Source organism: Collimonas antrihumi, assembly GCF_018304965.1.
Taxonomy (GTDB): domain Bacteria; phylum Pseudomonadota; class Gammaproteobacteria; order Burkholderiales; family Burkholderiaceae_D; genus Collimonas; species Collimonas antrihumi.
The window spans coordinates 516,314-573,984 of the sequence record NZ_JAGQED010000001.1 but is presented as its reverse complement, the minus strand read 5'-3'; the positions used below and the strand labels follow the sequence as shown (position 1 = coordinate 573,984).

Genomic DNA, 57,671 nt, shown 5'->3' with positions numbered 1-57,671 from the left:
TGCCAGTTGGCCATTGCTGCCGATGCTGCCATTTTTGTTGGAGACGAGCCCCGCGCTGCTGAGTTTCAGGCCGCCGCTACCTGCATGAGCAATCGCGCCGCCATCGTTATTCAGCGATTGCGACGTCAGGTTCATATCGACGCCATTCGTTTGTAGCAAGCCGCCATTGCTGTTGTCGAGCGCACCGGTTAGCGCGATAGTCGTGGCATTGCTGCCGTACTGCACGACCTGGCCGTGCTGATTAATCAAATTACTGCTGGTGATAGCCAACTGGTCGGCAGTAATTTTGCCGCTGGCGTTATCCAGTTGCGGTATCGTCAGCGCGACCGTGGCGGCATCAATGGCGCCGTTGGCGTTTTTTAAAGACGCGGCGTTGACGTTCAGGTTCTTGCCTGCGGCCAGACGGCCATTGCTGTTGTCGAAACTGTTGGCAATCGTGCTGGTCAAATTGTTGCTTGCAGTGATCTTGCCGCCATTGATCGCATTGGCAGCGCTAAGCGTGACATCGCCATTGCCACCGATGACGCCGGCTGCGGCGTTGGTAAGCAGGCCACTGGCGTTGAGCGTCATGCCGTCAGCATTGAGGGACGTGATGTTACCGGCGCTATTGTCGATATTGGCGCCGTTCACAGCCAATGCGCCACTGGACTGAATCAATCCCTGAGCATTGCTTATATCGCCGTTAACGTGAAGATTGGCTTGGGTTTTGGATGTGATGCTGCCGGCCTGATTGTTCAAGCTACCGGCATTCAATGCAAGCTGGCCGTTAGTACCGATACTCCCGCTTTTATTAGAGAGTGTTCCATTGCCATTACTCGCATTGATTGTCAGCGTGCCGCTGCCCGCATGGGCAATCGTGCCACCGTCATTGATCAGGGTTTGCGGTGTCAGGGACAAATCTGCACTATTGGTCTGCAGTAGTCCACCGTTGCTGTTGTCGAGCGTGCCGGCTACAGCGATGGTCGTGGCATTGCTGCCATACTGTACGACCTGACCGTGCTGGTTGGTCAGATTGTTGCTGTTGATGGCCAACTGGTCAGCCGTTATTTTGCCGCCGGTGTTATCCAGTTGCGGGATCGTCAGCGCAACCGTGGCGGCGTCGATGACACCGTTGGCATTTTTTAAGGACGCTGCATTGGCCGTCAGGTTTTTACCTGCGGCCAGGCGGCCATTGCTGTTATCGAAGCTGTTGGCAATCGTGCTGGTCAGGTTATTAGCGGCTGTAATCTTGCCGCCGTTGATGGCACTCGCAGCGGTAAGCGTGAGATCGCCGTTGCCGCCGATGATGCCTGCGGTAGCATTGATGAGTTGGCCACTGGCATCGAGCGTCATGCCGTCGGCATTCAGCGATGTGATACTGCCGGCGCTATTGTCGATATTTGCACCGCTAAGTTTCAGTGCACCGCCGGCTTGAATTAAGCCCTGAGCATTGTCTATATCACCGGCAACGCGGAGGACGGCCTGGGTTTTTGACGTGATGCTGCCGGCCTGATTGTTCAGGCTGCCTGCATTCAATGCCAACTGGCCGTTGGTGCCGATGCTTCCGCTTTTATTCGATAAATTACCTGCGCCATTGCCGGTATTGATTTTCAAGCTGCCGGTGCCGGCATGGGCGATCGTGCCGCCATCGTTGATCAGGGTTTGCGGCGTCAGGCCCAGATCGGTGCTATTGGTTTGCAGCAGACCGCCGTTGCTGTTGTCGAGCGTACCGGCTACAGCAATGGTTGCAGTGCTGCCGTACTGGATGACCTGACCGTGCCGGTTGGTCAGATTGCTGCTGGTGATGGCTAGCTGGTCAGCGGTGATTTTGCCGCTGGTGTTGTCCAGTTGCGGTATTGCCAGCGACACCGTGGCCGAGTCGATGACACCGCTGACGTTCTTCAAGTTCGCGGCGTTGGCATTCAGGCTATTGCCGGCGGCGAGGCGGCCGTTGCTGTTGTCCAGGGTGTTGGCGATCTTGCCGGTCAGGTTATTGCTGGCGGTGATCTTGCCGCTGTTGACGGCATTCGCTGCGGTAAGCGTGACATCACCGTTGCCGCCAATAATGCCACCGCTTGCATTGGTGAGCTGGCCGCTGGCGTTAAAGGTCATGCCATCGGCATTCAACGAGGTGATGCTGCCGGCGCTATTGTCGATATTGACGCCAGTCATTGTCAATGAAGCGGCAGACTGGATCAGTCCCTGAGCATTGCTTATGTCGCCGGCTACACGAACAGTAGTTTGACCGGCTGAAGTGATCTTGCCGGCTTCATTGTTCAAGCTGCCGGCACTCAATGCCAGTTGACCGTTGCTGCCGATATTGCCGCTTTTGTTGGAGATTGCTCCTGCGCTGTCGAGCGTCAGAGTTCCGCTGCCGGCATGGGCGATCGTACCGCCATCGTTGATCAGGGTTTGCGGTGCCAGGCTCAGGTCGTTGCTGTTGGACTGCAACAACCCGCCGTTGCTGTTGTCGAGCGTTCTGGCGACTGCGATGGTGGCGGCATTGCCGCTGTACTGGATCACCTGGCCATGCTGATTGGTCAGGTTGTTACTGTGGATGTTCAACTGGTCGGCAGTGATTTTGCCGCTGGTATTGTCCAGTTGCGGTACCGTCAGCGTCACCGTGGCGGCGTCGATGATACCGTTGGCGTTCTTTAACGACGCTGCGTTGGCCGTCAGGTTCTTGCCGGCGGCCAGACGGCCATTGCTATTGTCGAAGCCAGTCGCAATCGTGCTGGTCAGATTATTGCTGGCGGTGATCTTGCCGCTGTTAACCACATTGGCAGCGGTGAGCGCCAAATCGCCGTTACCGCCAATGACGCCACCGCTTACATTAGTGAGCTGGCCACTGGCGTTGAGCGTCATGCCTTCGGCATTCAACGAGATGATGCTGCCGGCGCCATTGTCGATATTGACGCCACCTACCGTCAGCGCGCCGCCGGATTGGATGTTGCCCTGAACGTTGGCGATATCACCACTCACGGCCAGGACTGTTTGCTGGGCCGAAGTCAGTTTGCCGCTATGGTTATCCAGACCGGATGCGGTGATGCCGATTCTGCCGTTGCTGGCGATAGAACCCTGTACGTTGGTCAATACCCCGCTTTGAATCGTGGCGGCGCCGGATCCGGCATGATTGATCTGGCCGCCGGTATTGTTCAGGGCGCCCGACTGGATGTGCAGATTTTGCGCGTTGGTGGTGATCGCACCGGTACTGTTATCGAGTGCGCCGCTGGTCGCGATGCTGGTATCGCCGGCGCCGGACTGGATAATGTTGCCGCCGGTGTTTGACAGGCTGGCCGAATTGCTGCTCAGTTGCGAGACGTTGATGCGGCCTTGATTATTGTTGATGGCCCCGCTGGCATTGAGGGTGGCGACACCAGCCGATTGCAGGTTGGCGCCGGTATGGTCGATGTTGCCGGCGCGGGCTGTCAGACTGGTGCTGCCGTTAGCGCTGGTTTGCGCATGCGCCAGATTGAGGCTGGCGCCGTCCATGGCGATATTGCCGCCGGCAGTATTCTGGCCGGTGGCGCTGATGCCGGCGCCAGCAACCAGGTTCAGGTTACCTGCCAGGGTAGCCTGGCCGTTGGCGTCAATCCCTGCCGCGAGTATGCCGGAAGAGTTAATGCTGCCGCCAGAGAGGTTCAGGTCGCTTTGTGCGGCGATTGTGCCCCTGTTGCTGATCTGTCCGGCACTGGAAATTTGCGTGCTGTTTCGACTGTACAGCGTGCCGCTGTTATCGACGCCGTCGATTGTATTGATCGTGACACGCCCGCTGGCATTGGTTTTGCCGTTGAGGGTAACCTTACCCTGACTGTCGATATTCAAATCACCGGCCTGCGCAGCGATATTACCGAGACTTGCCACACCGACGCCCGCTTCAGTGCCGATCAGGCGGATTTTATTGGCATACATGCCGCCCAGTTGAGATACGTCGATACCGACCGTTGGCTTGGCGCCTTCGCCCTGTATCACCTGCACCCCGAGGTCGGCGTAGTTGACCTGATTGCTGCCGGTGACGACATTCAGGTTATTGGCCCACAGCTGGCCGTTTACCTGCACGCTGCGGGCAATCAGATCGAGTTGATCGGTGTTGGCGGCGTTCAGGCCGTTGATCTGGATATCGCCGCGCGTGACGCGGAAAGCGTTCAGGCTGCCGTCGCCGCCGAACACCGGCGTACCGGTGGTCAACGCACCACGGCTGGTATTGATGAAGCCGCAGTTGCTGCAAGTGATGCCGTTCGGATTAGCGATAATCACCTCGGCGCGCTGGCCGGCGACTTCGGTATAGCCGTTCAACTGGCTGCGTCCAGAGCCGGTGACTTCGTTCAGGATGATACGAGCGCCGCCATTTGCCAGATTCGGATTGCCGTCCACATACCCGCCTTGCTGGGTTTGCGTGACAGTGCGAGCGTTGTTCAGAATTGCCCCATTGGGAGCGACATTGAACTGATTGTATTGGTTGTGCGACACGCCGGCGGCGCTGGGCGTGGTGATTTGCACCAGTGGCCGGCCGTTGGCGGTTTGATCGACCGTGGGGCGCCGTGAGCCGGCATTCGGATCGGCAACGATTTGGGCATTGACCACCGTGACGGCGCCGAACAACGCAGCAATCGCCACCCCCAGATGCACCAGGCGCATCAGGGGTGAACTGGTTACCCCGGATTCGCCATTTGCCCCCGTTCCCTTTCCCTGGCTGGATACGTTCTCAGCGACCGCCATCAACATGCCACGGTTTTTATTGAAAATGACGCGATAGGCTTGCTTGTTCATAGTGAATCCAGGGTAGGAAAAAGGTGGTGTCGAGTGCCATCGTCAACGGCAGCAGACGTTAACGAGGAACCGGGCATGGCTGAAATGTCGCGTTATTGTTTGCGCAGCGCCACGGCGATGAATTGCTGCGCCATATTGGAATTCAGGTAGCCGCCAAATTGGAAAATGGCGCCAAATTCTTCTGCATTGGGACCGAAAAAGCGCAGCATGTTGCTACCGCCACCGAGTCCTAATCCACTGGTCATCGCGGGACTGTTAAATGTGTGATTCAACGCGTAATAACTGACTCCGGTGTACGTCAATGTGCTGGCGAATTTACCTGGATCAACAACGGACGGCGTACCACTGCTCTCGATAAGGACGGGATTGCCAGAAACGGCGATAGTGATTTTTTGGGCGGCGTAATCTACCGTGGCGACGACATCTGATGTGTACAGCGCGCGGCCGCTACTACTCGTCACTCCGGGTGTATTGCTGCTTTCCATCGTGTACTGGAACGCCGTCCCGGTATAAGTCGCTGTGCCGGTAGCCGGCCACGTCACGGCAGTAAGATCGGTCGGATAACCTGCCAGGTCAAAGCCGACTACGGTTGGATCGTCGGCATTGCGCCAGGCGACGTTTTGCACCATCTTGGTGGCATTCGGCGCCAGTATCCTGATGCTCTTGTTCGCAGCGCCATTGCTGATCGAAAACAGGTGGCTTGCTACTACACTGCCACCAGGCAAGCCAGATGCGAATGTGAAGTTGATACCAGGTCCGGTATCTTGGGTGCCCGAGGGTTGATGCACGAATGTCATATTGGCAGACGCATCAATAGTCGCCCCCAGATCTACTCCTTCCGTCACCCCTTTGGTGCTGAAGTCGATACCCATGCGGGTGAAGGCCAACGTATTGGCCACGGGTGTGACCACCGGCGTTGTCACTGGCGCAGCGACAGTTGGCGCGTTGGAGCCGGCATTGGCGGTCCCGCTGCTGTTATCTCCGCCGCCGCCGCATGCACTCAACGCTCCCAGGAACATCAAGGCAGTGATATTTTTCAATTGAAATACGGCGTTTTTTTGATTTGTCGGTTGCATGTTCTTATTCTCTTTTTTGTGATGAATTAATACTGATAACTCAGGTTGAAACCGATGGCCGGTGTGGCAGTACGGAAGCCTTGAGGCTTGTACAGCGACCAGCCGGAAAAGATGTCATAGCTCAGGCCGAACAAGCCGCCCCGCACGCCGACGGTGGCGCCAGCCAGTTTGTTGCCCAGTAAATACTGCACGCTGGGACCGTAGACCTTGCCGAAATCAATGCCGGCATAGGCCGACTGACCGCTTTGGGCCAGTGGGATGTCGAGTTCATTGCGCGCGAAGAAGCCGCGCTCGGCCGCCAGCGTCAGTTCGCCGTCGAAGCCGCGCACGGTGTAGCGATTGCCGATACTGAATTGATCTGTCAGATACAGCGGCGAGCGCGTGTTCTGGCCACGCAAAGTGCCGATGTAGGTCAGCGGCTGGCTTGCAATCTTGAACGGCACGCTCAGGGTGGCGTCAATCGATTGCAAGGTATAGCGGAAGGTCGGTGTTCGGGGTTCGCGATTGTCCAGGTCTGCTTGTCCGTTGAACCAGGAGACGCCCCAACGGTTGGCCAGCGCCACGTCGAGCTGGGCGTCGCCGAAATAGTGCTTATGGACCCAGGCCAGTTCAGCGAAGGTAGTATTGCGTTGTTGCACGGCGATTTCGGTATCGTCGATAAAAGCATGGCTCCAGCGCTTGCCGACCTTGAATTGCCAGCTATTCTTTTGCACTTGATCGCGCTGGAACAATTGCGCAATCTTCACTTCCAGGTTGCGCGACTTGCCGCTGGAAATGAAATCCTGATTATTGCCGGCGATTTGCTGGTGGTAATCGTAAGTGCTTCCCGAGACCGAAAAATTCCAGTAACCGGCCGGAATCGCGTAATAGATATTGTTACCGCTGGTGCCGCGCTGGCCGGCCTTGCGGTCGGCGTCGGTACTGATACCGATGTTGAACATGTCGGACAGACCGAGTGGATTGTCGACGGCCAGATTGAGACCGGCCTGCAGCTTGCCAGTGCCCTTGGCGCCGCTGTCATCAAGCGTGCCGGTCAGTTTCCACGGCTTGCTGCGCTTCACTTCGATCACCACATCGCTCTCGCCCGGAACTTCACCAGGTACGATTTGCATGTCTACATCCTGGCTCGGTACGCGCTTCATCTGCTCCAGTCCCTGTTCGAGGTCGCGCAGGTTGAGTAGCGCGCCGGCATTTGTCGGGAAAGCATTGCGCCAGGTGCCGTAGAGGCTGGTATCGGTAAAGCGGATCGCGCGGATTACGCCGGGAACCAGCACCAGCTTCAGTGTTCCGCTGGCCAGGTCTTGCTCGGGAATACCGACACGCGTGGTGCTGTAGCCTTTGCTCAGGATCAGATTGGTCAGGCGTTTGACTATCAGGTTCAAACCTTCCTTGCCAATACAGGCGCCGGTGTACTGTCGTAAATAATCCTGAGCAAAACGAAAGGGATCGTGGGGTAGATCGCTGGCGCCGGCCGTGCGAATCGTCTCTGGCAATTGACTCGGCACTTCAAGTGCGAATTGCTGAATCGCGAAGCAAGGCGACTCACTTGGCAGCGTCGACGTATCGAGTGTTTCTACCGGCACAGCGGTTTGCAGATTGACCTTTGGTGCTTGCAACTGTTGCTGACGCTCCAGCGCTTCAGCCTGGCTGCGGCGGCGTTGTTCCTCGCTGGCTGAAGTTTGGATCGTTTGAGCCAGGCCGTCGTGCATGACGGTCGCCACTAGCAGACTGACGCCCACTCCCCTTGCTAATGCCGATAAGCTGCCACCACCCTGGTTTGATAAGGTGTACTTCCCCATGTGTTGCCTTCTTTATTATTTCCCCGAGGCACGATTTTACAAAATAGCATCATATTTTCCTAAGGAAACCTTTTAAAAAAATATGGATTTTTCAATGTATGACAAAACTGTTGCTAACTGACATCGTAAAATTTCAATACGGCAACACTCCAATCGACAAAGGCATCAGAGGCGTCAATGCATTGCGAAAATTAGTCGAAGCTGAAATTGATAATTACGTGTATGCGGTACTGCTGGGGACTGTCGGTACACTTCTTACCCGCGGTTGGGTAAAGGCGCCGATCGACTGCGTGTTCTCGCGCAGGCGAGCACCGGCGCCAAACTTTATTTCCTCATTTTCGGCGGCAGTGAAGTGGGGGGGAATCGTGACGTTGGCCGCAGTCGACCACTCGCGTGTGGTGTTCTGCCGAGTGCCGTTGTTAAAGCCGGTAAGCGTATAGGCCGAAGTGTCGATGGGGCTGCCCCCGCTCACGACGTTGTAAGTGGGAAAATTCGAGCTCGCCGTATTGTTGTATGTCACGGTTGACGGACCGGGATTGGAAAAATCCGAGTTGTAATCGTATGGCTTATCGTAAGAGCCAACAGTATGCGCCAGCCAGTAATCAATCTTCATGCCACCAAGATCGTTTTTACCTCCAATCGTGAATACTTTGGTGTCGATGGTTTCTTTTTCGTCGCGCAAAGTCTTGTCGAACCTGACGCCTTGCTCGGTAAAACTGCCATCCCACAAACATTCCACTCTGACAAACATTCTGCTACCCCAACAAAACACTGTATGAATAAACAGTATATTAGAATTTTTGCGGAAAAGATTGTGGATTGCGGAAATAATGAAAAAAGGCCCTCATCGCTGAGAGCCTTGTATTCAGTGGTGCCCGAGGCCGGACTTGAACCGGCACACCCTTACGAGCGAGAGATTTTAAGTCTCTTGTGTCTACCGATTTCACCACTCGGGCAATTCTGCCGTTTCGAAGAAACGCGCAAAACATGTATCCGCAGCAATTACCTGCGTTACGGGACAGGGCCGCATTCTAACAGGTTCTTATTGCCAAGGCCATCCTCTGATGCGCGCTTACCCGTTCTTACCCTATACACGGTGGCACTACTCTGCGGTAGTCGGATCAATTACCGAGACAACTTCGGAGACACGATTTGCGGGGAAGCCTCCTTGCTGGGCATGCTCTCGAACCTGCTCTTCATTCGGCGCGATGTAAACGCAATAGATCTTGTCGCCGGTAACGTAGCTTTGAAGCCATTGAATCTGTGGTCCCATCTTGCTCAGGACGCCGCACGACTTCTGCGAAATGGCACGAAGTTCTTGCTCTGATAACTTCCCGGCCCCGGGAATATCACGTTCAATAACGTACTTTGGCATGGCATTCTCCTTACATTGATTTCCGAGCAAGCATCGGGCTCGTCAGCTCCCGCTAGCCGGCTCCTCTCGTCACGTACGTCGTGACATCTGACAGTTATACACCGCATCGGCCAGTCAGGATTGTTGAAATTTCCAGAGCATGCCGATGCGAAATACCTATCACTTTTGATAGGTTGTCTAAACAGAATTACCTGCCTATCCTAAACCTAATTGCGTTGGCGCGAGCCCATGGCATTCTGATGCACGGACGAGGGTCTGTTTAATGAAAAAAATAAGCTACGAACAGGCATCAGCCGTCATGAAACTGCTGGCCGTACGGAATGGTACTGCGAATGCAAACTGGGTGATATCGGACTACCCGCATATGCGCGGCGTGCTGGTAGAGGCGGTCGAAGCACTCGACTACTATGGCTGGAAATGGTGGAGCAAGCAGCCCAGGGATTTTACCCAAGTGCAGTTGAAACTCGTTGATATCCTGCATTTCACCCTGTCTCACATCCTGAACGAATGCGACGGCAACCTGGACGCTGCTGCAATTACGCTTGTAAAACGTTCCGACCCGGAGTTATCCAGTTGCCGTTTCGATGGCCGCGAGTATGTAATAAGTAAATGCGACATTCCTCAACTATTGGAATTGATCGCCGCCTTTGCCGCCAGTCGACGCAACAATGTACCCTTGCTAGAGGTGACTTTTCACGCGTCTGGATTGAATTGGGATAAGGCCGTGAATCTATACACGTCCAAGCATGTACTATGCATCTTTCGACAGAATAATGGATACAAAGAAGGCCGCTACACGAAGATTTGGAGAGGCAAAGAAGATAATATCCATCTGCTTGAACTCGTCTGCTCCCTTGATTCCGCTGCTTCCGATTTCCAGCTTCAGCTCTACCAGCGCCTGGAAGAACGTTATGCATCCCTTTCTCCAACACTAGCTGGCTGATCAAGCCGTTGTCGTTGCAAACGGCGCCGATACGCCGCTGACCGCCCCCATGGACAACAAACGCTGCGCCATGCAAAAAAAAAAGCGAACAGCAATACGCCGATCACAATCTTGGTCCACCACGAACTCAACGTGCCGTCGAATGCAATCAGGGCCTGGATCAGGCCGAGGATGAGCACGCCGGTCAGCGTACCGGGGACGTAGCCGTAGCCGCCGGTGAGCAAGGTACCGCCGATCATCACCGCGGCGATCGCGTCCAGTTCCGTACCCTGTGCATGCAAGGCGTAACCGGATAGCATGTAGAACGAAAACAAGACTCCGGCCAAGGCTGCGCAAAATCCGCTGAAGGCGTAGACCATCACTTTGGTACGCCCTACCGCCAATCCCATCAGCAGCGCTGACTGCTCGTTGCCGCCGACGGCATACACCGCCCGCCCGAAGCGGGTGTAGTGAGCGATGTAGATTGCCAGCGCGAGCACAAGCACGACGATCACCACGCTAGGCGAAACGAACGCGCAAAAAACTCGATGCGGGCTTGCGACAATGTCACATATAACGGCTGGTCGATCGTAATCGAATCGGCGAACGGGCAAGCTGCCCGCCGCCTGTAGCAACTTTTATGTTTTTGGATAGATAAAATCTATGAAGGGCGCGACCCATGCCAGGAGCTAATCCGGCCATTTTCCAATGAATTTTTTGACGTTTCAGATACGTGTTTGAGTATCTGTGCGGCAATGCCGGGGCTTGTCAGCTGATACAGATTGATCAGGCGCATTTTGGACAAAAAAAAGCCCGCTAACTTTCGTTGCGGGCTGAATCCAAACCTTGAGAGGTGTTGGAGGAGACAGAGACACTATATCGCACTGCAGCATCTCAGTCTGCTTGATTGTTGTGATACCAGATATTCACCAGGCAGATATTGCAAAGTGGCGCGGGATCGTCCTTGCCTATTTCCGCGCCGCGTCCAGAACCAGGCCGGCCAGCCGATCATAATTGCCATCGAAATGATGACCGCCGCTCAGCTTCAACAATTTGACATGGTTTGCATCCAGGCCCGGGCACGCAGAATCGGTTTCTTCGCTGCCGTATATGCACATCGCCAGACCCGCAGGCAATTTTGCGACTTCGGGCGGAATCGGCAGGCCGTCATTGATGGAGCTGATCCAATTGGTAAGATGAAACTGGAAATCGGCTTTTTTACCCAAGCCCATCATGACTATCAACGGCACGGACGCCAGCGCCCTGCCTGACAAGCGGCTAGCCACAAACGGCAAGACATCGGCGCCTTGTGAATAGCCGATCAACACGACCTTGTTTTTCTTCCAGCGCGCCATATAAAACTGCATCAGACGCTCCACATCTTTTGCCGTCGATGCCGGGGTGCGAGCGCTCCAGAAATAGCGCAGCGAATCGATGCCGACTACCGGCACGCCGCGCTTGGAGAGTGCAGTTGCGACGTCACGGTCAATCCCGGCCCAGCCGCCATCGCCGCTAATCAAGATGACCATGGTGTCGGCATCACGGACAGGTTCCGCTTGCGATTGGCCCAGTGCCGCTACCTCGACCACCGGCAAATCGGACACTGCCGCAGGCGGTGCTTGTACCGTTACCGCTTGTTTCGCATTCAGGCTGGCATACGCCGCTTTCAACTGTGCCAACCCGCCTTGATCTGTCCCAGGCGCCACGGTAAGCTCAGCACCAGCGACACTGGCGGCGAAGGTGCGTGTAACGCTAGCTTCGCAACGCCCAACTGCGGGTACTTTTTCATCGAGCAAGATGCGCCACGCTGCGGGCAATCTGGAAACTGGCAACAGATCCACGCCCACGCCGTTTGCGCGTGGTTTGAAATGCACGTTCTCCCCCTTGCAAAGCGGCTTGCGCAAACTCAAAGCGGGGCAAAATCCCAGCGATATGGCACCGCTGAAAGTGTTCGCGGGCGCCTGTGCCAACATGGCGTAGGCAAAGCTCGCGCCGGAACCGTCGCCCACCAATAGCGGCGGATAATATCCCGGCACCTTTTCATACGCCTGCACAAAGCGGCTCAGGTTTTCCAGATCGCCGTCAGGAAATGCGCAGTCGCCGCCATCGGCATTCAGGCTGGCAAATAGTTGCGGCGTACTGATGCCTGCCACCAAAGCACCTTGCTGCGCCAGCGCGCGCGCCCTATCGGCGGCGCTCTTGTCCCAGCCGGCATCGCCTGAAAGTAGCAAGACGACGCCATTGATGGCTGCCGTCGGCCGATAGACTTCAATATTCTTGAAGCGGCCGTGGCTTAAGCTGTGGTGCGCATCGCCGGCGCTTACCGTGCTTACTGCATTTGCCGCATTGCCGATGAAGGCCATTGTGCACAGCGCCAGGCACATGAATTTCTGCTTCATTTACTGATAGCTCCCTTGAGGCCGCCGCTAATCAGCGCGGCGGTATCGGTGAAGGCGAACAACGGTCCCAGGCCGCCCTTGGTGACCAGATAGCGCGCCTCCCACACCGGATCGAACTTGTCTTTGAAATTGCGCAGGCCGCGGAAGTTATAGAAACGCCCGCCATGCATGAACAACATGCGTCCAAAGCGTTGCCAACGCGGCGCCAGCTGATGATCTTTCATGCCAGACATCGGCGCCATGCCTAGACCGAAATGCTGAAAACCCCGCTCCTTGAAATACAGCATCAATTGAGAGAACAGGAAATCCATGGTGCCTGGCGGCGCATCCGGTAATTGCCGCATCAAATCGATGGCGGCTTCGATCCGCAATACTTCGGGGCACATCAAGCTGGCAAAGGCGATGATTTTCCCTTCGCGGCGAATCACTGCAACCGGCTGGCGCAGGATATAAGCTTCATCGAAACCACCCAGCGAAAAGCTTTTTTCGCGCGTGTCTTGATCGGCCAGCCACGCATCGGAAACCACTTTGAGTTGGTCCAGCAACGGCGGCAACTGCTCAACCGCCAGCATCTCGAAATTCAGGCCTTCGCGCTCGGCCCGATTGACGCCATGCCTGAGATTGGCGCGGCGCGGGCCTTGCAGGCTGAATTGATCGAGCGGCACGTAGGCCTCTTCACCCAACTTGTAAACCCGCAAACCGGCATCCAGATACAACGGCAAGGATTGCGGCCGCACTTTATAGAAAGCCGCGCGTCCGCCATGGCCATCGGCCAGTTCGATAAAGCGCCAGATCAGCTCCGACCACTCTTTCTGGTCGCCGACCGGATCGGATAAGGCGACCCAGGACCGATTGTGCTTGGCAAACATGATGAAGCTGTTGCCGGAAGCAGAAAACAGCAGGCTTTTATCGCCCATCAAGGCCAGGCAAGCATCTGCCGCCGGCTGCTTGCGCACGATCTCGGCGGCGCGCTGCAACTCTGCTTCGCCCGGACGTTCGGCGGCGCCGGTAGAGCGCCGGAACAACTGCCACAAGCCGAGGCCCAGAGCCATGATGGCCACCACCATCAGCGTCCGCATCGAGCGCGGCGCATAATCGTCAAATGCAAATTGCCACCACATGCGGTCGGCAAAATCGATATCGCGATACGCAAACAACAGTATCCAGCCGCAAGCCGCGAGCACGCAGGCAACCGCAATCAGCCAGCCGGGCTCGAAGGTTTGTGAAAACAATGACGAACGCCGGTCGAATTGTTTACGCGAAATCACCAGCAACGAGGCCAACAGGAACAGCACGATGAATTCGGAAATGGCGATACCCTTAGGCAGCGCCAGGATCCCGGCGATCACGGTCAGCACGAGCGATGCCCACCAGGCCGCATCGAGCCGATGCAACAAGCCGCGCGCCAGGAACAGCATCGCCAAACCGGCCACGCTACCGATCAGGTGCGATGCTTCCACTACAAACAGTGGCACATGCAGTCTCAGCAGTTCTTCGGCATGGCGAGTGGCTGGTGTCACGCCGGATATCAGCAACATGGTGCCGGTCACCAGCGTCAACGCCGTGAGCAGCCACGGCGATAATTTCACCGCCGCGCGCGCCACCGGCGCACCGACGCCGGAACGCATTTCAAATGCAGCGAGCAAAATCGTTGCCAGCAACAGCGGCAGCAGAAAATAAACGCCTCGATACAGCAGCAAGGCAGCCGCGATGTCGCTGGTTGGCGCGTGATTGGCGCAAGCCAGCAAGATCACCGCCTCGAATACGCCGACACCGCCCGGCACATGGCTGATCACGCCCAGCGCCATTGCTATCGCATAGAACGCGACAAAGGTCGGCAAATCGATTACGCCGCTCGGCAGCAAGAACCACAGGGTTGCCGCCGCCGCACTCAAATCCACGGCGGAGATCAACAATTGACGCAGGGCCAGGCCGGCTTCCGGCAAACGCAAATTCCAGCGCCCGAACAGCAGCAGATCACGGCGCACGCGGCACAGGATGATAAAAGCGGCGACACCCAGCAGCACCACACTGGCGATCGCCCGCAATAGCCAGCTCGGAATATGCGCCAGCGCCTGGACCTGTGGCGCGCCCCACAGCAAGCCGATGGCGCCAAACGTAGTCATGCCGAGGCCGAACGCGCCGGCATTGAAGGCGATGGCCTGCGCCACCTGGGAGGCTTCGACGCCGCTCGCCGTGTACAGGCGCATGCGTATCGTACCGCCGGTCAGCACCCCGAGTCCGACGGTATTGCCGAGTGCGTAGGCAATGAACGAGGTCAAACCGATGGTGGTTCCTTTGACCTTGGCGCCGACGTAACGCAAGCTGGACACATCGTAGCCGGCCAGCGACAGATAACTGACTGCCGTCGCCAGCACCGCCAGTAAAAGGTTGCTCGGCGGCGTATGTTTGACCGCATGCACGATGCTGCGATAGTGCACGGTGGCGAGCAAGGTATGCAAGGATTTGAATACCATCGCGCCCAGGATCAGCACCAACAGCACCGTCAGCCAGAAGCGCCAGCTTACGCCCGTCTTCTGGACGACAGAAGTGATGCCAGAAGTAACGTCGGGAGTAACGGCAGGCGTCGGATTCTCAGTTTGGGATGGGGATGAATGATGTGCCATGAAACCTTTATCTATCCGGCTGAACCTCGATCAGGCCACCCGTTGACTGCTATAACACTGGTAAGAGCCAGTTTACGGAGCAAGGTTCGCTACAGCAAGTAATAAACTGACAAAGAAAAGTCCCGCAAAAACAAAAAAAACCGCATCAGCACAAGGCTAGAAGCGGTTTTTTGTACGTTCTCAACATTGCAGAACATGTTCTTGGAGGAGGCGGTGGGAGTCGAACCCACGATACAGGTTTAAGCCCATATGCTTCCTTAGCAGGGAAGTGCCTTCGACCACTCGGCCACGCCTCCAAACTTAAACGGCTTTTTTACAACGCCGCGTTAAGGACACGAATAATAACTTTTCATGCGGTTTTGGTCAATAACGCCATGCAAGATTATCAGTTTTTTTCGAAAAATTTTTCGATTAAGCGCGATTACGCGCTTTCCAGCCCAAAAGCCTTATGCAAAGCGCGTACCGCCAGCTCCATGTACTTCTCATCGATCAGCACCGAAATCTTGATTTCAGAGGTCGAAATCATCTGGATATTGATGCCCTCTTCCGCCAGGGTACGGAACATTTGCGAAGCGATGCCGACATGGCTGCGCATGCCTACGCCCACTACCGACACTTTGGACACCTTGGCGTCGCCTGTGATGCTAGCGGCGCCGATATGCGCTTTGACCTTCTCGTTCAGGACATCCATCGCCTTGGTGTACTCGCCGCGCGGTACGGTAAAGGTGAAGTCGGTTTTGCCATCGACCGACTGATTCTGGATAATCATGTCGACTTCGATATTGGCATCGGCGACTGCGCCGAGAATCTGGTAGGCGATGCCGGGACGGTCAGGCACGCCGAGTACGGTGATCTTGGTCTCGTCGCGATTAAACGCGATGCCGGTAATGGTGGCTTGTTCCATCTTGGTGTCTTCCTCAAACGAAATCAGGGTGCCGGAAATTGCTTCTTCTTCCAACGGCATTAATGGGTCAGTCAGCGAAGACAGCACGCGGGTTGGCATCTTGTAGTTGCCGGCAAATTCGACCGAGCGAATCTGCAGCACTTTAGAGCCCAGCGATGCCATCTCCAGCATTTCTTCAAAGGTTACGGTCTTCAGGCGGCGCGCATCCGATACCACGCGCGGGTCGGTGGTGTAGACACCGTCGACGTCGGTATAGATCATGCACTCCGCAGCCTTCAGTGCAGCGGCCACGGCGACTGCCGACGTATCGGAACCGCCACGGCCCAGCGTCGTGATATTGCCCAGGTCGTCGACACCTTGGAAACCGGTGATGATCACCACTTTGCCGGCATCCAGGTCTTGCCGCACTTTGCCATCGTCAATCGAACGAATCCGGGCTTTGGTGTGGGCCGAGTCGGTTTCAATGGCGACTTGCCAGCCCGCGTAGGATACCGCGTCCTTGCCTATCGCATGCAAGGCCATGGCCAGCAAGGCGACCGATGCCTGCTCGCCGGTGGCGGCCAGCATATCGAGTTCGCGTGGATCGGGCTGGGCGGTAATTTCTTTTGCCAGAGCCAGAAGACGGTTGGTTTCACCGGACATCGCGGAGGGCACCACGACGATTTGGTGGCCGGCGTCATGCCATTTGGCGACGCGCAGGGCGACATTCTTGATGCGCTCGGGTGAGCCCATCGAAGTGCCGCCGTATTTGTGGACAATTAAAGCCATAGGGAATGTAGGTGGGTGCTAGAAGCGGGTGTGGTGCAAAAAATAAAATCAACCCTTTACTGTACCCGCAACGGCCGATTATGACAAGAGGCTTACCAGAGAGAAAGTACGGGCAGCGATACAGCTCAGCTTAAAATATCTTGCTTAAATGCAATCTCATTGGCTTGCCAGCGCAGGCTGATATGCGGCCCCGGCCCGCTCGCCAATTGCACGCAATCCATGCCGATGCCAGCCGCAAACAGGATCTGCTTGCCACTGCTCACCAAAGGCAGGCGTTCACGCTCCCAGGGCGGCACGTCGAACGCCTGGTAATGATATTTGATGCTTTTTGTGGGGCGGTTAAACGCCAGCTTGAGGCGCTCGCCGCCGGACCGATATTGAATTTGCAAAGGTTGCGCGCGTAACCAGTCGGCGGCAATGCCCTGCTCTGCCTGGTCAAAATGCAGCACCCCGCCGAATTCAGGAAAATGCAACTCGGCCTCGCCATTCCAGCGAAACGCTTGCGGCTCGATCTCCGAGCGATCGATATCGTCGCGCGGCGTCAGGAACACGCGGTTCCTGTGACGGCGGATATGGCAATCCGGATGTGTCACGCATAATTGCGCATCGGCTTTAGCTTCCAGCAATTGCTGGCGCATTTCACTCAGCCAGGCGCTGGATGGCATGCGCAGATGATGCAAGCCGAACCAATAGCGCAGCAGATTATCGATCCGCTCGCCGCTCAACTTGCGCACGTGCTCCAGATCAAGGCATGCGCCATCCGCGCAGGTGGCCATGTCTTGCGCCGCCAGATCGACCAGTAATCGTTGCGTGGTCTGCATATGCCCGGAACTCCGCGAGAAACGCTCCTGGAACCCAGGGAAATATTGGGCTAGCACCGGCATGACTTGCTGGCGCAAGGCGTTGCGGGCATAGCGTGGATCGTGATTCGATTCGTCTTCGATATACGTCAGCTGTTGAGTTGAGACATATTTTTCTACATACTCTTCCAATGCTGCACGCGACACTTTCAACAACGGCCGCGCCATCAGCAACTCGGCGTCACCCAGCAAAGTCGACGCCGTGTTCCAGCGATCCATGCCGGACAAGCCGGCCGCACCGGAGCCGCGCAACAATTGCAGCAACACCGTCTCAGCCTGGTCATCCAGATGATGCGCGGTCAACAGCAAAGGAACCTGATGCTGGCGGCACAAATCGCCCAGCGCTGCGTAGCGGCTGATGCGGGCCGCCTCTTCCACACCGCTCTTGTCACGGTTGTGCAATTCGATGCCTCGTGTATCGAATTGCACATTCAGCTTTGCGCAAGTCTCTGCACAATGAATTTGCCATTGATCTGCGTTGGGACTGATGCCGTGATGGATGTGGAAGGCGAATAGTTTGATGCCACGCGTGCTGGCATAGTGCGCAGCCGCATGCAGCAGGACGCTGGAATCCAGCCCGCCGCTATAGGCGACTGCCAGCCGCGCGGGCCACTCTTGGGTAGTTGCAGGAACGACAGCAGAGTGCGCTTGTGCGGCTTGCGCGATCTCCGCCAGGGTAGCTTCCAAGTACGCGCAGATACTTGTAGTAGATGAATTCGACACGCCTATTCTGCAGCCAGCACTTCCTTGAATTTACCGTAGCTCATCAGTTTTTCATGGCGGGCATTCAACAGGTCCTTGGTCTTGACACCTTGGAACTGGCGCAAGGTATCCGCCAGTGCGCGCTTCAACAGGGAAGCCATCTGCTTCGGATCGCGATGGGCGCCGCCCAACGGTTCGCTGACGATCTTGTCGATCAGGCCGACTGCTTTCAAGCGATGCGCGGTCAGGCCCAGAGCATCGGCCGCATCGGATGCGCGCTCAGCGGTTTTCCACAGGATCGAGGCACAACCTTCAGGTGAAATCACCGAATAAGTTGCGTACTGCAGCATCAGGACTGCATCGCCGACCGCAATCGCCAAGGCGCCACCGGAACCGCCTTCGCCGATGATAGTGGCGATCAGCGGCACTTTCAATTCCGCCATCGCGTACAAATTGTGGCCGATAGCTTCCGACTGCCCGCGTTCTTCCGCATCGATGCCAGGGAACGCGCCAGGAGTATCGACAAAGGTGAAGATCGGCAGGCCGAATTTCTCCGCCACTTTCATCAGGCGCAGAGCCTTGCGATAACCTTCCGGCTTAGGCATGCCGAAATTACGCAATGCGCGCTCTTTGGTGTCGCGCCCTTTTTGGTGACCGATCACCATGCAAGCCTGGCCGTTAAAGCGCGCCAGACCACCGACTATCGACTGGTCGTCGGCGTAAGTGCGATCGCCGTGCAACTCATGGAAATCGGTGAATATTTCATTCACATAATCCATGGTGTATGGGCGTTGCGGATGACGTGAAATCTGAGAAACTTGCCAAGGAGTCAGTTTTGCGTAGATATCCTTAGTCAACTGCTGGCTTTTTTTCGACAAGCGGTCGATTTCTTCCGAAATATCTACCGCGGAGTCGTCCTGGACAAAACGCAGTTCTTCGATCTTGGCGTCTAACTCGGCAATCGGTTGTTCGAAGCCGAGAAATGTTGTTTTACTCATATTATTCCCTTGATTAAACTGTCACTGCGGAGAAGGTTACTTAAATAAGTTACTTAAATAAGTTACTTAAAGTAACTATCCGACAATGACTTAATATTCTGCAGACACCGCATCCAGGCTACGCCATAGATACCAGGTCGCCACGGTGCGCCACGGCTCCCAGTTGGCAGATACCTCGCGCGCATCGCTACGCGAAACCGGCTCTCCTGAAAAGTAATTGACACTAATGCCTTTAAGCAACCCCATGTCATCCAAAGGCAAAATATTGGGCCGGAGCAAATTAAATATCAAAAACATCTCCGCTGTCCAGCGTCCGATGCCGCGAATTTGCGTTAAATCCGCGATGACCGCCTCATCTTCCATCTCCTGCCACTGCTCGGCATTGACCCGTTTCGCCTTGAAATGATCGGCCAGATCAAGAATATAGTCTGCTTTACGCTTAGACAAACCGCAAGCAGCAAGTTGCTCGGGGCCGGCTTTTAATACCTGGGCGGGAGTGGTTTTAGGACAGACTAACAGAAATTTTTGCCATACAGATTCCGCTGCCTTGACGGAAATCTGCTGACCGACTACCGAACGCGCCAGCGTGGTAAACGCTTCGCCGCGGCCAACCAGATGCAGGTCGCCGAATTGCGGGATCAATTTACGCATGATGCGGTCGCGCTTCATCAACTCAACTTTGGCGTCCTCCCAATACGAAGGCACAAAAAAGGAGGTGTCGACAGCTATCGGTTTTTGCATACGGTTACGCCCTTCGCCATTCGGTCTGACCACCGGGCTTATCTTCCAGCAAAATGCCATCGGCCTGCAGCTCCTTGCGGATCTGGTCTGCGGCAGAAAAATCCTTGGCAATTTTTGCTGCTTGACGAGATTGAATTTTGAGTAGGATATCTTGCTCTGACAAAGCAGCTTGTGCAATGCCATTTCCGACAACATCGTTACCTGCGAGTGCACGGCCTTTCAAAAAATCTTCAGGAGTACGCTGCAACAGTCCCATTACGCCGGCCAGATTTTTGAGTTGGCGCGCCGCTGCCGGCGAGCGATTCTTATTGACTTCATTGGCCAGATCGAACAAAGCCGAGATGGCCATAGGCGTATTGAAATCGTCATCCATGGCTTGCGCCAGGCGCTCGGCATGGGCCTCGCTCCAGTCCAGCGGCTCAGCGTCGGCCGGCACTTCTTTCAATGCTGTATACAGACGTGTCAGCGCATTCTTGGCGTCATCCAGATTAGTATCGGCATAATTCAATGGACTACGGTAATGCGCCCGTAGAATAAAGAAACGCACCACTTCCGCATCATATTTTTTCAGGACGTCGCGAATCGTGAAAAAATTTCCCAAGGACTTGGACATCTTTTCATTGTCGATGCGCACAAAGCCGTTGTGCATCCAGTAATTGACGAACTGATGGCCATGCGCGCCTTCCGATTGCGCGATTTCATTTTCATGATGCGGAAACTGCAAATCCTGGCCGCCGCCGTGAATATCGAACTGCTCACCCAGCAATTGCTCCGCCATGGCGGAACATTCGATATGCCAGCCCGGCCGGCCATGCCCCCAGCGCGAGTTCCATTTAACTTCTTCCGGCTCGCTCTCTTTAGCGGCTTTCCACAAGACGAAGTCGAGCGGATCGCGCTTGCCGACATTGACGTCGACGCGCTCGCCGGCGCGCAAATCGTCGAGCGACTTGCCCGACAACTTACCGTAGCCGGCAAAATCGCGTACTGAATAATTTACGTCGCCGTCGCCGCCCTGGTATGCCAAGCCCTTATGCTCCAGCTTTTCGATCAGGGCCAGCATCTGCGGCACGAACGCCGTCGCACGTGGCTCGTGATCCGGCTTTTGCACGCCCAGCGCGGCCGCATCCTCATCCATGGCTTGAATGAAGCGGCCGGTCAGCTGCGAGATCGTTTCGCCATTCTCGACGGCGCGCTTGATGATCTTGTCATCGATGTCGGTGATATTGCGCACATAAGTAACGTCCAATCCCGACTGGCGCAGCCAACGCTGCACCATATCGAACACCACCATCACCCGTCCGTGACCAAGATGGCAATAGTCGTAGACCGTCATGCCGCAGACGTACATGCGGACCTTGCCTGGTTCGATTGGAGAAAACAGCTGCTTCTCACGCGCCAGCGTGTTATATATTTTCAGGTCGCTCATGGGAAGTTACGGCTTAGGGCACAGAAATAAAGCACAGAAATATTGCACGCCGTTCCATCTGCCCGCACTGTTACCGTGCGAGACATCAGAACAACCGGGTACAACTAAATAGCCAAAACTCTTTTGCAGTGCTTAGTTTGATAAAATGTTGCTTTTCGCCGCAGTATATCATTACTGAAATCCGAAAATGCAGCACATGAGATACGAACACGGTACCACTTACAAGAAGGAACTTTGATGCCAACACCTCTTCGCTTGACTTTTCGCTTGCCGCGCCGCACCTTTACAATGGCGCTTGCATCAACACTTGCAGCTGCCTGCCTCATAGGTAATCCGTCGTTTGCCAGCGCTGCCGACAAGCCGCATGTTTTGTTGAAAACCAATATGGGCGACATCGTCATCGAACTGAACCCGGAAAAGGCGCCGAAGACTGTCAAGAATTTTTTAAGCTATGTGAACAGCGGCCACTATAACGGCACCATTTTTCATCGCGTCATCAACAATTTCATGATCCAGGGTGGCGGCATGACCAAGGACATGCGTGAGAAGCCGGCGCCAAACAAGGTAGAAAACGAAGCCAAGAACGGCCTCAAGAACGTACCATATAGTGTTGCCATGGCCCGCACTTCGGACCCGCAATCGGCTGGCGCGCAATTTTTCATCAATGTAAACGACAATGAATTCCTCAACTACCCTGGCCGTGATGGCTGGGGTTATGCGGTATTCGGCAAGGTCATCAAAGGTACTGACGTTGTCGACAAGATCAAGAACGTGAAGACCGCTTATCAAGATGTGCCGACCACCCCGGTTATCATCGAATCGGCTAAAGTAACCAAATAAAACCGGATTTTTACTTCCTTTTTTCCAACTTCTTCAACCTCCATCAATTTAATAGGAAATACCATGGCTGTCCTTCTCACCACCAACCACGGCAAGATCAAAATCGAACTCGACGCAGAAAAAGCGCCGAAGAGCGTGGAAAATTTCCTGGCATATGTCAATGCCGGCCACTATAACGGTACGATTTTCCACCGCGTAATTCCAGGCTTCATGGTCCAAGGCGGCGGCTTCGAGCCTGGCATGAAACAAAAACCGACCAACGATCCGGTCGAAAACGAAGCCAAGAACGGCCTCAAGAACGAACCGTACACCCTGGCGATGGCCCGTACTTCGGCGCCGCACTCTGCGTCCGCGCAATTTTTCATCAACGTCAAGAACAATAGCTTCCTCGACTATCCAGGCCAGGACGGCTGGGGCTATTGCGTATTCGGCAAAGTGGTTGAAGGCACCGATATCGTCGACAAGATCGAAAACGTAAAAACCACGCGTACCGGCATGTTTGCCGACGTACCGGTGGATGACGTCATCATCGAAAAAGCCGAAGTAGTAGCTTAATCCTGGTTTAGCTTCTTCTTTTAGCGCATCCTATGACAGCTTCAGTCTCGAACCAGCCCGGCGCCGCCGTTGCTTTATTTATTTCCGACCTGCATCTGCAGGCGGCGCACCCGCGCACTACGCAAGCCTTCCTGGATTTCCTGCGGGAACAGGCAATACGGGTGCCGCAACTGTATCTGCTGGGCGATTTGTTCGAGTACTGGGCTGGCGACGACGATCTGGAAACACCGTATAACCGTGAAATTGCCGAAGCGATCCGGCAAGTCAGCGATAGCGGCGTACAGGTTTTCTGGATCGCCGGCAATCGTGATTTCCTGGTTGGCGAAAGCTTCGCGCAAGCGGCCGGGCTGACCATGTTGCCTGACCCATCGGTAATTACGGTGGGTGGCCGCCGCCTGACAATCGCCCATGGCGATGCGCAATGTACCGACGATCTTGCCTACATGCAGTTTCGCGCGCAGGTACGCCAGCCGCAATGGCAAGCGCAATTTCTGGCGCTGCCGCTGGCGCAACGCAAGGCAATCATTGCCGGCGTCCGCAAAGAAAGCCAGGAAGAGCAGCGCCACAAATCCATGGAAATCATGGATGTCAATCCGGCGGCGGTGGCCGCCTTGTTTGACACTACCTCTACCACCACCCTGATTCATGGCCACACCCACAGGCCGGCACGCCACCATTCCGGTGACGGAGAAACCGCCCGTACGCGTTATGTGTTGCCGGATTGGGAGTATGACGTCAAGGCGCAAAGAGGCGGCTGGATTGCGATTGACGCGAATGGCGTGATTCGGCGCTTCGGCCACGATGGCCAGGAACTCACAGATTGAGACGTAGGGTGGGCAAGGTTTTTTGCCCACGCGTGACCGCGATAACCGGAGTGAGGGCCTCCGCGGCACGGAAATAGGCGCATGTACGTGGTGTAAGTTCACGCGTGGGCACAAAGGCGTGCCACACCCTACCCGTTGCGGCGAGAGCGATTAGTCGAACTGTCGCTTGAACTCGGCAAACTGTGCCGACAAATCATCCATTTGCCGCCGCAGGCTGACAACTTCTTCTTCAAGCTGGGCGATCCGGTCCTGACTCCCGCTTTTCACCACTGAGGCGCTACCGGCCATTGCATCGGCAATTGCCTGCTGTTCCAGTATTTCCTCGCCCGCCAGCAAATGGGCGTAACGCGACTCCTTGGTGCCGGGCGCTTTCGCCAGGCGCGCCACTAACGGCGGATACTTATCGACCAGGAATTGCAAGGCCGCTTCAACGTCCCCGACAGAGGCGAATTCATGCAGCCTGCCACTACGGCTGCGCAACTCGCCTGCGGTCTGAATCCCGCGCAGCATCAAGGTGGTCAATACCGCGAGCTTGTCTTGCTCCAGCAGCCATTTGACGCGCATCCGGTGTTCGTATTTGGCTACCCGTGCGCCCGCCTGGTTCACCTCGACCACCAGCTTGCGCTGCATCAGGCGATGCAAGACATCCTGCACCGTCGACTCGGCGATGGCCATCACCGGATCGCGACTGGACAACTGGTTGCAGCCATTGGTCAAGGTATTCAAGGACAAGGGGTAATTGTCCGGCGTCAGCGCTTCTTTTTCTGCCAGCACCGCCAACACGCGAATTTCAAACTGATCGAGAAACTCATCGGCGCGGGCAGAATCCGCTGCTTGCTCGCCATCATTGTTACCGACCGGAATACCGTCTACTTCTTGATTCATAGCCCTCTCTCCTGGCGCACCGCCACCATCTTACTCAACCAGTTTGTTGAGCTGGTCCGGATCAAATTTTTCGAGTTCAGGCAAGCTCTCGCAAGCAATGCCCGATTTCTTCAACAACGCAATAATGCGGTCAATCTGATGTTCCTGCGCAGCGGCGTTGTCAATCAAGCCATGCAAGGCCTTGGACAGAGGATCATCGCCGTTGGGCGTGACGCCGTAAGCTGCAAACATGCGGGCCGCAGCTTCATCCTTGCCGCTGTTGCTTTCTTTCAAGACGATGCGCGCTGGATTACCGACTGCAGTCGCTCCCGGTGGTACTTCTTTGACCACCACCGCATTGGAACCGATCTTGGCGCCCTCGCCGACAGTAAAACCACCCAGCACCTTGGCGCCGGCGCCGATGATCGCCCCGCGCGCCAGGGTTGGATGGCGTTTGGCACCCTTGCTCAGGGAGGTTCCGCCCAGGGTCACGCCTTGGTAAATGGTGCAATCGTCGCCGACTTCGGCGGTCTCACCGATCACCACGCCAAAACCATGGTCGATGAACACGCGCCGGCCGATGGTTGCGCCGGGATGGATTTCGATTCCGGTCAAAGTACGGGCAATCTGCGAAATGAAACGTCCCGGCCATTTGAAGCCGTTATGCCAGCAATGATGCGCCCAGCGATGCAGGATGATGGCATGCAAGCCCGGGTAGCAAGTCAATACTTCCCACTGGGTGCGAGCGGCGGGGTCACGTGCCATGATGTTGGCAATGTCTTCACGAATGCGGCTGAACATAAGGATGTCGAATCAATGCGGAGGCGTAATGTTATTCCAAATTACGCCTGCCGTCTTTTGCTGCGAGAGTCCGGAGGTTAGGGAGGCCGGCAAGCCGGCAAACCGGTTTCAGACTGGATCAGAATGGGTACGGCGGAATGGGATCAACAACCCTTTACCATGCGTTGGCGGCGGGCTTCATACAGGCAGACGCCGGACGCTACCGACACATTCAGGCTTTCAACCGAACCGAACATCGGCACGTTGACCAGCACGTCGCAAGTTTCGCGCGTGAGGCGGCGCATGCCTTCGCCTTCGGAACCCATGACCAGCGCTGCCGGGCCGGAAAAATCGGCTTCATACAAGCCTTTCTCGCCGTCTTCGCTAGTGCCGATCAGCCAGATTTCACGCTCTTTCAGCTCGCGCAAGGTGCGCGCCAGATTGGTCACGGTGATGTAGGGGACGGTTTCCGCAGCGCCGCTGGCGACCTTGGCGGCGGTGGCATTCAAGCCGACCGCGCGGTCTTTCGGTGCAATCACGGCATGCGCGCCGGCACCGTCTGCTACCCGCAGGCAAGCGCCCAGGTTGTGCGGATCGGTGATGCCGTCGAGAACCAGCAACAGCGGCGGGCCGACAATCGCGTCCAGCAATTCGTCCAGGTTACGTGCCAGCGACAACTCGCCGGCTTTTGCTACCACGCCTTGATGGCGGCGCGTGCCGACGATATTCGACAAACGCGCATCATCCACCGGGATCACACGTACGCCAACCGCCTTTGCGGCATTCAGCAGTTCTTGCATGCGGCGGTCGACGCGGCCGGCATCCACATAAATCTCTTCCACCGACGATGCTTCATGACGCAAACGCGCGGTGACGGCGTGAAAGCCGAAAATCATTTTACTTTTCATATTCTATCTATCAGGGTCTATCTTCAATCTATTACAGGGCCTATCTACTGCAGGGTCTATCTTTTGCAAGACGATCTTTTACCAGGCCTATCTTTTACGTTTGCTGGATTTCGTGAACGCCTTCGGTGCACGCGTCTTTTCAGGAACGATTGCCGCCTTGGCCTTCTTGGCTTTACTTGCCTTACTCGGGCTGGTGGTCCTGGCCGCAGTGGTGACGCCGCCGGTTTTCTTAGGTGGCGCCGCCTTGGCCCCGCCTTTTGGCTTGGCGCTGCGCGCTTGCTCATTGTCGGCACGCCGTGCCTCATTCTTGAGTACGGTCTTGATACCCGGCTCGTTGACCAGGCGCAGATCTATCTTGCGTGCGTCCAGATCAACCCGGCTCACCTGCACCGTTACCCGGTCAGTCAGCTGATAACGGATACCGGTACGCTCACCGCGCAATTCGTGGCGCGCTTCGTCGTACTGGAAATAATCCGCGCCAAGCTCGGTGACATGCACCAGGCCTTCGATGTACAACGCATCGAGCTGGACAAAAATACCGAACGTGGCAACGCCGGAAATCACGCCGGTGAACTCTTCGCCCAATTTGTCGCGAATGAAATAACACTTGAGCCACGCTTCGACATCACGCGAAGCCTCATCGGCGCGCCGCTCATTGGCGGAACAATGCACGCCGAGTGCTTCCCAGATAGCCAGGCTGCCTTCGTTTTTCTTCTTGCCCGCCGCCTTGTCTTCCGCCTGCTTCTTGCGGCCGGCCGGCGACAGCATGGTGTTCAGGGCGCTGGTGTCCAGGCCTTTCGGATCATAGCGCTTGCCTTGCAGGATCGCCTTGATGGTCCGGTGCGTCAGCAAATCGGGATAGCGCCGGATCGGGCTGGTGAAATGCGCATACGATTCGTACGACAAACCGAAGTGGCCGATATTTTCCGGGTTATAGACCGCCTGCTGCATGGAGCGCAACATCATGGTTTGCAACAGCAAGGCATCCGGCCGCGCCTTGATCTTCGGCATCAGCTCGGCATAATCGGAGGCCGACGGCGTATCGCCGCCAGCCAGCGTCAGGCCGACCTGTTTCAGGAAGGTGCGCAGTATCGTCAGTTTTTCCTTGGTCGGGTGCGCATGGATCCGGAACAGACCCGGATGCTTATGACGCTCCATCAGGTCGGCGGCACAGACGTTGGCCGCCAGCATGCATTCCTCAATCACCTTATGCGCATCGTTGCGGGTGCGCGGCAGGATTTTCTCTATCTTGCCGGCGGCATTGCAGACGATGTAGGTTTCAGTGGTTTCGAAATCGATAGCGCCGCGGGCATGGCGCGCTTGCAGCAATGCATGGAAGACTTCATACAGATGCAGCAAGTGCGGCACCAGGCCGGGACGCTTGGCTGCTTCCGGGCCCTTGGTATTGCCCAGGATGGCCGCCACTTCGGTGTACGTCAGGCGTGCCGCCGAGTGAATCACCGCGGGATAGAACTGGTAAGCCTTGATTTCACCCTTGGCGCTGATCACGGCATCGCACACCAGCGTCAGGCGGTCGACGTCGGGATTGAGCGAACACAGGCCATTGGACAGTTTCTCCGGCAACATCGGAATCACACGACGCGGGAAATATACCGAAGTGCTGCGCTCCAGCGCATCGACATCCAGTGCATCGTTAGGTTTGACGTAATGGCTGACGTCGGCAATCGCCACAATCAGCCGGTAACCGTTGGTGCGGCCGATCTTGATCGGTTCGCAATAGACGGCATCGTCGAAATCGCGGGCGTCTTCGCCGTCGATGGTTACCAGCGGCACGTCGCGCAAATCGACGCGATCACCCAGGTCGGCAGCACGTACTTCACCCGGCAGCTTGGCGGCCAGCTTCTTGGCGGCTTCGGAAAACTCGTGCGGCACGCCGTATTTGCGCACCGCAATTTCAATTTCCATGCCCGGATCGTCAATATCACCCAGGATTTCGACAATCTTGCCGACCGGCTGGGTAAAGCGCGAAGGTTGCTCGGTCAGCTGGACGCTCACTACTTGCCCGGCCTTGGCTTTGCCCGGCGAACCGGCCAAAATAATGTCCTGCCCGATGCGCTTGTCTTCGGGCGCGATCACCCAGACCCCGTTTTCATTGAGCAAACGGCCGATCACATGGGTATTCGCGCGTGACACCACCTCGACAATCGTTCCCTCGGGACGACCGCGGCGGTCAGTGCCGACGATGCGCGCCTGTACCCGGTCGCCATGCAGCACTTTCTGCATTTCCTTTTCGGGCAGGAAAACGTCATCGCCGCCCTCGTCCGGGATCAGGAAGCCGAAACCGTCACGATGGCTGCTGACGCGGCCCTCGATAAAGCCGGGAGAATTGGTCAGTTTGTAGATGCCGCCGCGGTCGGGCTTGATTTGCCCGTCGCGTTCCATGGCATTCAGGCGGCGCGTCAAACCATCCATTTCATCGGGTTTGACATTTAGCGCGGCGGCTAGAGCGGCGGCGTTTTGCGCCTCGGAAGAGGTGCGCAGAAGGCCGAGAATTTCCTCCCGGCTGGGGATTGTGTAGGAATATTGGCTCAAAAGGCTATTTTCAACAGGTTGTTATTCATCAAGGCTCAGTGTAACGGAGGATTATCAGATTCTCCTAACCAAGCAATTTATATCTTCATATCGTTATGACTGAGTTGACTTATTTTCAGGTTAGCTTATAATCTTGCTCTCTCAAGCCCACGTGGCGGAATTGGTAGACGCGCATGGTTCAGGTCCATGTGCCGCAAGGTGTGGGGGTTCGAGTCCCTCCGTGGGCACCATATACCATAGACTAGACCCTTCCCGGGGTCTAGCTCTCCGCAAAATTCCCGGCATTTCCCGATTTATCGGGATGCACAGTGGATGTCAGGATTAACATCCTTATTAATAGTGTTAAACCCAGTGTTAAACCCAGTGTTAAACCCAGTGTTAAACCGAGTGTTAAAAAATGCATCGGGCATCACGGTTCGCCAGTTTGGCGCATCCAGTTTAAACACGCTGCATGATATCAGCAAATTGCAATAATCCAGACGCAGCGCGTCCCGGCCTCTTTTATCGGCTCGGATCGGATCCACTCGGCTTGCCAGATCACCGTCAACACCGACACCAAAACCGTCAATCTTGCCGATAGCCAAATTCTTTCCAGATTCACCATATAATGGGCGACGCCAAAATCGCCGCTTTTTTCGATGGCACAGGCGCCAACGCCATAAGGATATTTAGTGTGAAACTGACCAACCAATCCGTCATTGCATTATTGTGGGGCATGCTCTATCTGGCCACCGGCTATATGTCGCATCAGCTCAATGGCCCGATCGCGGCGACCGGCTATATCTGGCTGCCGGCCGGCGTTACCGTGGCGGCATTCATGTTGACCACCACCAAACGCTGGCTGCCTGTAGCTATCGGCTTCGTGCTGGCGCAATTGCTCCTGGGCTGGATCGAAGACCGCAATCTGCTACGGATTGCACTGTTTGCCCTCGACGAAATCGGCGTCGCGGCGATCGTAGTGGCGCTGGTGCGCATGCTCCGGTTGCCAATGGAAGGCTTGCATTTCGTGCGCGGCCTGTTGATCGCGGGAATCGCCTGCAGCACCATCAGCGCAGCCATCGGCGCAGCCTGGTTCTTGCTGGTGCAGCAAGTGCCGTTCTGGCCGACAGCGCGCGTCTGGGCTGCATCCGACCTGGTCGGCATCCTGATCGTCACGCCTGTGCTGGCAGGCTGGTCGCGCTTCCACGCGATGCGTTCGGGCGGCATGGATCGCCACGACTTCCTGCTCGGCCTGACGGCTTTTGTCGCCTTGGGAGTGACGGCATATATCATCTTCGACGGCCATGACATCAGCAAGTTTTCTGCCGGCGTCAATTTTGCGCTGACTTATGTACCGCTGTTTTTCGTTGCAGTTGTCACCCTGCTGTGGGGCGGCCGGGGCGGCTCGCTGGCAGTCGCCATGCTGGCTTTTTTCGCCTTGTTGAACACGGTCCAGGGCGAAGGGCCGTTTGCCGCCTTTGCGGATACCTATTCCAAACACTCACTGCTGGAAGCCCAGCTCTATCTTGCTGTCGCCGCCCTCCTCAGCCTGTTGATCAGCGCTCTCAAGACTACCCGCGAACAACTGCATGAAGATGCCGCGCAGTGGAAAAACGATACTGAACTGGCCCTGACCGCCAGCCGGCAACTGGTCTACAACATGGACCCGCATAGCAAAAAACTGTGCTGGAGCGGTGATCTGCACGGATTGCTCGGCGTAACGAACGCCGCTTTCAGCGATCTCGACCACGTTTTGGCACATGTCCATCCAGACGATCGGCTGCCGTTGCGCAGCCGCTGGCTCGATGAAACCGACGACGATGCCCGGCCTGACCTGAGTTTCCGCCTGCTGCTGCCAGCCGGCGAAGAAAGCCATATGACCGACATGAGTGCCGTGTTGCTCGACGCCGACGAATCGGTCGCCATGGTCGCCGGCGCCTGGCGCTTCAATCTCAAGGAGGATGTGCGGCAACGGGGCCGGGCATGAGTGTTCGTACCGGCGCCTTGCTGATTCACGGCCTGGGCGGTACCCAATTCGATCTCGGCTCGATGCACAAAGTGCTACAGCGTGCCGGCGTGGAAACCCACGCGGTTACCCTGCCCGGCCACGGCGGCCAGCCTGAGGATCTGGTGGAGGTAAGCTACGAGGACTGGCTGGACAGCGTCACCGCCAGCTACCGTGAACTGGCGCCGCAGTACGACACTTTCCATGTGATGGGCATGTGCCTGGGCTCGTTGCTAGCGCTGGCATTATGCGAGCGCGTGCAGCATAGTAAAGACAAAGGCAAATTGGTGACCTTGGCGCCGCCGGTCTTTATCGATGGCTGGTCCACGCCCTGGTATCGCCAGCTGCGGCATCTGGTGTACTGGATTCCCGGCATGGCAAACAGGATGAAGGTTGAAGAAGACGAACCGTTCGGCATCAAGAATGCCACGGTGCGCGCCATCGTCAAGGCCAAATTCGCGCGCGGCGATAATTTTCACTATCGCTGGGTTCCGCTGGCTTGCATACGCCAGGTCGACCGTTTACGCAAAAAAGTGCTGGCCGAAGCCCACAGGATTGCCTGCCCGACCCTGATTGTGCATGCGCGGGAAGATGAACTGACCAGCCTGAAATCGGCCGAATTCCTGCAAGCGACATTGCCGGATGCACGCGTGGTGATGCTGGAAAACAGTTACCACATGATTTGCGTCGACAATGACCGGGAACAAGTGGTCAACAGCGTGCTGGAATTTTTCGGCTACCCGCCGGTGCCTCCACGACGGGTACGCGGTGCCGACAAGGCTTAAGGCGACCTCTAAAAACTCCGTCATCCCCGCGAACGCGGGGATCCAGTTTGCTGATTTAAAATAGATTCCCGCGTTCGCGGGAAGGACGGGGGCGCCGAGCTGGGGTCGCCGAGACGGGGTCGCCGAGACGCAACAGTATTATTCGAGCTGCCCTTAAGACTTAAGACTTATAACTTGACACCTATAGCGCACTATCCGCACCGGTCATTTTAAAATACCCGGCCCAGTTGCAAATACACGTTCCAGACCCCGCGCGGCGCAAGCGCCAGGCCGAAGTACAGAGGGCCAAGGAAGCTGCTCCCGCCTAAAAACATGCTGGCGCTTTTCTTGTATGGCCCGGTGCCAAAGGCAGTGCGGGTCTGCCAGACGTCGCCGGCTTCCAGGCTGGTGCCCAGCACCGTATTGCGTAATCCGGGCAAATTCAGCCACGGCATGTCACGGAGATAAGTCAGGCGGCCATACAGCAGATAGTTGCCGGTAAACTGATCCGGCGCGTAGGCAGACAAGTGCTGGAACCCCCCCAGAGTAAATCCAAGGCCGCCGTTGCCGCTGACATCATTTGACTCATTGCCATAGGTGCCTGCCGCTTCCAGCGCCAGGTTAAGCGTATTATTGCCGCGGCTGACCGACCACAGCGCCTTGCCTTGATAGTCGCTATAACTGTTGGCGGCGCCGCCAAAGCCGATGTTGCTGATGGCGGAAAGATAATAACCTTTGCGCGGGAACAATGGGTCATCGAGTTGATCGATGGTGAGCTGGGCACGAAATGCCGGTTGCTTTATGCGGAATGACTGAAATATTCCATCCGCCCCCTGATCACCGATGGGAATATTGTACGAAGGCTTGGCCACCAGCCATTGATAGTTGACCCCCATTCGAAACTCGCCGAGCCGGCCAATCGGTATCCCCATATCAACGCCGACCTTGGTGGTATCGAGCCGATAGGCGGTAACCGGAACCGTGTTCGAAGTGGCGCTGTCGTCGGAGTAGATGTCAAAATGGCGACGCCCGAATTCTGCGTAGGGCGCCACATATAACCCGACCTGGCCCCAGATCGGCTGCCGCAATTCGGTATGCAAGCTCGCTTGATTACTACCCAGCACCACATCGTTGCGCCATTCCAGGCCGCTTTCGGTAATCCACGGCAAGCGATGGCCGATTTGCAAATTGAAGTCGCCGCGACCATCGAAATTATTCGACACGCCCAGGCCGAACAACAGGAAGTGCGGCCCCCACGATTTATCGTCTGCATCGACCTTCAGCACATTGCGGCCATTCTCCGTCACCAGTTCCTGCGTCACGCTTTTGAAGTCGCCGTTGGTCGCCAGGCGCGCCACATCTTTATTCAGTGCAACCGGGTTGTAGAAGTCGCCTTCCTTGACGTCCAGCGCGCGGCGCACTACCGCTGCCGGCACCCGGCCGTTGCTCTTGATTTCAATGGCATCAATGTGGGTTTCCTGCGCCAGCACCGGGCCGCCGCTACGCGCAGCCAGATAGTCTTTCCACTGCTGCGGCGGCAACGCCAGCGCTGCGAGTTTGGCGCGCTGGCGCTCCGCTGCCTCGTAGCCAGCTTTGACGCCGTCCTTGCCGCGGGAGAAATCGGCAAATGACAGGTCGCCCAACTCCGGCTCTATCAATATGTCGTCTTTCTTGAGCGAGTCGATCTGTTGCTTGACGTTTTGGTGAATCAGGATCGTCACCATCTGTTGCGCCACCGCGGTGGGCGATTCGAGGGTGGACGGGTCCGCCAAATCGGTTGCGATATTGACCGCGATGATGATGTCGGCGCCCATGCTGCGGGCCAGCGATACCGGCAAGTTGCGCACCAGGCCGCCATCCACCAAAGTCCTGCCATCCAGCTTGAGCGGCGCGAACAGCCCTGGCACCGCCATGCTGGCGCGAATCGCGCGCGGCAGCGAGCCGTGGCTCAGAATCACCTCGGCGCCGCTGCCCAGATCGGTTGCCACTGCACGGAAAGGTGTCGGCAACTTGTCAAAAGAAATATTTGCAGGCAATTGCGGAGTCCAGTTTTGCAATAGCAGCAGCAGATTATTGCCCTGTACCAGACCGGAAGGCAGTTTCAGCTTGCCATCACCGTAACCGGCCGACAAGCCGATCGGGTATTGGAAATCGTCCTCACGCTGAGATTGCGGCAGATCCGCCCGGTCATTGCGGTCGAAGGCGATATCGCTCAAGTTGGTTTCGGTCAGGATGCGGTCCAACTCCGCCACCGACAGCCCGCTCGCGTACAAACCGCCGACCACCGCTCCCATGCTGGTTGCCGCAACATAATCGATAGGAATGTGCATTTTTTCCAGCGCTTGCAATACGCCCAGATGAGCGTAGCCGCGCGCGCCGCCGCCGGACAGCACCAGGCCGATACGCGGCCGGGTCGAATTTGCGCTTTTGACATCGACAGCTGCTTCCGGTGCGGCCAAGGTCGACGCAGACAGCGGCCCCACATGCGCCAGGCTCAACAGCAGGCACCCCAGGTAAAGACACAAACCGCGGAACAGGCGGGAAATTACATTATTTCGCTTCGGAAGAGCCATAACTTGCGGGAAAGCACCTGATGTTGGAAGAGAGTCAAATAAAAACCACCTGATTATATTTGAATAAGCCCGTAGTTTCCTCAATACACCACACGCCATTGCATGTCTTATGTGAGCGCGCGGCTATTGAAGCTGGCATCTGCGCCCTGATATGGGTAAAAAGCGCCTCCACAAGACAGCTCATGGCGCTTCATTCATTTACTTGACTCACTATCCTCACAGGTATCCTCATGCCCTCGCGCTTTGCCATCATGGTTGTTCTGTTTTTGCTGGGCGTATTGCATGCGCTTATCGGTTGGCTCCTGATGCCGGTGCTGTCGGTCATCCCATTCTTGTCAATCCTGCTAGGCAGCTGGCTGCTGCTGTCGTTCTTGCTGATCCCTGCCGCCCTGCTGGCTCGTGTCGTCCAGCGCCAGCCTCTGTCTGATCGCCTGGCTTGGGCCGGCATGCTGGCCATGGGGGTATTTTCATCGCTGTTGCTGACAACTCTGTTGCGTGAGTTGTGCCTGTGGCTGTCGCCTTGGTTCGCGCTGAACCAAGATCAATTCGCATTCTGGAGCGCGGTGGCGGTGTTGCTGCTGACCGCCGTGACGACCGTCATAGGCTTTTTCAATGCACGCCGCCTGGCTGCGGTGGTCAACGTCGATGTTCCTATCAGCGGCTTGCCCGCTGCCCTGCACGGCTACAGCATCGTGCAGATCAGCGACATCCATGTCGGCCCGACCATCAAGCGCAACTATCTGGATGCTATCGTCAACAAGGTCAACACCCTTGAACCCGACTTGATCGCGGTCACCGGCGATCTGGTCGACGGCAGCGTGCAGCAGCTGGCGGCACACACTGCGCCACTGGCCAAGCTGCGTTCCCGTCACGGCGCTTATTTCGTGACCGGCAATCACGAATATTATTCGAATGCGCCGGAATGGGTAGCAGAAGTGCGCAGACTCGGATTAACCGTGCTCATGAATCAGCACGTAGTCATCGACCATCAAGGTACGTCACTGCTGGTGGCCGGCGTCACCGACTATAGCGCCCATCATTTTGACGAAGCCCAGCGCAGCGATCCGCATGCAGCACTGGCCGGCGGTCCGCAGCACGTAGCGTTGAAACTGCTGCTCGCGCATCAACCGCGCTCGGCCGCGGCCGCGGCCGACGCCGGTTTCGACCTGCAGCTATCCGGCCATACGCACGGCGGTCAATTCTTTCCCTGGAATTTTTTCGTGCCATTGCAGCAACCGTATACGGCCGGCCTGCGTCGCTTGCGCAATTTATGGGTGTATACCAGCCGCGGTACCGGTTATTGGGGACCGCCAAAACGCTTGTTCGCGCCGTCGGAAATCACGCGCTTGCGACTGGTCCCTGCGTGACCCTGGCGTAGGACACACCTATCCGGATCGCCGGCTGTTTCAGACAATGACCTTGCCGCGCATGGCTTTGTCTTTGCCGCGCCGGGTCTTGCTATCGACTCGCTTTAATTTTGCGCTCCGGCTAGGCGCCGTTGGCCGCCGCTTCTTGGGAATCACGGTAACGCTCAACAATAATTCCTGCAAGCGCAGCAAGGCTTCGCCCTTGTTCTTTTCCTGACTGCGTGATTGTTGCGCCTTGAGGATCAACACCCCGTCTTTGGTAATGCGCTGGTCGTTCAACGCCAGCAGCTTTTCCTTGTAAAAATCCGATAGCGACGATGCGCCGATGTCAAACCGCAGATGTATCGCCGACGAGACTTTGTTGACGTTCTGGCCGCCCGGGCCCTGGGCGCGGACGGCGCTTATCTCAACCTCACTCAGCGCAATGGCGAGTGAGTCGGTGATACGGAGCAGTTTGTCATCGTTACTAGAACTCATTTAACCAATATCCGTGAGATGCGTTCTTGCCAGGAGAGGCGCTGGCAAGGCGTGCGACGCGTCCAATAGCGATGCTATTGGCAAGGAGCACAACGCGGCCAGCGCCTCTCCTGGCAAGAACCCTTCGGGAACGGGCTATTTGGGCGTATTGCTGCGTTGCGCCGCTTGCCAAGGGAACTACCCTTGGCTGCCCGACGCGCCTTGCACTACCTCCCAAATAGCCGCGTTCGCACTCACGGATATTGGTTAAATGAGTTCTGATAAACATGGCCGATATTATGGCACGCTACACGCTTCCGTTTCACTTGGATGGCGCGCTACGGGATGGCGCGCTACGCAAATCTTCCAACAGTGTACCCGCCTCCATGGCTTCAGCTTCATGGCCAGGTTCGCGCCAGGTTTCCGCCAGCGCATCGGCCAGCCACTCCCGCATGGCTGGCAAATCCAGCAATCGCGCCACATAGGCTTGCGCCGCCGGGCTCAATTTGAGGCCGTAGGTTTGTACGCGGAAAGCCACCGGTGCAAAAAACGCATCAACGGCGCTGAAGTTTGCCCCGCCCAGGAAAGGTCCGCCAAAACGTGCCAGGCCTTCATTCCACAATTCATCGAGCCGGGCAATGTCGCCCTGGAGCGCTTCAGACACATGCTCAAGCCGCACCCGGATGCCGCAATTCATGGTGCAATGCTGCCGCAAGGCGCCAAAGCCGGAATGCATCTCGGCAGCAGCGCAGCGCGCCCAGGCCCTGGCTTGCGGGTCGTTCGGCCAGACGCCGTCATGGCGTTCGGCCAGATACTCGACAATCCCAAGCGAATCCCACAGCGAAGTACTGTCGTGTATCAACGCCGGCACCTTGCCGGTCGGTGAAAAACTGCGGAACGTATCCCAGTTGGATCCTGGCGGACCGTCCGTAAAAGGCACAATGTGTTCGTTAAACGTCAACCCGAGTTGACGCATCAGGATCCACGGCCGCAAAGACCATGATGAATAATTTTTGTTGGCGATATACAGCTCGTACATGATGGAAGACGCTCCGTTTTGAGTTGCTACGATTAATCCCGGATACAGACGATGAATACAGACAACGGATTTTGTGCGTTGCTGCGAAAGAACTATTTTATATGCTTCCGCATCGGAATATATGTACTATCTGTATCGTTAAGGACTTGGTAGAGATCCGAAAATCGAAGGCGGTACGTCACCATGGCCATCATGCAAACCAGCGACAGCCAGAAAACAGCCCTGCAGAAGCGGTTGCCTAAAAAAAGCGCCCTGCTGCGCTCTTTACTGTTATTGCTGGTGCTCGATAGCAGCGCATGTTTCGCCGCCGACCGTTATCTGATTGATCCAGAGCACACTTTTTCGTATTTCGAATACAACCATTGGGGTTTATCGAAGCAACGCAGCCGCTTTGACACCACCACCGGCTCGATTGAAATTGACCAGGACACGCATAGCGGCAGTATCGACATCGAAATCGATGCGGCATCGGTCAGTACCGGCAGCGACAGTTTCAACCAGATAATGCGCTCCGGCGATTTTTTCGACGCTGCCAACTACCCGAAGATCAGTTTCAAATCCTCCAGCCTGCATTTTGAAGAAAAGCGGCTTACGCAAGTCGACGGCGACCTGACTATCAAGGGCATCACGCATCCGGTAACACTGGAAATCAGCCATTTCAATTGTCGCTTCATGCTCGCTTACGGCAAACAGGCTTGCGGCGCTAACGGCTCCGCCAAGATTTTACGCAGCGATTACAAGCTTGCACGCTACGTGCCCTTTGTCAGCGATGCGGTGACGCTGCATATCAGTGTTGAAGCCATCAAGGAATATGAGGCGGCGACGCCGGATGGAACCAGATAGTAGCTGGCTCCGGTCCGGCGCGGTTGGCAGGTTTAGAATGTGTGAAGAATCCCCGCTATCACCCCTGTCTGGTTGTTGCCCGCCACGATTTGGTTGCTAATGCCGTTGACACCCATATTCGACTCCCCCGCATTGCGTGCATAAGAAGTCAGCAGATACAAACTGCTGCGCTTGGACAGATCGTAAGACCCCAATAGCACGAAAGTAAGTGGATCGGCATCGCTTCCCCTGGTGTCGGTATAGGCAGTCATTCCCGTCAATGAAAATGCTGGCGTTGCCTGATAGCTCAAGCCACCCCAATAAAAGCTGGAACCGCCGGAGCTGTCAGCCGCATCGGATTTCAGCCAGCGATAACCGAGGTAGGTCTTGACCGCCCCCATGCTGTAGCTGATGCCGGCTGCAATGCGTTGTTCAGTTTCATTTTGAGAGGCATGCGAAGTGCCGTGGCGCTGATCGAAAGCCAGGCCAAAGTTCAGCGCGCCAGGCGTATATCTCAACCCGCCGCTCAACTCGCGCCCGACTTTAGGTGCGCCAGCTATTTCTCCGCCATCTTTCACGGTGCTGTCATGACCGAAGCTGTAAAGGCCCGTCACCATCACTTCCTTGAATTGTCCCGTGTACTTGATAGCGTTATCGGCACGTCCGGCCAGCACCGGATCATGTGTCAGCGTGGAATAGGTCGCCATGCCGAGGGGATCGTGGAAATACATCACGTCATATAAACTATTATTCTGGCGCCCGACAGTCACGCGATTGGATTGGCCGCCAAGGCCTGCATAAGCGCTACGGCCGAACAAGCGCCCGCCCTGGCCTGCAGCGCCGGTATCGGAGGCGAACCCGCCTTCCAGATGATAGATGGCGCCAAGGCCGCCACCCAGATCCTCCCTGCCCCGCAGACCCCAGCGCGAACCCCATAGATTGCCGGATTTGAGGTGGGCGAGGCTGGCGGCGTTGCCATTGGCGTCCGGCGCATTGTCGACTACTTCGATTCCGGTATCTATCACGCCGAAAACGGTGACGCCCGACTGCGCATGAGCGCCGCCGGCCAGCGTGGCAGCCATCGCCGCCAAGGTTATTGTTTGCTTCATATTTATTTGTCCCTCCTTTGTTGTTTACTCACCGTGCGCATATGTTTTTTTGAGCACCACTATCCTTCACCGCGGCTTTACCCGCGTCATGTGAATGCTTTGCATTTATGCTAATTATCAAATAGATAACTATAAAATAGTCTGCATTAACTTTTTGATAAAATCAAATGAATGCTACTTTTTAAGAATTGTCTTATCTGCTAAGTATCCCGACCAAATTTGCCCGATAGTTTACTCAAATGATATTAATCATTTAACATCAATCAAATGTAAACCTGACAGTGGCAAGAGAATGACAAAAACAGAAAAAACCAACCGTCCGAGTCCCTTGCAACTCGACCTGGCGAATCGGCTGATCCAACAGATAACGACCGGTGAATTACCTGCCGGAACGCATTTGACTGAAGAAGGCTTGGCAAATCAATTTGATGTCTCGCGGACTCCGGTCAAAGCGGCATTGCGCCTGGTGGCCGCACAAGAGTTGCTGGAATACCACGTGAACAGCGGCTATTTCGTCAGTACCAATGCCCGCATGGGAAAAGCGGCGGAGATGGCGGTAGACGGCGTTAGCAGCGATACCTTGTATTTGCGGCTGATCGACGATCGTACTAATAATCTGCTGCCCGACACGATGACGGAAACAGATTTCCTGGCGCGCTATTCGGTCCCGCGCAGTTTGTTACGGGGAACGTTGGTGCGCATGGCGGCAGACGGCCTGATAGAGAAACGCCGCGGCCAGGGCTGGAATTTTTCGCCGGCCATAGGTTCGCCCGAGCTGATGACCGAAAGCTACAAGTTTCGCATCATGGTGGAATGCGGCGGATTGTTGGAAAATGCCTTCAAGATCGATGCTGCCCAGTTGCAGAACAGCCGGCTGGCGCACGAAAAACTGCTATCGCAGACACCCGCCGAATATTCCACCCTGGCGTTTCTCTCCCTCAATGCCGCTTTTCACGAAATGCTAGCGCGCTTCTCCAACAATCGCTTCGTGCTGCAGGCGGTGCAGCAACAGAACCAGCTTCGGCGCCTGAGCGAACATATCGCGGTTCACCACGCTCCACGCCAACTCGACTCATGCAAGGAGCACTTGCAAATCATCCAGGCACTGGAAAACGACAACCGGGAATGGGCGGCTGCGCTGATGCGCCATCATCTGAGCATCGCGCGATATCAATTAGTCGATGAGGCGTGACGATGTGCGACAAAATGTGACGATGCGTGACGATGTATTTATCACTCCAAAAAATCGAAGTAAAATTGCGCGGCATCGGCGCCGGCATGTCTCTTGACTTGCGTTACTCATCCAGCACAATGTAATAAAAGGTTCTGGTCACGGCAAACACAAGCATGGAATAATGCGTGGGCAACATTACCCTATTCCTAACATTTTCCTGGTTCTCTCCATGCCCGACACCGATCCAACCCGCACGCCTACAATCAACGATGTTGCGCGCGAAGCCAAGGTAGGGAAAACCAGCGTATCCCGCTATCTGAACGGCGAATTCGACAGTCTCTCCGATGCGCTCCGGCTGCGCATACAGCACGCCATCCGCAAGCTGGGCTTTCGTCCCAATCAGATGGCGCGCGGACTCAAACGCGGCCGCACACGCATGGTTGGCATGGTAGTCGCCGACATCGGCAACCCGTATTCGGTTGAAGTCATGCGCGGCGTCGAAGCTGCCTGTCAAAAACAAGGCTTCATGCTGATGGTCTGCAATTCCGATAACCAGCTTGAATTGGAAAAGCGTTATCTGAGTTTGCTGGTCAACTATCGCGTGGAAGGCTTGGTAGTCAATCCAATCGGTCTGCCTGAGGAAGATCTGGCTGCCATCAGCAACACTGGGCTGCCAATGGTCATCATCGATCGCCGCGCCGATCGCTTGCAATGCGATATGGTCGGACTTGACAATACCCAGGCTGCAACCCTGGCGACCCAGCATCTGATTGCCCGGGGATTTCATGCAATTCACTTTCTTACCGAGCCGATTGGCCAGGTCAGCAGTCGCCGCGAACGCGAACAAGCGGTCCACCAAGTGGTGAGGAAAGCCGGAAAACAATACGCCGCAATCACTTCAGAAGTCGACATAGCTGATGCCGCTGCATTGCAATTAGCGCTACAGGCTGCGTTGCATAGTAAAAAGCGCAGCGCCATTCTTGCCGGCAACGGCCGCATGTTGCTGAATGTCGCGCTCGGCTTGCAAGGCTTAGGCGCGCGCTGGCCGGATGATGTCGGCTTATTGGGCTTTGACGATCCCAACTGGGCGGTGTTGGCCGGCAGCGGCATTACCGGCATTCGTCAGCCTACGTTCGATATCGGCCAGGCAGCGCTGGAGTTTTTGGTGCAACGCATCGATGGCGCAAACACCCCGCCACGTTTTCTAGCCTTCCCCGGAGAACTGGAGATACGCGGCTCCACGGCAGCGCTGAAAAGTGTAACTTAGGCTTGACTGCCCATTTTTTTTAGATTAACTTGGAACCGGTTCCATAGATTTCTGCCTTCATTGCCTTAATCTTTCTATCATTTAATAAATTACCGGCATTTTTTTTAATTTATTATGGAACCGGTTCCAATAATAAAAATATCAAAAACTAGTCGTATTCAGGAGACAGATTTGCCCTCTACCATGGATATCTTCATCGTGGCCTCAGCCTACGGCGTCGATTTTGTACAAAAAAACGGCCATGCCGCGCTAATTCCCCTGGCGGCCGGCGCCAACGCCAATGGCATCGAAATCCGCCGGGAGTTATTCTTACAACCGGATGATGCAATCGCGCTGGAACTTGCCGCCCTAAAACCACTACTGGCTGCACATGGATTGCAGGCTGTGTATTCCGCACCGGAATCCTTGTTCCTGCCAGACGGCAATCTCAATCTGCCGGATTTGATTGCACGCTTGGCTGAAGCAGAAACTCTGGGAGCGGCAACGCTCAAATTACAGATGCATCACTACCCCGGCGGCGTCGATGTACAACTTCTGCAACAAGCTTTGGCCGACTCGCCAGTTACGTTACTGCTTGAAAATGGGCAGCAAGATACCGGCAGCCGGATTGCCGAGTTCGCCGGCTTTTTTTCCGTATGCAAAGCGTATGCGCCCGCCATCCCGGTTGCCATGACTTTCGATATGGGAAATTGGAGTTGGGCCGGCGAGAATGCCATCGAAGCTGCCGCGGTGCTTGCTCCACACGTACGTTATATTCATTGCAAGGGAGTGCGAGGCGAAGGCATGCGCCGTTTTGCGGTGGCGCCCGACGAAGGAAGCGCCGACTGGCTTGCCTGCCTGTCAAAGTTACCCGGCCATGTGCCGCGAGCAATTGAATATCCGCTGCCTGCAGGCGAAGAGGCACAGGCAGCGCATGTGGAACGCTTGCGTTCGGCGTGCAAGCCAACATCGGCCGCAATTGCGGCAATTGCAGCAGTTGCAGGAGTAAATGCATGCCAATAACAGCACTGCCCTCAAGCGAACCGGCTGAAATGAAAAAGCTGGATGTGGTGACTTACGGCGAAGCCATGACGATGTTTGTCGCCACCGAAACAGGCGACCTTGCCAAGGCCAAAAATTTTATCAAACGCGCCGCGGGTGCCGAACTCAACGTCGCAACCGGCTTGGCGCGCCTGGGGTTTCAAGTTGGTTGGATGAGTCGTGTCGGCCAGGATTCGTTTGGCCGCTTCGTACTGGAAACTCTGGCGAACGAAGGCATCAATAGCGACGCCGTAACAATCGACGAGCGCTACCCCACCGCCTTCCAGCTGAAATCGCGCAATGACGATGGCAGCGATCCGGAAATCGAATACTTCCGCAAAGGCTCTGCGGCCAGCCACTTGTCGATCGCAGACTACCGGCCAGAATATTTCAAGTCCGCACGCCACCTGCATTTGTCCGGTGTCGCGCCGGCGATTTCCGAATCGTCGCTGGAGCTGGCTTTCCATATCGCTACCGAAATGCGCGCAGCCGGCAAGAGCATTACATTCGATCCCAACTTGCGGCCGACGCTATGGCGCTCACGTGAACTGATGGTGGACCGGCTCAATGCCTTGGCGTCGTATGCCGACTGGGTGCTGCCGGGCCTGGAAGAAGGGCGGATCCTGACCGGCTTGACGACACCGCGCGAGATTGCCGATTTCTACCTGGCGCGTGGCGCGCTTGGCATCATCATCAAACTGGGTAGCGCAGGCGCCTATTTGCGCACCGCAGAACATGAAGCCACCGTCCCGGCGCCGCTGGTGACAAACGTGGTCGACACCGTCGGCGCCGGCGACGGTTTCGCGGTCGGCGTGATCAGCGCATTGCTGGATGGACATGAGCCTCGTTTGGCAGTCGAGCGCGGCAATCGAATCGGTGCAATGGCAATCCAGGTAATCGGCGATAGTGAAGGATTGCCGACCAGAGAACAGTTAAGTCACAAATAAGTCGCAAATAAGTCGCAAATAAGTCGCAATTAAGCAGATAGCAATTAAGCAAAAAGCAGTCAAACAAGCAAAGTCGCTAAAAACAATACAGGTACAAACCTGAAAATGCGAAAAAATCTAAGGAGACACAACATGGAAACAAAAAAATTAGCAGTCCGGCGCTGGTGGTTCATCATGCCGATCGTTTTTATTACCTACAGCCTGGCCTATCTCGACCGCGCCAACTTCGGCTTTGCCAGTGCGGCCGGCATCAATCATGACCTGGGTATTACCCAAGGCACCTCTTCATTGATCGGCGCCCTTTTCTTTCTCGGCTATTTCTTCTTTCAGATTCCCGGCGCCATCTACGCCGAACGCCGCAGCGTCAAAAAATTGATTTTCTGGAGCCTGGTGCTGTGGGGTGCTTGCGCCGCACTGACCGGTATGGTCAGCAATATCCCGATGCTGATGGTGATTCGCTTCTCGCTCGGAGTGGTGGAAGCCGCGGTGATGCCGGCAATGCTGATCTACATCAGCAACTGGTTCACCAAAACCGAACGTTCCCGCGCCAACACGTTTTTGATTTTAGGTAATCCGGTCACCGTGTTGTGGATGTCCGTGCTGTCGGGCTATCTGGTTAACAGTTTCGGCTGGCGCAACATGATGATTGCCGAAGGATTGCCGGCGATAGTGTGGGCGTGTATCTGGTGGTTCGTGGTCCAGGACAAACCGGCGGAATCGACCTGGCTGAAACCGCAAGAAAAGGCCGATCTCAAAGCGGTGCTCGATCTGGAGCAGGTTGGCATGAAGCCGATGCGTAATCATGCCGAAGCCTTCAAGTCGCCGGCCGTGGTCAAACTGTGCGCCCAGTATTTTTGCTGGAGCATCGGTGTGTACGGTTTTGTGCTGTGGTTACCTTCCATCTTGAAAAATGCCGGGCATATCAACATGGTGCAAACCGGCTGGCTGTCGGCTTTACCCTATCTTGTCGCCGTGATTGCCATGCTGCTGACTTCATGGGCTTCCGACAAAATGCAAAACCGTAAATTATTCGTCTGGCCGGCATTGCTGATTGGCGCCCTGGCTTTCCTCGGTTCCTATTTACTCGGCAGCAGCAATTTTTGGCTGTCCTACACCCTGCTGGTGATTGCTGGCGCCGCAATGTATGCGCCCTACGGTCCTTTCTTTGCCATCATTCCCGAGTTGTTGCCTAAGAATGTCGCCGGCGGCGCGATGGCCTTGATCAATAGCATGGGGGCACTCGGTTCTTTCCTCGGCTCTTATGTGGTTGGCTATCTGAATGGCGCAACCGGCAGCCCGTTTGCATCCTATCTGTTCATGGCGGGGGGCTTATTGGCCGCTGTTGCATTGACGATTTCAGTCAAGCCGGAAGCAGCAGTTCCCGACATCGCCCTGGCTCACCGGTAAGTTGACATCCATTCTGAAGGAATTCTTATGCAAGAAAAAATAGTACTGTATAAAAAAGTCGCTGACGATGTCCTGGCGATGCTCCAACAGTCGCATCAGGTTGTGCAATTTGACGACGTCAATGCCGGCAATCGCGCAGCCTTCGTGGCGGAACTGAAAGACGCCGTGGGCCTGATCGGCGCCAGCGTCAAAGTCGATGCTACGATTCTCGATCACGCCCCCGGGCTTAAGGCGATTTCCACCATTTCCGTCGGCATCGATCAATTCGACCTGGTCGATCTGAGCAAGCGCGGGATTGTGCTGCTCAACACACCTGACGTACTGACGGAAACCACGGCCGACACCGGTTTCGCGCTGATCCTGGCCACCGCGCGGCGGGTGGTGGAAATGGCGGATTACGTCCGGCAAGGCCGCTGGACGCACAGCATCGGTGAAGACTGTTTTGGTACCGACGTACAAGGAAAAACCTTGGGCATCGTCGGCATGGGACGGATCGGCGGCGCCATAGCGCGACGCGCATCGTTAGGATTCGGCATGCCGGTTTTGTACAATAATCGCCGCCCTGATCCGGCAGCTGAAAAAGCCTATGGCGCCCGTTTCTGCTCGCTCGCCACTTTACTGCAGAGCGCCGATTTCCTTTGCATCACGGTTCCCCTGACGCCGGAAACCCATGGCATGATAGGCGCGCAAGAATTGGCGCAGATGCGTTCCAGCGCCATCCTGATCAATATTTCCCGCGGTAATATCATCGATGAAACTGCGCTGATTTCAGCATTGGAAAACGGCCGCCTGCGCGGCGCCGGGCTGGATGTGTTCGAGCGCGAGCCTGTGTCGCCGGATTCGCGTTTGCTGAAGATGCCGAATGTTGTGGCATTGCCTCATATCGGTTCCGCCACCCATGAGACCAGGCATGGGATGGCGGTCTGCGCAGCGCAAAATTTGCTGGATGCCTTGCGTGGCAACGCTAAGCGCAATGTCGTCAATCCTGAAGTGCTGACTCAGTTGCCAGCTTAGTTACTAACTCAGCTATTAACCCAAGTGTGGCAATTTAGCATCCAGGGCAGCCAGCCGGGTCTCTAGCGCATGTATTTTTTGCAACAGATTGAGCGCCATGGCCACGCCGTGTATATCGAGCTCGAAATCGTCGCGCAAACGACGCGCGGTCCTGGCGAGCACGATGGTTTGCGCCCGAAACACATGGGCCGGCGCGGCGCTGCGATCCGGCTCGATGGCGCCAATCTCCACCAGATCCGCCAGCTCGTCATGGCTGAGTCCGGAAAATTCAGCCAGCTCATCCAGCGAACACAACGCAATATCGTTTAACCAAACGGCTTCTACTAACAGAGCAGTCATTGTCGCCCTCCTAAATAAGATGCTGCCGCGGATTGAATGTCGATTCAGCGGCCAGTTGCTCAAATAGCTCGCGCTCGCGCGCAGTTGCCACCGGCGGCACTTCTATCCTTACTACCGCATATAAATTACCGTGCTCGCCACTGGCGGACGGCAAACCGCGCTTGGCCAGACGGAACTGACGGTTGGCGGCAGTACCTGCGGGAACGCTCAGCTCGACCTTGCCGCCCAAAGTGGGCACCAGCACAGCAGCCCCCAGCACGGCTTCCCACGGCGCCAAAGGCAGATCGATATACAGGTCTTTCCCGCTTACCCGATACAGCGGATGCGGAATGACTTTCATCACGACATACAAATCGCCGTGTTTTCCGCCATCCTGCCCTTGCCCGCCTTTGCCCGACAAGCGCAGTCTTTGTCCGTCTTCCGCGCCCTTCGGTATCTTCACCCGATAGGTGCGCGGCACCCGGTGCAGGGTGCCGTGCTCATCGTACTCGGGCATGCTCAGGCGGACATCGGTTTCGCCGCCTTCATAAATCTGCTCCAAGGTGATGGGTGCGTTGACTTCGTAGTCTTCACCTCTGGCCGGACGCATTCTGGCGCCCGCTCCGCCACCATGGCGCGAAGCCGCAAACGCGGCCAGGATATCGGCCATGTCGACATCGCCGAACGTCGCGCCGCCGGCGGCGAATCCTTGTTGCCAGGACTGCGGCGGCTCAACATTTTCACCTTCATGATGGCTACCCAGCTGGTCGTAAGCAGCGCGTTTTTCGCTGTCTTTCAACGTCGAGTAAGCTTCCGCAATGTCTTTGAATTTCTCTTCTCCGGCGGGGTCCTTGGAGATATCCGGATGGTATTTATGCGCCAGTTTGCGATAGGCTTGCTTGATCTCGGAGGCACTGGCGCTGCGCTCGACGCCCAAAGCGCTGTAATAGTCTTTGAATTTCATTTCAGTTTTTTAAAAACTCGACAAAATTCCGGTTGAATTCCTTGAGTTGCTCGCGCACCTGCTCGTCAACCAACTCCCCGTTTTCATTAAATACCTTACCCGCGCGCGACACCATCAAGCGCCCGCCAAACCACGGTTGCATACCCAGGGTGCGCAACACCGGCAACCAGGCATTTTGCGACAGGATCGTGCCGAAACCGCCCGGTGAAGCACCGATTACCGCCACCCGGCGACCGCGAAAGATGCGAGCGCTGTCGGCCGGCGGCCGCGATAGCCAGTCGAGCGCATTCTTGAACACGCCCGGCATGGAATTATTATATTCCGGCGTCACCAACAGCAAAGCATCGGCGACCGCTATCTGCTCCTTCAACAAGGTCACGGCCGCTGGAATCCCTTCTGCCTGCTCAAGGTCGCCGTCGTATAAGGGAATCCCTTTGATCGTGCCGATCTCCAGCGTCGACCCTGCCGGCATCAGATCAGCCGCCGCGCGTAACAATGCGGCATTCAGGGAACCGCTGCGCAGGCTGCCAGCTACACCGACTATCTTGGTCATGCGCTTCTCCTTTGAATTACTCAATTGCATTGTTCAATTGCGTTGTTCAACTGCCTGGCTCAATTGCATAAACCCAATTCAATTGCGTATCTCAGTTACGTATATTAGCTGTATGAATCAAGCTTAACCTTCAAGCTTCGCCTGGCTCAAGGTAGTCACAATTTCCGTACCCTGCCTGATGGTTTTGGTGACGGGTGTCTTTTCACAAATCTCGGCCAGCCTGGTTATCTGTTCCGGGCTAAGTTGCGCACCCAAAGCGACTGTGCGGTCTATCTTTTCCCGTCCCTGCTCATCGCGCGAAAAACACAACCGCACATCGATCAGGCCGAGATCCCATTGCTTGCGATCGGCATACATGCGTAAAGTCAGAGAAGTACAGGCGGCCAATCCGGCCAACAGTAATTCGTATGGCGCGGGGCCGCTATCGGTGCCGCCATTGCTGAGCGGTTCGTCGGCACGCAACTGGTGCGACCTGGCTTGAATTTGCTGGGCAAAGCCGCTAGTGCTTTGTAAGTGTACAGACGCCATGCGCTCTCCATATCAAAGTGGAATTGCCAATCCACGAATGCCGGCTTGGCATGCGCGGATCTGATATGGAGACTATAAGCTGTTTTGGAGGAGAGATAGCCTGGATTTGGAGATTAATTGCCGCAATAGCAAATTTATATATTTCGCAATCCTTAACAATGCGTCACAACAAATCACCGGTCTCATCAAGAGAAACCGGTGAATTTACAACAAATATTTTCCGATCAGCAACGAAAATGCAACTTTAATCAATCTACCCTGCTCAACGGACCGCCAGTCGCCACAAGGAAGTCAGTTCAGCGGCACGCGCCGCATGCAGCGGATCGGTCTGGTCGGAAACTTTCGGATGCAGCGGCCGGATATCGGTTTTCCCCAATACTTGCAAGCCTGCCGTATCAATCGCTGCCAACAGCTCGGGGCGCGAACGCAATCCCAAATGCTCAGCCAGATCAGACAAGATCAGCCAACCCTCGCCGCCAGGCTCCAGATGCTGCGCCAGGCCGCTCAGGAAACCGCGCAACATGCGGCTCTCGGGATCGTAGACCGCATGCTCGATGGGTGAACTGGGCCGTGCTGGAATCCAGGGTGGATTGCAGATCACCAGCGGCGCCCGGCCTTCGGGAAACAGGTCGGCCTGTTGCAGGGTTACCTTGTTATCCAGATTCAGCCGCAGCAGATTCTCGCGGGCACATGACAGGGCGCGCGGGTCCATATCGGTAGCCACGACACGCTGCACGCCACGCTTGGCCAATAGTGCCGCCAGCACGCCGGTGCCGGTGCCGATGTCAAAGGCCAGTTTGGTCGATGGCAACGGCGCCGCCGCCACCAATTCGATATATTCGCCGCGAACCGGCGAATACACGCCATAGTGAGGATGAATGCGCTGACCTTCACCTAATGCGGCGATCTCAACGCCCTTCTTGCGCCATTCGTGCGCGCCGATCAGGCCCAGCAATTCGCGCAGCGACGCCACGAACGGCTCGGTCGGCGCGCCATAGGCTTCGTTGCAAGCCAGATGAACATCAGGTGCGCGCCGCAGAGGGATGCTGTAGTCGGCCTCAAACGGCAGCAACAGCATGCCCAGGGTGCGGGCGCGTTGCGATTGCGCCTGACGATGCAGATTGAAGGCATCGGTCGGTGAAGTTGGCTGCTTGCGCGGCTTGCCACGCTTTTCAGCCTTAGGTTCAGCGCGGCGCGCCAGCGCCTGCAGCAACTGCCGGGCATTCTGGAAATCGCCACGCCATAGCATGCCGGTGCCTTCGCAGGCCAGCCGATAAGCCGTATCGGCAGTCATCCGATCATCGGCAATCACCACCCGCTTAGGCGCGGGGTTGCCGTTTTCCGAGCGCCAGCGCGCCGAGCGCGGCTGATCTTCTTCGATCCAGTGGATCATCGGCTGTTCGCTCATTGGCATAGTCATAGGGCGCCCGCAGGACGTTCAGCCGAAGGCAATCCGACAGTGGGGAAATTCAAACTCATGGATTGGTCTCGATCAGTGTGGGTAGGCAGGACGCAGATCATGACGCATTACCAATGCATCGTCTGCACTGCCCGTTTGCCATCGCAGCAAACGGGCATCTTCGATAGTCCGAAGTATACCTCTTGACCACGGTAATGAGCCGTTTCTTTGTTTCTTTCCAACAGCCGAGCCCACTGCCATGCTTTCCTTTGCATTAACGGCAGTGCCGTTGCTTAGCTGAAGGGGTCCAACAAAATTTTGCGCAATCGTGCTGAAAATCGTGCGCTTTAGATCTGACTGGTTTATTGTGTCCGCTTAGAAACTAATCGATGATTAGTCGATAAATTGCCGACGACGGCCAAATTATCAATTCAATAATTGAATTGCGTTCTCGAGCCGCGAGTCGAACAGAACGCAGCGATCAGCGATTAACGACAGGAGAAATAACACGTGAAGCAATGGACTATTCGGCAAAGAATGCTGGTCAGTTTTGGCGTCATTTTGGCGTTGATGGGATTCATGGCTGGCATCACCTACCTGAAGCTGGCAGCTATCGAACATGAAACCACCAGTTTCCAGACCGACTCCATACCCGGTCTTGAGTTGAGCACCGGCATCCGCTCGACCTGGTTTCAAAGTTATCTGTTGGCGTTGCAGGTGGTAGCCTTGGATAATCCGGAGCAACGAAAACAAGATCTGGCGGCAGTGCACGCCGACTCGGAGAAAATGGATAAGCTGGTCGCGGACTACGAAAAAACCATTTTCGAAAGCGAGGACAAAGCCAATTTCATCGCCTTCAAAGCTGCGCGCACGCAGTACGACCGGCTCATGTCCGAGGTATTGAAACTGGATGATTTGCAAAAAAATGCGCAAGCTCGCAGTGTGCTGATTGAACAACTGGAACCGGCCTGGCAGCAAGGACGCAGAGCCGCCACGCAATTGCGCGACTTTAACCAGCAAGCAGAAGTCCGCTCGGTAGATAAAATCGAAGCTGCGGTGCTGGTCGCCAAGAGCACTTTGCTGGTAGCGCTGGTAATTGCCCTGGCGGCAGCGCTGATCTGCGGATTCTTCCTGCTGCGCGCTATCACGCGCCCGATGGCTGACCTGATCGCAGCCCTGGAAGTGATTCGTTCCGGCGATCTGTCGCAACGTCTCAACCTCCAGCGGCAGGATGAATTTCAAGCGTTGGAAACGGGTCTGAACCGCATGTCGGACGAGTTGACCGGCCTGGTCGGGCAAGCGCAGAAATCGGCAATTCAAGTCACCACCTCCGTCGTCGAGATTGCCGCCACCGCCAAACAGCAGCAAGCCACAGCCAACGAAACAGCTGCCACTACCACCGAAATCGGCGCCACTTCCCGTGAAATCTATTCCACATCGCGCGAACTGGTGAGCACCATGAATGAAGTTTCGTCTGGCGCCGAAGAAGCCGCCAGATTGGTCGGCACCGGCCAGGCCGGCCTGACGCAGATGGAAGACACCATGCATCACGTGATGGCTGCGGCCGGTTCGGTCAACGCCAAGCTGGCCATCCTCAACGAGAAAGCCGGCAACATCAATCAAGTTGTGACGACCATCACCAAAGTCGCCGGGCAAACCAACCTGCTATCGCTGAACGCTGCCATCGAGGCCGAAAAGGCCGGCGAATACGGTCGCGGATTTTCCGTGGTGGCGACCGAAATCCGCCGCCTGGCCGACCAGACTGCAGTTGCTACTTATGACATCGAGCAGATGGTGAAAGAGATTCAGTCTGCCGTATCGGCCGGTGTGATGGGTATGGATAAATTTTCCGAAGAAGTACGGCGCGGTATCGCCGATGTGCAGAATGTCGGTGTCCAGCTATCGCAGATCATCCAGCAGGTGCAGGCGTTGACGCCGCGTTTTCAGTCGGTCAACGAAGGGGTGCAGGCGCAAGCCATTGGCGCCGAACAGATTAGCCAGGCGCTGGGGCAATTGAGCGACGCCGCACATCAAAGTGTGGAATCGCTGCGCCAGTCAAGCCAGGCGATTGACGAATTGACGCTGACTGCAAACGGCTTGCGCAACGGCGTCTCACGCTTCAAGTTGAAGCTCAGCTGAGGCTGATGCGGAATTGCGCAGATAAGACCATGCTTTTTTTATTGTTCCAGATCGGCAAAGACTATTACGCGCTTGATACCCGTCAGGTGGCAGTAGTGCTGTCGCTGGTCAACCTGAAACAAATGCCGGCGACAGCACCCTGGGTAGCGGGCGTCTTCACCTATCGCGGCCAGTCGGTGCCGGTGATCGATCTCAGCCAGCTGGCGCTAGGGCGCCCGGCTCTGCGCCGCCTGAGCACGCGCATGGTGCTGGTGCACTACCCTGTGCCCGGTGCGGGTGAGCGCCTGCTCGGACTGGTACTGGAAAAAGCCAGCGAAATCATGCGCCGTGAACCCTCCGAATTTCGCGATAGCGGCCTCGATCATGGCAATGCGCCTTATCTAGGCCCGGTTACCGACGATATGCGCGGCCTGATTCAAGCGATCCGGATACAAGACTTGCTGCCGCCCGACGTGCGTGCGCAACTGTTTCCGGCCGGGGGGCAATAGTGCCACTGGAAAAATTTGAAACCCTGCTGAAACGCACCATGGGCCTGGACATCCAATCCATAGGCCGGCCCATGCTGGAGCGGGCGTTACAGGAAAGACGCGATAGTTGCGGCATCGATGATCTGGATGCTTATTGGCAGTTGTTACAGATTTCGGAACCGGAACAGCTGCTATTGATCGAGTCGGTAATCGTACCGGAAACCTGGTTTTTTCGGAATCGCGAAGCCTTTATCGAAATGGCGCAGCGGCAGCTGCAGCGGCCAACCAGCGCCGGCCAGCCCTTGCGTATCCTTAGCCTGCCCTGCTCCACCGGTGAAGAACCGTATTCGATTGCGATGGCGCTGCTGGACGCCGGCCTGCCGCCGCAGCACTTCCGTATCGACGCCATCGACATCAGTTCGCAATCGCTCGATATCGCCCGCAAGGCCGTGTACGGCAAGAATTCGTTTCGCGGCGACTTCTTGACGTTTCGAGATAAGTATTTTGCGCTCAATGAGCAAGGTTATGCGCTGTCGAAAACGGTCCGGCAACAAGTGCGTTTTATGCAAAGCAATCTGTTTGCTGCCGATCTGCTGGCCGGGCAAGCCCCCTACGACATCATCTTTTGCCGCAATCTGCTGATCTATTTCGATCGCGCCACCCAGCATCAGGCAGTCACCATCCTGCTCCGGCTGCTGCTGCCTGGGGGCATGCTGTTTGTTGGCCCGGCGGAAGGCGCCCTGATGATGCAACATCCGGTGACACAGATCAAGGCGCCAATGGCCTTTGCGTTCCGGCAAGGTGCGCCGGCACAGGAATTTGCAAGACCGGCGTCACTGCTGCGACCGAGGTCGAAGTCGAGGTTCGCCGCAGAGCGCACTGTCCAGGAAATGCAGGCAAAAATCAAAGTGCCGGCAGATACGGCGCCAGCGCTATTACCGCAAGCAAACCTGGCAGCGGTGCAACTACTGGCGGATCAGGGCAAGCTGAGCGAAGCTGCCAGCCTGTGCGAACAACTGATACAGCGTCATGATGCATCAGCCGCATCCTACTATCTGATGGGTATGATCCATGACGCGGCCGACCGCAAACAAGCCGCCGCCGACTGTTATCGAAAAGCCCTGTATCTGGAACCCGCCCATGCTGCCGCCATGACGCATCTGGCGGCACTGCTGCAAGTGCAAGGAGATTTCGCCGGCGCCAGATTATTGCAGCAACGCGCACGGCGTTCGACAGAAAACAATCCGTCCTGATCCCTGACATGCGCTTAACCTCGACACTCCTCAAACAAAGGCGTTGCCCCGGCTGGGCAAACCTCGTCGTATGATCTGCCCACTATCATGAGTACATCCCTTCACTATCAAGCCGACACGGCCATGACGCAGATCGACGATTGCTGGAACCGTATCGGCGTGCGCGGCGATGCTTCGTGCGAGCAGCTGACGCTGCATATAGACTGCCGCAACTGCCCGGTTCATGCGCGCGCGGCAGCGGAACTGCTGGACCGTTTGCAAATAGATGACATTGGCGACAACCTGCCTGAACCAGCCGGAGAAAACGCCGAAAAACAATCGCAAAGCGCCGCAGACCTGCGCTCCTTGCTGCTGTTTCGCATCGGTGAAGAATGGCTGGCGTTGCCGACTGCGCTGCTGGAAGAAATTACCGAACAGCGTGCCATACATCGCCTGCCTCACCGGCAAAACGCCGTCGTCTTGGGCATTACCAATATTCGCGGTGCGTTGGTCACTTGCGTTTCGCTGGCGGCGATGCTCGGCATCGGCATCAGCAACGGCGAAAAGCGTAATGAGGGCAACGAACGCCATGAACAGTTGCGGCGCTTGCTGATAGTTCGGCACAACGGTCAGACTACCGCCTTCACGGCAGATGAAGTGCACGGTACTCTGCGGGTCGCCGCCTCAGCCTGGCAAGCGGTGCCCACCACGCTGACGCACGCTGTCGGCCATTTCACCCATGCCGTCATTCACTGGAACGGACGTAGCGTAGGTTTGCTGGACCAGGGACTGTTGTTTCACACGCTGGATCGGAGCCTGGCATGAACGCCGACGACATACGCGACGCTTCCATGCTTGATCTGTTTCGCCTGGAGGTCGAAACCCAGGCGCAGCTCATGAGCAGCGGCCTGCTGGCCATCGAACGCTCGGTTTCCCCGCAACAATTGGAAGCCTGCATGCGGGCTGCCCATTCGATCAAGGGCGCGGCGCGGATTGTCGGCATCCAGGCCGGGGTCGATGTCACCCATGTAATGGAAGACTGCTTCGTTGCTGTGCAACAGGGAAAAGTGCAACTCGGGCCACGCCGCATCGACCAGCTATTGCATGGCGTCGATCTGCTGCAACGGATAGCAATCAGCGCAGAAGACGTCGAATTATGGCAAGCAGGCAGCGGTCGCACGGAAATCGCGGCTTTCCTGCAAGGCCTGGAAAACAGCTTGCGGCAAGCTGACGATCATTTCCGTGAACCGGAAACTACCGTCACTGCAATAGCAGAGCTGGATGATGCTGACGCTAGCGACGCCGGCGAAATCCGGCACGGTGGTAATCAGGGCAACAACAAGGACCAGTCCGACCGCATGTTACGTGTCACCGCCGCGCATTTGAACCAGCTGGTCAGCCTGTCCGGTGAATCGCTGGTGGAATCGCGCTGGCTGCCGGCATTCAACGAATCGTTGCTGCGTCTGAAACGATTGCAGCAGAGCACCGCGCAATCGCTGGAAATCTTGCACGACGCGCTGCGCGAGAACAATCTCGCTGGCGCACAATTCAAGGCATTGCAAGCCGTCCGGCAGAATGTCGACGCCAACCAGAAAATGCTGGCTGAACGCTTGGCCGAATTAGAGCTGTTCGAACGCCGCAACAGCAGCCGCGCCCAGCGTTTGTACGATCAGGCGCTGGCTTGCCGCATGCGGCCGTTTGCCGATCGGGTGGTGGGCTACGATCGCATGGTGCGCGATCTCGGACGCACTTTAGGTAAGCAGGTAAGGCTGGAAATCCACGGCGAAACCACCCAGGTCGATCGCGACATCCTGGAACAACTCGACGCACCGCTGGTGCACCTGTTGCGCAATGCGCTGGACCACGGCATCGAGCAGCCACAGCAGCGACGCGCCGTCGGCAAGAGCGGTGAGGGCCTGATTACCTTGACTGCGCGCCACCATGCCGGTCTGCTGCAAATCACGATCAGCGACGACGGTAACGGCATGGACCTGGAACAATTGCGCACTTCCGTAGTGCAGCGCGGCCTGGTCGACAGCGCAACCGCAAGCCGCTTGAGCGATGCTGAACTGCTGCATTTCCTCTTATTGCCAGGCTTCAGCATGCGCGACATCGTCACCGAAATTTCCGGGCGCGGCGTCGGCCTGGACGTGGTCCACAACATGCTCAAGCGCATGCGCGGCACGATCCAGATTTTCAGCGATGCGGGCCAAGGCATGCGTTTTCAATTGCAACTGCCGTTGACGTTGTCGCTGGTGCGCAGTTTGCTGGTCAATATCGGCGGTGAAGCCTACGCCTTCCCTCTGGCTTACGTCAACCGCACAATGCTATTGGAGAAGGATCAGATCGAATCGCTGGAAGGCCGCCAGCACTTTATGTTTGAAGAGCGCCAGATCGGCCTGATCGCCGCCAGCCAGATTTTACAGAGCGGCGATGCCGCACCCGATGACAGGCTTGACGACAGAATTGCACTGGTGGTGATCGGCGATCAGGCACAGACCTATGGTCTGCAAGTCGACCGCTTGCTGGGCGAGCATATGCTGGTGGTGCAACCGCTGGATACGCGCCTGGGCAAGATCAAGGATGTGGCGGCAGCGGCGCTGATGGAAGACGGCGCGCCGGTATTGATACTGGACGTTGCCGACATGCTGAATTCAGTCGAAAAACTGATTGCACACGGCCAGCTCGACAAAATTCAGAACCGCGCCAGCCAACAGCAGACCCAGACCAGCAAACGGGTGCTGGTGGTCGACGATTCGCTTACCGTACGCGAGCTGGAACGCAAGCTGCTAACTAGCCGCGGTTATACGGTGCGGGTTGCGGTGGATGGCATGGACGGCTGGAATGCATTGCGCAGCGAGCCATTCGACCTGGTGGTGACCGATATCGACATGCCGCGCATGGATGGCATTGAACTGGTCACTCTGATCAAGAAAAACCTGCAGTTGAGAGCGATTCCGGTGATGATCGTATCTTACAAGGACCGGCAGGAAGACCGCCAGCGCGGGCTCGAAGCCGGCGCCGATTATTACCTGGCTAAAGCCAGTTTCCACGACGAGACCTTGTTGCAAGCGGTAGCAGACTTGATCGGAGAGGCTCATTCATGAAGATCGGTATCGTCAACGATGCGCCGATTGCGGTAGAAGCGCTACGCCGCACCCTGCTGCAACGCCCTGGCCATGAAATCATCTGGATTGCAGAGGACGGCAAGCGCGCCATCGAATTGTGCGCATGGCAGACGCCGGACCTGATATTGATGGATTTGATCATGCCGGTGCTCGACGGCGTCGGCGCCACTCGCCATATCATGGCGCATACGCCGTGTGCGATCCTGATCGTCACCGGCGATGTCGGCGCCAATGTTTCGGCGGTATATGACGCGATGGCCTACGGCGCGCTCGATGCAATCGATACCCCGAGCACCTTGAGCGGCTATCCGCGCAACGATGTCAACTCGTTGCTGTCCAAGATCGACTCTATCGAAAAACTGCTCAATCAGCGCAAATCAACGCCTGAGTATGACGCGCCGGCCGAAAAATCGACTGCCGCTACCAGCATGGCCACAACTGCCACCGATAGTAAAGAAACGGCTTTGCCTCCGCCAGATTCAAAGTACCTGATTGCCATCGGCGCGTCTGCCGGCGGCCCGGCGGCGCTGGCAGTCCTGCTATCGCAACTGCCGGCGGATTTTCCGGCAGCTTTGGTGGTGGTGCAACACGTGGACGCGCAATTTGCCTCCGGCATGGCGGACTGGCTCGGTGGCCAGTCGAAATTACCGGTCCGGCTGGCCAAGGCGGCCGACAGCCCGACGCCAGGCAGTGTGCTGCTGGCCGGAACCGACGATCACCTACGTCTGACCGGGCCGTTCCAGCTGGGATATACCGAGCAGCCCAGCGGCTATCCTTACCGGCCATCGATCGATGTATTCTTCCAGAGTGTCGTCGACTTATGGGCAGGAAAAGCGGTCGGCATCCTGCTGACGGGCATGGGACGAGACGGCGCTATCGGGTTGAAAGCCATGCGCGACAAAGGCTATTACACCATCGCCCAGGATCAGGAATCGAGCGCGGTTTACGGCATGCCGAAAGCAGCAGCCTCGCTGAGCGCCGCCGACGCCATCCTGCCGGTTAATCAAATTGCCGGCAAGCTGGTCAGCATCATCAACAAGCGATAACTACAGATAGCCACAATCAGTAAAGATACGGAGAGAGTCATGCCTAAAGAATTAAATCTCGACATCGATCAGACGCCAGGCGATTATCCAGTCATGGTGCTGCTGGTGGATGATCAGGCCATGGTGGGTGAAGCCGTCAGGCGCGCACTGGCGAACCAGGTCAACATCGATTTCCACTACTGCGCCCACCCCGACGAGGCGATCGAAGCCGCCCAGAGAACCCGTCCCACAGTCATCTTGCAGGATCTGGTGATGCCTGGCATCGACGGTTTGACCCTGGTGCG

General features: G+C 56.4%; 46 protein-coding genes, 3 tRNA genes and 1 pseudogene (2 of these 50 running past the window's edge). 22 read left to right on the top strand and 28 right to left on the bottom strand.

Annotation, left to right across the window (positions count from 1 at the left end):
- The 6 genes from KHU29_RS02550 to KHU29_RS02525 all read right to left on the bottom strand — a co-directional run.
- On the bottom strand, positions 1-4,749 hold the start of the coding sequence (locus KHU29_RS02550) for a hemagglutinin repeat-containing protein (protein ID WP_211451092.1). It extends 7,752 nt beyond the left edge of the window; the window shows 4,749 of its 12,501 coding nt (coding positions 1-4,749); its start codon is at positions 4,747-4,749; its stop codon lies beyond the left edge, outside the window.
- 92 nt (positions 4,750-4,841) lie between these two features.
- The gene (locus KHU29_RS02545) at positions 4,842-5,825 is read right to left on the bottom strand and encodes a hypothetical protein (protein ID WP_211451091.1); all 984 of its coding nucleotides are present in this window, start codon (positions 5,823-5,825) and stop codon (positions 4,842-4,844) included.
- Between the two features lie 26 nt (positions 5,826-5,851).
- A complete protein-coding gene (locus KHU29_RS02540; protein ID WP_211451090.1) occupies positions 5,852-7,624 on the bottom strand; it encodes a ShlB/FhaC/HecB family hemolysin secretion/activation protein in 1,773 nt (590 codons plus the stop codon).
- Between the two features lie 214 nt (positions 7,625-7,838).
- Positions 7,839-8,375, bottom strand: a complete 537-nt coding sequence (locus KHU29_RS02535; protein WP_211451089.1) for a hypothetical protein — start codon at positions 8,373-8,375, stop codon at positions 7,839-7,841.
- Between the two features lie 118 nt (positions 8,376-8,493).
- Positions 8,494-8,580: transfer RNA gene (locus tag KHU29_RS02530), tRNA-Leu, on the bottom strand.
- 146 nt (positions 8,581-8,726) lie between these two features.
- Positions 8,727-8,999, bottom strand: a complete 273-nt coding sequence (locus KHU29_RS02525; RefSeq protein WP_211451088.1) for a DUF4242 domain-containing protein — start codon at positions 8,997-8,999, stop codon at positions 8,727-8,729.
- Between the two features lie 262 nt (positions 9,000-9,261).
- On the opposite strand from KHU29_RS02525, the gene KHU29_RS02520 reads away from it, so the two are divergent.
- Positions 9,262-9,942: a dUTP diphosphatase gene (locus KHU29_RS02520; RefSeq protein ID WP_211451087.1), complete on the top strand. Its 681-nt coding sequence runs from the start codon at positions 9,262-9,264 to the stop codon at positions 9,940-9,942.
- Here the strand turns inward: KHU29_RS02520 and KHU29_RS02515 are convergent.
- The 9 genes and pseudogenes from KHU29_RS02515 to cysS form a co-directional block, all read right to left on the bottom strand.
- Positions 9,943-10,620: pseudogene (locus tag KHU29_RS02515) on the bottom strand (ABC transporter permease subunit); the annotation flags it as partial.
- Positions 10,621-10,889: 269 nt separating this feature from the next.
- Positions 10,890-12,320, bottom strand: a complete 1,431-nt coding sequence (locus KHU29_RS02510) for an AcvB/VirJ family lysyl-phosphatidylglycerol hydrolase (RefSeq protein ID WP_211451086.1) — start codon at positions 12,318-12,320, stop codon at positions 10,890-10,892.
- Positions 12,317-14,947, bottom strand: coding sequence for a bifunctional lysylphosphatidylglycerol flippase/synthetase MprF (mprF, locus tag KHU29_RS02505; protein WP_211451085.1), 2,631 nt, complete (start codon positions 14,945-14,947; stop codon positions 12,317-12,319). Before mprF ends, KHU29_RS02510 begins: the two co-directional genes overlap by 4 nt.
- Positions 14,948-15,149: 202 nt before the next feature.
- Positions 15,150-15,243, bottom strand: a tRNA-Ser gene (locus KHU29_RS02500).
- Between the two features lie 125 nt (positions 15,244-15,368).
- Entirely contained in the window at positions 15,369-16,619 is a 1,251-nt protein-coding gene (locus KHU29_RS02495) for an aspartate kinase (protein WP_211451084.1), read from the bottom strand.
- A 125-nt stretch (positions 16,620-16,744) separates the two neighbouring features.
- Positions 16,745-18,202 carry a tRNA lysidine(34) synthetase TilS gene (gene tilS, locus KHU29_RS02490; protein ID WP_211451083.1) on the bottom strand — a complete coding sequence of 486 codons (1,458 nt, stop codon included), beginning with the start codon at positions 18,200-18,202 and terminating at the stop codon, positions 16,745-16,747.
- Between the two features lie 2 nt (positions 18,203-18,204).
- Positions 18,205-19,179, bottom strand: a complete 975-nt coding sequence (locus tag KHU29_RS02485; protein WP_092411921.1) for an acetyl-CoA carboxylase carboxyltransferase subunit alpha — start codon at positions 19,177-19,179, stop codon at positions 18,205-18,207.
- 90 nt (positions 19,180-19,269) lie between these two features.
- Positions 19,270-19,920 carry a DNA-3-methyladenine glycosylase family protein gene (locus tag KHU29_RS02480; protein ID WP_211451082.1) on the bottom strand — a complete coding sequence of 217 codons (651 nt, stop codon included), beginning with the start codon at positions 19,918-19,920 and terminating at the stop codon, positions 19,270-19,272.
- Between the two features lie 4 nt (positions 19,921-19,924).
- Complete coding sequence (gene cysS, locus KHU29_RS02475; RefSeq protein WP_211451081.1) at positions 19,925-21,346, bottom strand: cysteine--tRNA ligase; 1,422 nt, start codon at positions 21,344-21,346, stop codon at positions 19,925-19,927.
- Positions 21,347-21,583: 237 nt separating this feature from the next.
- On the opposite strand from cysS, the gene KHU29_RS02470 reads away from it, so the two are divergent.
- The 3 genes from KHU29_RS02470 to KHU29_RS02460 all read left to right on the top strand — a co-directional run bounded on the left by KHU29_RS02470 (position 21,584) and on the right by KHU29_RS02460 (position 23,565).
- Positions 21,584-22,186 (top strand): peptidylprolyl isomerase, encoded by a 603-nt coding sequence (locus tag KHU29_RS02470; RefSeq protein WP_211451080.1) that lies wholly within the window; start codon positions 21,584-21,586, stop codon positions 22,184-22,186.
- 63 nt (positions 22,187-22,249) lie between these two features.
- Positions 22,250-22,741, top strand: a complete 492-nt coding sequence (locus KHU29_RS02465) for a peptidylprolyl isomerase (protein ID WP_211451079.1) — start codon at positions 22,250-22,252, stop codon at positions 22,739-22,741.
- Between the two features lie 32 nt (positions 22,742-22,773).
- Complete coding sequence (locus KHU29_RS02460) at positions 22,774-23,565, top strand: UDP-2,3-diacylglucosamine diphosphatase (protein ID WP_211451078.1); 792 nt, start codon at positions 22,774-22,776, stop codon at positions 23,563-23,565.
- Positions 23,566-23,715: 150 nt separating this feature from the next.
- Here the strand turns inward: KHU29_RS02460 and KHU29_RS02455 are convergent, their stop codons facing one another.
- The 4 genes from KHU29_RS02455 to rnr form a co-directional block, all read right to left on the bottom strand.
- Positions 23,716-24,450: a YceH family protein gene (locus KHU29_RS02455; RefSeq protein ID WP_246541360.1), complete on the bottom strand. Its 735-nt coding sequence runs from the start codon at positions 24,448-24,450 to the stop codon at positions 23,716-23,718.
- Between the two features lie 30 nt (positions 24,451-24,480).
- The gene (gene cysE, locus KHU29_RS02450) at positions 24,481-25,230 is read right to left on the bottom strand and encodes a serine O-acetyltransferase (RefSeq protein WP_211451077.1); all 750 of its coding nucleotides are present in this window, start codon (positions 25,228-25,230) and stop codon (positions 24,481-24,483) included.
- Between the two features lie 143 nt (positions 25,231-25,373).
- The gene (gene rlmB, locus KHU29_RS02445; protein ID WP_061540435.1) at positions 25,374-26,117 is read right to left on the bottom strand and encodes a 23S rRNA (guanosine(2251)-2'-O)-methyltransferase RlmB; all 744 of its coding nucleotides are present in this window, start codon (positions 26,115-26,117) and stop codon (positions 25,374-25,376) included.
- An 87-nt stretch (positions 26,118-26,204) separates the two neighbouring features.
- Positions 26,205-28,670 carry a ribonuclease R gene (gene rnr / locus KHU29_RS02440; protein WP_211451076.1) on the bottom strand — a complete coding sequence of 822 codons (2,466 nt, stop codon included), beginning with the start codon at positions 28,668-28,670 and terminating at the stop codon, positions 26,205-26,207.
- A gap of 145 nt (positions 28,671-28,815) precedes the next feature.
- Here rnr and KHU29_RS02435 point away from each other — a divergent pair.
- From KHU29_RS02435 to KHU29_RS02425, 3 genes are all read left to right on the top strand, one after another.
- A tRNA-Leu gene (locus tag KHU29_RS02435) sits at positions 28,816-28,900 on the top strand.
- Positions 28,901-29,343: 443 nt separating this feature from the next.
- Positions 29,344-30,636: an MASE1 domain-containing protein gene (locus KHU29_RS02430; protein ID WP_343216016.1), complete on the top strand. Its 1,293-nt coding sequence runs from the start codon at positions 29,344-29,346 to the stop codon at positions 30,634-30,636.
- Positions 30,633-31,439, top strand: coding sequence for an alpha/beta hydrolase (locus KHU29_RS02425; RefSeq protein ID WP_211451074.1), 807 nt, complete (start codon positions 30,633-30,635; stop codon positions 31,437-31,439). Before KHU29_RS02430 ends, KHU29_RS02425 begins: the two co-directional genes overlap by 4 nt.
- A 209-nt stretch (positions 31,440-31,648) precedes the next feature.
- Here the strand turns inward: KHU29_RS02425 and KHU29_RS02420 are convergent, their stop codons facing one another.
- Positions 31,649-33,991, bottom strand: a complete 2,343-nt coding sequence (locus KHU29_RS02420; RefSeq protein WP_211451073.1) for a patatin-like phospholipase family protein — start codon at positions 33,989-33,991, stop codon at positions 31,649-31,651.
- Positions 33,992-34,221: 230 nt separating this feature from the next.
- Here KHU29_RS02420 and KHU29_RS02415 point away from each other — a divergent pair, with 230 nt between their 5' ends.
- Positions 34,222-35,358, top strand: coding sequence for a metallophosphoesterase (locus KHU29_RS02415; RefSeq protein ID WP_211451072.1), 1,137 nt, complete (start codon positions 34,222-34,224; stop codon positions 35,356-35,358).
- A gap of 39 nt (positions 35,359-35,397) precedes the next feature.
- On the opposite strand, the gene arfB is transcribed toward KHU29_RS02415, so the two are convergent.
- Both arfB and KHU29_RS02405 read right to left on the bottom strand, forming a co-directional pair.
- Positions 35,398-35,835 carry an alternative ribosome rescue aminoacyl-tRNA hydrolase ArfB gene (gene arfB, locus KHU29_RS02410; protein ID WP_211451071.1) on the bottom strand — a complete coding sequence of 146 codons (438 nt, stop codon included), beginning with the start codon at positions 35,833-35,835 and terminating at the stop codon, positions 35,398-35,400.
- 301 nt (positions 35,836-36,136) lie between these two features.
- Positions 36,137-36,853, bottom strand: a complete 717-nt coding sequence (locus tag KHU29_RS02405) for a glutathione S-transferase family protein (RefSeq protein ID WP_211451070.1) — start codon at positions 36,851-36,853, stop codon at positions 36,137-36,139.
- Positions 36,854-37,036: 183 nt separating this feature from the next.
- Here KHU29_RS02405 and KHU29_RS02400 point away from each other — a divergent pair, with 183 nt between their 5' ends.
- Complete coding sequence (locus tag KHU29_RS02400; RefSeq protein ID WP_246541358.1) at positions 37,037-37,696, top strand: YceI family protein; 660 nt, start codon at positions 37,037-37,039, stop codon at positions 37,694-37,696.
- Between the two features lie 32 nt (positions 37,697-37,728).
- Here KHU29_RS02400 and KHU29_RS02395 read toward each other — a convergent pair whose 3' ends face one another.
- Complete coding sequence (locus KHU29_RS02395) at positions 37,729-38,784, bottom strand: porin (RefSeq protein ID WP_211451069.1); 1,056 nt, start codon at positions 38,782-38,784, stop codon at positions 37,729-37,731.
- Positions 38,785-39,076: 292 nt separating this feature from the next.
- On the opposite strand from KHU29_RS02395, the gene KHU29_RS02390 reads away from it, so the two are divergent.
- From KHU29_RS02390 to KHU29_RS02365, 6 genes are all read left to right on the top strand, one after another.
- Complete coding sequence (locus KHU29_RS02390; protein WP_211451068.1) at positions 39,077-39,976, top strand: GntR family transcriptional regulator; 900 nt, start codon at positions 39,077-39,079, stop codon at positions 39,974-39,976.
- A gap of 211 nt (positions 39,977-40,187) precedes the next feature.
- Entirely contained in the window at positions 40,188-41,225 is a 1,038-nt protein-coding gene (locus KHU29_RS02385; protein ID WP_211451067.1) for a LacI family DNA-binding transcriptional regulator, read from the top strand.
- 171 nt (positions 41,226-41,396) lie between these two features.
- Positions 41,397-42,227, top strand: coding sequence for a sugar phosphate isomerase/epimerase family protein (locus KHU29_RS02380; RefSeq protein WP_211451066.1), 831 nt, complete (start codon positions 41,397-41,399; stop codon positions 42,225-42,227).
- On the top strand, positions 42,218-43,192 hold the full coding sequence (locus KHU29_RS02375) for a sugar kinase (protein ID WP_425514437.1): 975 nt from the start codon (positions 42,218-42,220) through the stop codon (positions 43,190-43,192). Before KHU29_RS02380 ends, KHU29_RS02375 begins: the two co-directional genes overlap by 10 nt.
- Positions 43,193-43,324: 132 nt before the next feature.
- The gene (locus KHU29_RS02370; protein WP_211451065.1) at positions 43,325-44,599 is read left to right on the top strand and encodes an MFS transporter; all 1,275 of its coding nucleotides are present in this window, start codon (positions 43,325-43,327) and stop codon (positions 44,597-44,599) included.
- A gap of 27 nt (positions 44,600-44,626) precedes the next feature.
- Positions 44,627-45,613 carry an NAD(P)-dependent oxidoreductase gene (locus tag KHU29_RS02365; RefSeq protein ID WP_211451064.1) on the top strand — a complete coding sequence of 329 codons (987 nt, stop codon included), beginning with the start codon at positions 44,627-44,629 and terminating at the stop codon, positions 45,611-45,613.
- Positions 45,614-45,628: 15 nt separating this feature from the next.
- Here the strand turns inward: KHU29_RS02365 and KHU29_RS02360 are convergent, their stop codons facing one another.
- The 5 genes from KHU29_RS02360 to KHU29_RS02340 all read right to left on the bottom strand — a co-directional run bounded on the left by KHU29_RS02360 (position 45,629) and on the right by KHU29_RS02340 (position 49,390).
- Entirely contained in the window at positions 45,629-45,952 is a 324-nt protein-coding gene (locus KHU29_RS02360) for a chaperone modulator CbpM (protein WP_211451063.1), read from the bottom strand.
- A 10-nt stretch (positions 45,953-45,962) separates the two neighbouring features.
- Positions 45,963-46,895 (bottom strand): DnaJ C-terminal domain-containing protein, encoded by a 933-nt coding sequence (locus KHU29_RS02355; RefSeq protein WP_211451062.1) that lies wholly within the window; start codon positions 46,893-46,895, stop codon positions 45,963-45,965.
- Position 46,896: 1 nt separating this feature from the next.
- A complete protein-coding gene (locus KHU29_RS02350) occupies positions 46,897-47,448 on the bottom strand; it encodes an NADPH-dependent FMN reductase (RefSeq protein ID WP_211451061.1) in 552 nt (183 codons plus the stop codon).
- Between the two features lie 123 nt (positions 47,449-47,571).
- On the bottom strand, positions 47,572-47,976 hold the full coding sequence (locus tag KHU29_RS02345; RefSeq protein WP_211451060.1) for an OsmC family protein: 405 nt from the start codon (positions 47,974-47,976) through the stop codon (positions 47,572-47,574).
- A 262-nt stretch (positions 47,977-48,238) separates the two neighbouring features.
- Positions 48,239-49,390: a methyltransferase gene (locus tag KHU29_RS02340; RefSeq protein ID WP_425514441.1), complete on the bottom strand. Its 1,152-nt coding sequence runs from the start codon at positions 49,388-49,390 to the stop codon at positions 48,239-48,241.
- Positions 49,391-49,885: 495 nt separating this feature from the next.
- Here KHU29_RS02340 and KHU29_RS02335 point away from each other — a divergent pair, with 495 nt between their 5' ends.
- The 7 genes from KHU29_RS02335 to KHU29_RS02305 form a co-directional block, all read left to right on the top strand.
- Positions 49,886-51,514, top strand: a complete 1,629-nt coding sequence (locus KHU29_RS02335; RefSeq protein WP_211451059.1) for a methyl-accepting chemotaxis protein — start codon at positions 49,886-49,888, stop codon at positions 51,512-51,514.
- A 29-nt stretch (positions 51,515-51,543) separates the two neighbouring features.
- Positions 51,544-52,002 (top strand): chemotaxis protein CheW, encoded by a 459-nt coding sequence (locus tag KHU29_RS02330; RefSeq protein ID WP_211451058.1) that lies wholly within the window; start codon positions 51,544-51,546, stop codon positions 52,000-52,002.
- Positions 52,002-53,234 carry a CheR family methyltransferase gene (locus KHU29_RS02325; RefSeq protein WP_211451057.1) on the top strand — a complete coding sequence of 411 codons (1,233 nt, stop codon included), beginning with the start codon at positions 52,002-52,004 and terminating at the stop codon, positions 53,232-53,234. The genes KHU29_RS02330 and KHU29_RS02325 overlap by 1 nt, the downstream gene beginning before the upstream one ends.
- A gap of 87 nt (positions 53,235-53,321) precedes the next feature.
- Entirely contained in the window at positions 53,322-54,038 is a 717-nt protein-coding gene (locus tag KHU29_RS02320; RefSeq protein ID WP_246541356.1) for a chemotaxis protein CheW, read from the top strand.
- Positions 54,035-56,320, top strand: a complete 2,286-nt coding sequence (locus tag KHU29_RS02315; protein ID WP_211451056.1) for a hybrid sensor histidine kinase/response regulator — start codon at positions 54,035-54,037, stop codon at positions 56,318-56,320. Before KHU29_RS02320 ends, KHU29_RS02315 begins: the two co-directional genes overlap by 4 nt.
- Positions 56,317-57,387, top strand: coding sequence for a chemotaxis response regulator protein-glutamate methylesterase (gene cheB, locus KHU29_RS02310; protein WP_211451055.1), 1,071 nt, complete (start codon positions 56,317-56,319; stop codon positions 57,385-57,387). The genes KHU29_RS02315 and cheB overlap by 4 nt, the downstream gene beginning before the upstream one ends.
- 39 nt (positions 57,388-57,426) lie before the next feature.
- Positions 57,427-57,671 carry the 5' portion of a GGDEF domain-containing response regulator gene (locus tag KHU29_RS02305; protein WP_211451054.1) on the top strand. 766 nt of this gene lie beyond the right edge of the window, so the window shows 245 of its 1,011 coding nt (coding positions 1-245); it begins with the start codon at positions 57,427-57,429; the stop codon falls past the right edge of the window.

Excerpts from the sequence above, each read along its gene's own strand:
- KHU29_RS02365 (WP_211451064.1), top strand. The coding sequence starts at position 44,627 with ATGCAAGAAAAAATAGTACTGTATAAAAAAGTCGCTGACGATGTCCTG.
- KHU29_RS02535 (WP_211451089.1), bottom strand. The coding sequence starts at position 8,375 with ATGTTTGTCAGAGTGGAATGTTTGTGGGATGGCAGTTTTACCGAGCAA.
- KHU29_RS02470 (WP_211451080.1), top strand. The coding sequence starts at position 21,584 with ATGCCAACACCTCTTCGCTTGACTTTTCGCTTGCCGCGCCGCACCTTT.
- cysE (WP_211451077.1), bottom strand. The coding sequence starts at position 25,230 with ATGTTCAGCCGCATTCGTGAAGACATTGCCAACATCATGGCACGTGAC.
- KHU29_RS02545 (WP_211451091.1), bottom strand. The coding sequence starts at position 5,825 with ATGCAACCGACAAATCAAAAAAACGCCGTATTTCAATTGAAAAATATC.
- KHU29_RS02320 (WP_246541356.1), top strand. The coding sequence starts at position 53,322 with ATGAGTACATCCCTTCACTATCAAGCCGACACGGCCATGACGCAGATC.
- arfB (WP_211451071.1), bottom strand. The coding sequence starts at position 35,835 with ATGAGTTCTAGTAACGATGACAAACTGCTCCGTATCACCGACTCACTC.
- KHU29_RS02540 (WP_211451090.1), bottom strand. The coding sequence starts at position 7,624 with ATGGGGAAGTACACCTTATCAAACCAGGGTGGTGGCAGCTTATCGGCA.
- KHU29_RS02455 (WP_246541360.1), bottom strand. The coding sequence starts at position 24,450 with ATGAATCAAGAAGTAGACGGTATTCCGGTCGGTAACAATGATGGCGAG.
- KHU29_RS02520 (WP_211451087.1), top strand. The coding sequence starts at position 9,262 with ATGAAAAAAATAAGCTACGAACAGGCATCAGCCGTCATGAAACTGCTG.
- cysS (WP_211451081.1), bottom strand. The coding sequence starts at position 21,346 with ATGAGCGACCTGAAAATATATAACACGCTGGCGCGTGAGAAGCAGCTG.
- KHU29_RS02315 (WP_211451056.1), top strand. The coding sequence starts at position 54,035 with ATGAACGCCGACGACATACGCGACGCTTCCATGCTTGATCTGTTTCGC.
- KHU29_RS02385 (WP_211451067.1), top strand. The coding sequence starts at position 40,188 with ATGCCCGACACCGATCCAACCCGCACGCCTACAATCAACGATGTTGCG.
- KHU29_RS02405 (WP_211451070.1), bottom strand. The coding sequence starts at position 36,853 with ATGTACGAGCTGTATATCGCCAACAAAAATTATTCATCATGGTCTTTG.
- KHU29_RS02485 (WP_092411921.1), bottom strand. The coding sequence starts at position 19,179 with ATGAGTAAAACAACATTTCTCGGCTTCGAACAACCGATTGCCGAGTTA.
- KHU29_RS02465 (WP_211451079.1), top strand. The coding sequence starts at position 22,250 with ATGGCTGTCCTTCTCACCACCAACCACGGCAAGATCAAAATCGAACTC.
- KHU29_RS02330 (WP_211451058.1), top strand. The coding sequence starts at position 51,544 with ATGCTTTTTTTATTGTTCCAGATCGGCAAAGACTATTACGCGCTTGAT.
- KHU29_RS02525 (WP_211451088.1), bottom strand. The coding sequence starts at position 8,999 with ATGCCAAAGTACGTTATTGAACGTGATATTCCCGGGGCCGGGAAGTTA.
- KHU29_RS02360 (WP_211451063.1), bottom strand. The coding sequence starts at position 45,952 with ATGACTGCTCTGTTAGTAGAAGCCGTTTGGTTAAACGATATTGCGTTG.
- KHU29_RS02395 (WP_211451069.1), bottom strand. The coding sequence starts at position 38,784 with ATGAAGCAAACAATAACCTTGGCGGCGATGGCTGCCACGCTGGCCGGC.
- rlmB (WP_061540435.1), bottom strand. The coding sequence starts at position 26,117 with ATGAAAAGTAAAATGATTTTCGGCTTTCACGCCGTCACCGCGCGTTTG.
- KHU29_RS02415 (WP_211451072.1), top strand. The coding sequence starts at position 34,222 with ATGCCCTCGCGCTTTGCCATCATGGTTGTTCTGTTTTTGCTGGGCGTA.
- mprF (WP_211451085.1), bottom strand. The coding sequence starts at position 14,947 with ATGGCACATCATTCATCCCCATCCCAAACTGAGAATCCGACGCCTGCC.
- KHU29_RS02420 (WP_211451073.1), bottom strand. The coding sequence starts at position 33,991 with ATGGCTCTTCCGAAGCGAAATAATGTAATTTCCCGCCTGTTCCGCGGT.
- KHU29_RS02510 (WP_211451086.1), bottom strand. The coding sequence starts at position 12,320 with ATGAAGCAGAAATTCATGTGCCTGGCGCTGTGCACAATGGCCTTCATC.
- cheB (WP_211451055.1), top strand. The coding sequence starts at position 56,317 with ATGAAGATCGGTATCGTCAACGATGCGCCGATTGCGGTAGAAGCGCTA.
- KHU29_RS02350 (WP_211451061.1), bottom strand. The coding sequence starts at position 47,448 with ATGACCAAGATAGTCGGTGTAGCTGGCAGCCTGCGCAGCGGTTCCCTG.
- KHU29_RS02425 (WP_211451074.1), top strand. The coding sequence starts at position 30,633 with ATGAGTGTTCGTACCGGCGCCTTGCTGATTCACGGCCTGGGCGGTACC.
- KHU29_RS02460 (WP_211451078.1), top strand. The coding sequence starts at position 22,774 with ATGACAGCTTCAGTCTCGAACCAGCCCGGCGCCGCCGTTGCTTTATTT.
- KHU29_RS02375 (WP_425514437.1), top strand. The coding sequence starts at position 42,218 with ATGCCAATAACAGCACTGCCCTCAAGCGAACCGGCTGAAATGAAAAAG.
- KHU29_RS02400 (WP_246541358.1), top strand. The coding sequence starts at position 37,037 with ATGGCCATCATGCAAACCAGCGACAGCCAGAAAACAGCCCTGCAGAAG.
- KHU29_RS02340 (WP_425514441.1), bottom strand. The coding sequence starts at position 49,390 with ATGCCAATGAGCGAACAGCCGATGATCCACTGGATCGAAGAAGATCAG.
- KHU29_RS02390 (WP_211451068.1), top strand. The coding sequence starts at position 39,077 with ATGACAAAAACAGAAAAAACCAACCGTCCGAGTCCCTTGCAACTCGAC.
- KHU29_RS02495 (WP_211451084.1), bottom strand. The coding sequence starts at position 16,619 with ATGGCTTTAATTGTCCACAAATACGGCGGCACTTCGATGGGCTCACCC.
- KHU29_RS02355 (WP_211451062.1), bottom strand. The coding sequence starts at position 46,895 with ATGAAATTCAAAGACTATTACAGCGCTTTGGGCGTCGAGCGCAGCGCC.
- KHU29_RS02480 (WP_211451082.1), bottom strand. The coding sequence starts at position 19,920 with ATGCAAAAACCGATAGCTGTCGACACCTCCTTTTTTGTGCCTTCGTAT.
- KHU29_RS02370 (WP_211451065.1), top strand. The coding sequence starts at position 43,325 with ATGGAAACAAAAAAATTAGCAGTCCGGCGCTGGTGGTTCATCATGCCG.
- KHU29_RS02345 (WP_211451060.1), bottom strand. The coding sequence starts at position 47,976 with ATGGCGTCTGTACACTTACAAAGCACTAGCGGCTTTGCCCAGCAAATT.